The organism is Candidatus Zixiibacteriota bacterium, from assembly GCA_036480375.1.
Classification (GTDB): Bacteria; Zixibacteria; MSB-5A5; order GN15; family JAAZOE01; genus JAZGGI01.
Genome location: JAZGGI010000050.1, coordinates 1 through 57,671, shown reverse-complemented (window position 1 = coordinate 57,671; position 57,671 = coordinate 1). Strand labels below are relative to the sequence as shown.

General features: G+C 43.2%; 51 protein-coding genes and 1 pseudogene (1 of these 52 running past the window's edge). 26 read left to right on the top strand and 26 right to left on the bottom strand.

Going from position 1 to position 57,671, the window contains the following annotated elements:
- Positions 1–271, bottom strand: partial view of a hypothetical protein gene (locus V3V99_15040; GenBank protein ID MEE9443978.1) — the 5' end (the start) only. Its footprint begins 308 nt before the window's first position; the window shows 271 of its 579 coding nt (coding positions 1–271); the start codon lies at positions 269–271; the stop codon falls past the left edge of the window.
- Between the two features lies 1 nt (position 272).
- Positions 273–824 (bottom strand): hypothetical protein, encoded by a 552-nt coding sequence (locus V3V99_15035; protein MEE9443977.1) that lies wholly within the window; start codon positions 822–824, stop codon positions 273–275.
- 386 nt (positions 825–1,210) lie between these two features.
- Between V3V99_15035 and V3V99_15030 the strand changes: the two genes are divergently transcribed.
- From V3V99_15030 to speE, 4 genes are read left to right on the top strand one after another with little or no spacing between them, the layout of a single operon-like run.
- Complete coding sequence (locus tag V3V99_15030; protein ID MEE9443976.1) at positions 1,211–1,756, top strand: XRE family transcriptional regulator; 546 nt, start codon at positions 1,211–1,213, stop codon at positions 1,754–1,756.
- Positions 1,757–1,787: 31 nt separating this feature from the next.
- A complete protein-coding gene (gene speD, locus V3V99_15025) occupies positions 1,788–2,198 on the top strand; it encodes an adenosylmethionine decarboxylase (protein MEE9443975.1) in 411 nt (136 codons plus the stop codon).
- Positions 2,199–2,216: 18 nt separating this feature from the next.
- A complete protein-coding gene (locus V3V99_15020; GenBank protein ID MEE9443974.1) occupies positions 2,217–3,374 on the top strand; it encodes a type III PLP-dependent enzyme in 1,158 nt (385 codons plus the stop codon).
- Positions 3,375–3,391: 17 nt separating this feature from the next.
- Complete coding sequence (gene speE / locus V3V99_15015; GenBank protein ID MEE9443973.1) at positions 3,392–4,285, top strand: polyamine aminopropyltransferase; 894 nt, start codon at positions 3,392–3,394, stop codon at positions 4,283–4,285.
- A gap of 60 nt (positions 4,286–4,345) precedes the next feature.
- Here the strand turns inward: speE and V3V99_15010 are convergent, their stop codons facing one another.
- From V3V99_15010 to V3V99_14975, 8 genes are all read right to left on the bottom strand, one after another.
- On the bottom strand, positions 4,346–6,007 hold the full coding sequence (locus V3V99_15010; GenBank protein MEE9443972.1) for an electron transfer flavoprotein-ubiquinone oxidoreductase: 1,662 nt from the start codon (positions 6,005–6,007) through the stop codon (positions 4,346–4,348).
- A gap of 111 nt (positions 6,008–6,118) precedes the next feature.
- Positions 6,119–6,529, bottom strand: a complete 411-nt coding sequence (locus tag V3V99_15005) for an ArsC/Spx/MgsR family protein (protein ID MEE9443971.1) — start codon at positions 6,527–6,529, stop codon at positions 6,119–6,121.
- Between the two features lie 266 nt (positions 6,530–6,795).
- A complete protein-coding gene (locus tag V3V99_15000) occupies positions 6,796–7,419 on the bottom strand; it encodes an O-methyltransferase (GenBank protein ID MEE9443970.1) in 624 nt (207 codons plus the stop codon).
- A 117-nt stretch (positions 7,420–7,536) separates the two neighbouring features.
- A complete protein-coding gene (locus V3V99_14995; protein MEE9443969.1) occupies positions 7,537–7,842 on the bottom strand; it encodes a Rieske 2Fe-2S domain-containing protein in 306 nt (101 codons plus the stop codon).
- Between the two features lie 29 nt (positions 7,843–7,871).
- The gene (gene ispH, locus V3V99_14990) at positions 7,872–8,816 is read right to left on the bottom strand and encodes a 4-hydroxy-3-methylbut-2-enyl diphosphate reductase (protein MEE9443968.1); all 945 of its coding nucleotides are present in this window, start codon (positions 8,814–8,816) and stop codon (positions 7,872–7,874) included.
- A 30-nt stretch (positions 8,817–8,846) separates the two neighbouring features.
- Positions 8,847–9,437: a pyridoxal 5'-phosphate synthase glutaminase subunit PdxT gene (gene pdxT / locus V3V99_14985; GenBank protein MEE9443967.1), complete on the bottom strand. Its 591-nt coding sequence runs from the start codon at positions 9,435–9,437 to the stop codon at positions 8,847–8,849.
- Positions 9,434–10,294 carry a pyridoxal 5'-phosphate synthase lyase subunit PdxS gene (gene pdxS, locus V3V99_14980; protein ID MEE9443966.1) on the bottom strand — a complete coding sequence of 287 codons (861 nt, stop codon included), beginning with the start codon at positions 10,292–10,294 and terminating at the stop codon, positions 9,434–9,436. Before pdxS ends, pdxT begins: the two co-directional genes overlap by 4 nt.
- A 268-nt stretch (positions 10,295–10,562) precedes the next feature.
- Positions 10,563–10,970 carry an Rrf2 family transcriptional regulator gene (locus tag V3V99_14975; protein ID MEE9443965.1) on the bottom strand — a complete coding sequence of 136 codons (408 nt, stop codon included), beginning with the start codon at positions 10,968–10,970 and terminating at the stop codon, positions 10,563–10,565.
- Positions 10,971–11,306: 336 nt separating this feature from the next.
- Between V3V99_14975 and V3V99_14970 the strand changes: the two genes are divergently transcribed.
- The 9 genes from V3V99_14970 to iscX are packed head-to-tail and all read left to right on the top strand — an operon-like array spanning position 11,307 to position 17,098.
- Complete coding sequence (locus V3V99_14970; GenBank protein MEE9443964.1) at positions 11,307–11,723, top strand: Rrf2 family transcriptional regulator; 417 nt, start codon at positions 11,307–11,309, stop codon at positions 11,721–11,723.
- Positions 11,724–11,747: 24 nt separating this feature from the next.
- Positions 11,748–12,962 carry an IscS subfamily cysteine desulfurase gene (locus V3V99_14965; protein MEE9443963.1) on the top strand — a complete coding sequence of 405 codons (1,215 nt, stop codon included), beginning with the start codon at positions 11,748–11,750 and terminating at the stop codon, positions 12,960–12,962.
- Positions 12,963–13,005: 43 nt separating this feature from the next.
- Positions 13,006–13,437 carry a Fe-S cluster assembly scaffold IscU gene (iscU, locus tag V3V99_14960; GenBank protein MEE9443962.1) on the top strand — a complete coding sequence of 144 codons (432 nt, stop codon included), beginning with the start codon at positions 13,006–13,008 and terminating at the stop codon, positions 13,435–13,437.
- On the top strand, positions 13,437–13,790 hold the full coding sequence (locus V3V99_14955; GenBank protein MEE9443961.1) for an iron-sulfur cluster assembly accessory protein: 354 nt from the start codon (positions 13,437–13,439) through the stop codon (positions 13,788–13,790). The genes iscU and V3V99_14955 overlap by 1 nt, the downstream gene beginning before the upstream one ends.
- Positions 13,791–13,801: 11 nt before the next feature.
- On the top strand, positions 13,802–14,074 hold the full coding sequence (locus V3V99_14950) for a DUF2480 family protein (protein MEE9443960.1): 273 nt from the start codon (positions 13,802–13,804) through the stop codon (positions 14,072–14,074).
- Positions 14,061–14,726 (top strand): Fe-S protein assembly co-chaperone HscB, encoded by a 666-nt coding sequence (gene hscB / locus V3V99_14945; protein ID MEE9443959.1) that lies wholly within the window; start codon positions 14,061–14,063, stop codon positions 14,724–14,726. The genes V3V99_14950 and hscB overlap by 14 nt, the downstream gene beginning before the upstream one ends.
- Positions 14,723–16,567 (top strand): molecular chaperone DnaK, encoded by a 1,845-nt coding sequence (gene dnaK / locus V3V99_14940; GenBank protein MEE9443958.1) that lies wholly within the window; start codon positions 14,723–14,725, stop codon positions 16,565–16,567. Before hscB ends, dnaK begins: the two co-directional genes overlap by 4 nt.
- Positions 16,568–16,580: 13 nt before the next feature.
- Positions 16,581–16,877 carry a 2Fe-2S iron-sulfur cluster-binding protein gene (locus V3V99_14935; protein ID MEE9443957.1) on the top strand — a complete coding sequence of 99 codons (297 nt, stop codon included), beginning with the start codon at positions 16,581–16,583 and terminating at the stop codon, positions 16,875–16,877.
- Between the two features lie 17 nt (positions 16,878–16,894).
- Positions 16,895–17,098, top strand: a complete 204-nt coding sequence (iscX, locus tag V3V99_14930) for a Fe-S cluster assembly protein IscX (GenBank protein ID MEE9443956.1) — start codon at positions 16,895–16,897, stop codon at positions 17,096–17,098.
- 164 nt (positions 17,099–17,262) lie between these two features.
- On the opposite strand, the gene V3V99_14925 is transcribed toward iscX, so the two are convergent.
- The 4 genes from V3V99_14925 to V3V99_14910 form a co-directional block, all read right to left on the bottom strand.
- On the bottom strand, positions 17,263–18,543 hold the full coding sequence (locus tag V3V99_14925) for a DUF1961 family protein (GenBank protein ID MEE9443955.1): 1,281 nt from the start codon (positions 18,541–18,543) through the stop codon (positions 17,263–17,265).
- A 261-nt stretch (positions 18,544–18,804) separates the two neighbouring features.
- A complete protein-coding gene (locus V3V99_14920; GenBank protein MEE9443954.1) occupies positions 18,805–19,704 on the bottom strand; it encodes a radical SAM protein in 900 nt (299 codons plus the stop codon).
- A 136-nt stretch (positions 19,705–19,840) separates the two neighbouring features.
- Positions 19,841–20,350, bottom strand: a complete 510-nt coding sequence (locus tag V3V99_14915) for a DUF6144 family protein (GenBank protein ID MEE9443953.1) — start codon at positions 20,348–20,350, stop codon at positions 19,841–19,843.
- Between the two features lie 5 nt (positions 20,351–20,355).
- Positions 20,356–21,501, bottom strand: a complete 1,146-nt coding sequence (locus V3V99_14910) for a saccharopine dehydrogenase C-terminal domain-containing protein (GenBank protein MEE9443952.1) — start codon at positions 21,499–21,501, stop codon at positions 20,356–20,358.
- 471 nt (positions 21,502–21,972) lie between these two features.
- Between V3V99_14910 and V3V99_14905 the strand changes: the two genes are divergently transcribed.
- Positions 21,973–23,250 (top strand): hypothetical protein, encoded by a 1,278-nt coding sequence (locus tag V3V99_14905; protein ID MEE9443951.1) that lies wholly within the window; start codon positions 21,973–21,975, stop codon positions 23,248–23,250.
- Positions 23,251–24,087: 837 nt separating this feature from the next.
- Here the strand turns inward: V3V99_14905 and V3V99_14900 are convergent.
- Complete coding sequence (locus tag V3V99_14900) at positions 24,088–25,089, bottom strand: GTPase (protein MEE9443950.1); 1,002 nt, start codon at positions 25,087–25,089, stop codon at positions 24,088–24,090.
- 214 nt (positions 25,090–25,303) lie between these two features.
- Here V3V99_14900 and rpmB point away from each other — a divergent pair, with 214 nt between their 5' ends.
- Entirely contained in the window at positions 25,304–25,507 is a 204-nt protein-coding gene (gene rpmB, locus V3V99_14895; protein ID MEE9443949.1) for a 50S ribosomal protein L28, read from the top strand.
- A gap of 100 nt (positions 25,508–25,607) precedes the next feature.
- Here rpmB and V3V99_14890 read toward each other — a convergent pair whose 3' ends face one another.
- The 4 genes from V3V99_14890 to V3V99_14875 form a co-directional block, all read right to left on the bottom strand.
- Positions 25,608–26,372: a flagellin gene (locus tag V3V99_14890; protein ID MEE9443948.1), complete on the bottom strand. Its 765-nt coding sequence runs from the start codon at positions 26,370–26,372 to the stop codon at positions 25,608–25,610.
- Positions 26,373–26,633: 261 nt separating this feature from the next.
- On the bottom strand, positions 26,634–27,629 hold the full coding sequence (locus V3V99_14885) for a PorV/PorQ family protein (protein MEE9443947.1): 996 nt from the start codon (positions 27,627–27,629) through the stop codon (positions 26,634–26,636).
- 18 nt (positions 27,630–27,647) lie between these two features.
- The gene (locus tag V3V99_14880; GenBank protein ID MEE9443946.1) at positions 27,648–30,302 is read right to left on the bottom strand and encodes a hypothetical protein; all 2,655 of its coding nucleotides are present in this window, start codon (positions 30,300–30,302) and stop codon (positions 27,648–27,650) included.
- A gap of 24 nt (positions 30,303–30,326) precedes the next feature.
- A complete protein-coding gene (locus tag V3V99_14875; GenBank protein ID MEE9443945.1) occupies positions 30,327–32,990 on the bottom strand; it encodes a TonB-dependent receptor in 2,664 nt (887 codons plus the stop codon).
- A 363-nt stretch (positions 32,991–33,353) separates the two neighbouring features.
- Here V3V99_14875 and V3V99_14870 point away from each other — a divergent pair, with 363 nt between their 5' ends.
- Genes V3V99_14870 through V3V99_14850 form a run of 5 tightly spaced genes read left to right on the top strand, consistent with a single transcriptional unit; the run spans position 33,354 to position 38,469 of the window.
- Positions 33,354–34,349: an ABC transporter substrate-binding protein gene (locus tag V3V99_14870; GenBank protein MEE9443944.1), complete on the top strand. Its 996-nt coding sequence runs from the start codon at positions 33,354–33,356 to the stop codon at positions 34,347–34,349.
- Positions 34,346–36,007: an ATP-binding protein gene (locus V3V99_14865; protein MEE9443943.1), complete on the top strand. Its 1,662-nt coding sequence runs from the start codon at positions 34,346–34,348 to the stop codon at positions 36,005–36,007. Before V3V99_14870 ends, V3V99_14865 begins: the two co-directional genes overlap by 4 nt.
- Before the next feature lie 5 nt (positions 36,008–36,012).
- Positions 36,013–36,375 carry a response regulator gene (locus V3V99_14860; protein ID MEE9443942.1) on the top strand — a complete coding sequence of 121 codons (363 nt, stop codon included), beginning with the start codon at positions 36,013–36,015 and terminating at the stop codon, positions 36,373–36,375.
- A gap of 2 nt (positions 36,376–36,377) precedes the next feature.
- Positions 36,378–36,788, top strand: coding sequence for a response regulator (locus tag V3V99_14855; protein MEE9443941.1), 411 nt, complete (start codon positions 36,378–36,380; stop codon positions 36,786–36,788).
- Positions 36,781–38,469 carry a response regulator gene (locus V3V99_14850; protein ID MEE9443940.1) on the top strand — a complete coding sequence of 563 codons (1,689 nt, stop codon included), beginning with the start codon at positions 36,781–36,783 and terminating at the stop codon, positions 38,467–38,469. The genes V3V99_14855 and V3V99_14850 overlap by 8 nt, the downstream gene beginning before the upstream one ends.
- Before the next feature lie 7 nt (positions 38,470–38,476).
- Here the strand turns inward: V3V99_14850 and V3V99_14845 are convergent, their stop codons facing one another.
- Entirely contained in the window at positions 38,477–38,869 is a 393-nt protein-coding gene (locus V3V99_14845) for a response regulator (protein ID MEE9443939.1), read from the bottom strand.
- Between the two features lie 152 nt (positions 38,870–39,021).
- Here V3V99_14845 and V3V99_14840 point away from each other — a divergent pair, with 152 nt between their 5' ends.
- The gene (locus V3V99_14840; GenBank protein MEE9443938.1) at positions 39,022–40,404 is read left to right on the top strand and encodes a cation diffusion facilitator family transporter; all 1,383 of its coding nucleotides are present in this window, start codon (positions 39,022–39,024) and stop codon (positions 40,402–40,404) included.
- A 159-nt stretch (positions 40,405–40,563) separates the two neighbouring features.
- Positions 40,564–41,580, top strand: coding sequence for an omptin family outer membrane protease (locus V3V99_14835; GenBank protein ID MEE9443937.1), 1,017 nt, complete (start codon positions 40,564–40,566; stop codon positions 41,578–41,580).
- 82 nt (positions 41,581–41,662) lie between these two features.
- Here the strand turns inward: V3V99_14835 and V3V99_14830 are convergent, their stop codons facing one another.
- Positions 41,663–42,586, bottom strand: a complete 924-nt coding sequence (locus V3V99_14830) for a ketose-bisphosphate aldolase (GenBank protein ID MEE9443936.1) — start codon at positions 42,584–42,586, stop codon at positions 41,663–41,665.
- Between the two features lie 228 nt (positions 42,587–42,814).
- Here V3V99_14830 and V3V99_14825 point away from each other — a divergent pair, with 228 nt between their 5' ends.
- The 3 genes from V3V99_14825 to V3V99_14815 are packed head-to-tail and all read left to right on the top strand — an operon-like array spanning position 42,815 to position 48,831.
- Positions 42,815–43,540, top strand: coding sequence for a DUF4159 domain-containing protein (locus V3V99_14825; protein ID MEE9443935.1), 726 nt, complete (start codon positions 42,815–42,817; stop codon positions 43,538–43,540).
- Between the two features lie 55 nt (positions 43,541–43,595).
- Complete coding sequence (locus V3V99_14820; GenBank protein MEE9443934.1) at positions 43,596–46,988, top strand: hypothetical protein; 3,393 nt, start codon at positions 43,596–43,598, stop codon at positions 46,986–46,988.
- Positions 46,975–48,831, top strand: coding sequence for a tetratricopeptide repeat protein (locus V3V99_14815; protein ID MEE9443933.1), 1,857 nt, complete (start codon positions 46,975–46,977; stop codon positions 48,829–48,831). Before V3V99_14820 ends, V3V99_14815 begins: the two co-directional genes overlap by 14 nt.
- A 36-nt stretch (positions 48,832–48,867) precedes the next feature.
- Here the strand turns inward: V3V99_14815 and V3V99_14810 are convergent, their stop codons facing one another.
- The gene (locus tag V3V99_14810; GenBank protein ID MEE9443932.1) at positions 48,868–49,116 is read right to left on the bottom strand and encodes a hypothetical protein; all 249 of its coding nucleotides are present in this window, start codon (positions 49,114–49,116) and stop codon (positions 48,868–48,870) included.
- A 163-nt stretch (positions 49,117–49,279) separates the two neighbouring features.
- Between V3V99_14810 and V3V99_14805 the strand changes: the two genes are divergently transcribed.
- Positions 49,280–52,213 (top strand): DUF2723 domain-containing protein, encoded by a 2,934-nt coding sequence (locus V3V99_14805; GenBank protein ID MEE9443931.1) that lies wholly within the window; start codon positions 49,280–49,282, stop codon positions 52,211–52,213.
- Positions 52,214–52,301: 88 nt separating this feature from the next.
- Here V3V99_14805 and V3V99_14800 read toward each other — a convergent pair.
- From V3V99_14800 to V3V99_14785, 4 genes and pseudogenes are all read right to left on the bottom strand, one after another.
- A pseudogene (locus tag V3V99_14800) lies at positions 52,302–52,682 on the bottom strand (transposase).
- Positions 52,683–53,512: 830 nt separating this feature from the next.
- A complete protein-coding gene (locus V3V99_14795; GenBank protein MEE9443930.1) occupies positions 53,513–54,550 on the bottom strand; it encodes a hypothetical protein in 1,038 nt (345 codons plus the stop codon).
- A 23-nt stretch (positions 54,551–54,573) separates the two neighbouring features.
- Positions 54,574–55,680: a hypothetical protein gene (locus V3V99_14790; protein ID MEE9443929.1), complete on the bottom strand. Its 1,107-nt coding sequence runs from the start codon at positions 55,678–55,680 to the stop codon at positions 54,574–54,576.
- 204 nt (positions 55,681–55,884) lie between these two features.
- Positions 55,885–57,648, bottom strand: a complete 1,764-nt coding sequence (locus V3V99_14785) for a right-handed parallel beta-helix repeat-containing protein (protein MEE9443928.1) — start codon at positions 57,646–57,648, stop codon at positions 55,885–55,887.
- Between the last annotated feature and the right edge of the window lie 23 nt (positions 57,649–57,671).

The following is a 57,671-nucleotide window of genomic DNA, read 5'->3' as shown; positions in this document are numbered from 1 at the left end:
GATAATCCTTATTTGTTACCGATAAATAAAAACCGAGATTATCGATATTGCTGATATGCTCTCTTAATTCCTCAAAATCCTCATCTTCGGAGAGATTGACAACGATTCTACCATTCTCGGTGTAACCAACGTTTCGAATAGTCAAGGATTGCCCGTATTCATCCGGAACCAGTTTTACCGTCACAACTCCGGTCGCGGTCAGAATACATCCGGAGATGACAAGAGCGGCGATGGCCGACACCGCCAGCATCAAATCAATTTTCTTTCTCATGCTATTCACCTCCATATTGCTGACCGAAGAAGTAAACCGCTCCAATTGTTATCGCGGCCGATTTTCGGGATGATGAGCCTTCTGCGCCGACGATATTAAATCGTCCCCTCAAATCAATATCAAAATATTTCATAAGGCCGACGGCAACACCGACTCCGGTTGACCAACCCGAATTATTGCTGGTATCATCGCCTTCCCGTTTGACGTTATAAACGCCGCCGCCGATAAATAAATACGGTTTTGGCCCGACGCCGCCTTTTCCGCCGCCGAGAGTTATATCCATTCCATAGAAAGTTATTTTCGAGCCTTCGCGTCCGCCAACTCCCGCTATCGATATATCACCGAATTTCCCGAATCTTAAATTAGGTTCAAAAAATACCTGCCCGACCAGCTTACTGCGAATTTTCAAACCGATAGCATATCCGGATTCCTGATCCTGCTGCAATACCGGCAACAGCGGCCCCACCGATATCCCGGCTCCGAATTCATCGGCCAAAATTGGCGTTGCGAATAATACCAAAACAATCGCTGCCATAGCGCCAATATGCTTCATTCATACCTCCACAGAATTCTTTTCTTTTGGATATTATAATCATATCGCTCCGGCCGGTCAACCCCAGGAGGTGTAATTGTTTTGAATCACCGAAATTGTGGCTAAATAATTGAGTATTTTTGAATAGAATACATGACTCAGGAGAATATCCCCAATTTTTTGTTTGATAAACTGTTACCCATTTTAATCATTTATCGAACATGGAATTTTAGGCACACCTTCCCTTATCTGTAATCTAATATAGAGTTACAGGACATACAATCTCCGGGGAATTGGTGAATTCCCAAAAAATATTGATTTATTTTTGCCTCACACCTTGACTTTGAGATATCCCGGTATTATATAGATACGCTTTACTAAACTTTTTGAAGTTATATCTTAAACTGATGAAGATAGAAATTGGACAGAAGATAAAAGACCTGCGCCTGGCCGCCGAGCTGACTCAGGCGGAACTCGCCGACCGGGCTCAGCTAACCAAGGGTTTCATTTCGCAAATCGAAAATAATCAGACTTCGATCTCTCTCGACTCGATGATTGATATTCTTGATGCCCTGGGTATGTCCATTGGCGAGTTTTTCGCCCAAGAAAACGAAGCCGACCGGATAACCTTCAGCCGTGATGATCGCGTTTCCATTTCTGGCCGAGGCGGAGATTCGTTTGAAACACTGGTTCCCGGTTCAACCAATATGCTCATGGATCCCATTCGGGTTACATTGAGCCTGGGTCAATCTCTGGCATTGGAGGAACCGCATTACGGCGAGGAATTCGGTTATGTTCTGACCGGACAGCTTACTATAAAATACGGCAAAAGAACATATCGTGTCAAAAAAGGTGGGTGTTTTTATTTTCCGGCCCACAAAAAACACCAAATTATGAACAAAGGCAAGGTGTCCTCTACATTTATATGGGTTATGACGCCGCCTCAGATGTAATCTTGCCTGACAAGGCTTGGAGGATATAAAAATGAAAAAACTGGGACGGCATCTTCTTGCGGAATTTACCGATTGCGACTCACGAATTCTGACCGATCACGAATTATTGCAAAAAATTCTCACCGACGCGGCTCGTGAATCGGGGGCAACGATAGTTCAAACAGTATTTCATGATTATAACCCGCACGGGTTTTCGGGCGTAATAGTTATCGCCGAGTCGCATATAGCGATCCATACCTGGCCGGAATACGGATATATCGCCGCCGACTTTTTCACTTGCGGCGACCGCGTTGACCCCCGGAAAGGCTGCTATTATCTAAAGGAAAATCTCAACTGCGGAGCCATGTTTACCCGGGAGATTAGCCGCGGAATTCCCAGCAACAAGGATGAAATAATTCCGTTTAAGCCGGAAGAATCCTCCTCTGGCAGGGAAGTGGCTTAAAAAGACCGGGGCGTTACCATGAAAGCAATCAGTCTTCGAAATAAACCGGGAACGAGGCATCTGCGCGGAATCGACCTGCGCCGTGTTCGACCGATTTTTAAGTCGGTAGATACCCCCTTTATGGTTCTTAGAACCGGTCGGATTCGCCATAATATTAACCGCCTGCGCGACTCCCTGCCTGACATCGAAATTTATTATGCCGTTAAGGCTAACGATCATGATTCTATCCTGAGAACCCTGATTGATGAAAAATGTAATTTTGATATCTCATCCGTCCGCGAACTCGATAAAATCGTCGAAAACGGTGGACAGGTAAACTCCGCCATCCACACCAATCCAATAAAGATGATCCCTGAATTCGACGCCGCCGTAAACACCGGCGTCAGAACTTTTGCTGCCGACAACATCCTGGAACTGGAAAAATTTTCAAAGTATGGCGACAGGGCCGGGGTGCTGATCCGATTCAAAACCGATACGGGCGCTTCGGCCGTCAACCTGTCTTATAAATTTGGCGCCGAATTATCAGATATACCAGATATACTCGACCGTATAAAAGATTTGGGATTAACCTTCAGAGGATTTTGTTTCCATGTCGGCTCCCAATGCACCGAAACCGATCTTTATATAAAGTCAATTAAAACCGCCGGAAAATTAATTGGGATGGCGAGAGCCAAAGGATTCGACTCCGAAATCCTCGATATCGGCGGCGGTTTCCCGATTGAATATACCGCCAATATTCCCTCAATTGAGGATATGGGTCGAGCCATAATCGCGGCTCTGAAGGAATACATCGATCCTTATATAAAAGTTATTTGCGAACCTGGCCGATTTATCTGCGGTGACTCCGTGACTCTTTTCACTTCAGTGATTGGTAAGACTGTTCGAGACGGCAAAAAATGGTATTATATAGATGATGGTCTGTACGGTTCATTTTCCGGCAGATTATATGACCATTGTTCTTATCAAATCGTAACCAATCGGAATACCAAATGGGAAAAAGCGGTTCTGGCCGGACCCACCTGCGATTCATTTGATGTTGTATACGAAAATTGCCTCTTACCTCCTCTTGAACTCGGAGATATTTTGATGTTTCCGGCCATGGGAGCGTATTGCAGTGTTTCGGCGACAGATTTCAACGGCCTTAAGCACGCTCGCATCGTCACGGTAGATTGGTAATTTAAAAATGGAGTATTATGTCAGTGGAGCCCGATAAAGAATATATACATGAAGAATCTATGGACGAACTCTGGAACGTTTGGTACACTGAATTGCATCAGAATAAATCCGGAATCACTATCAAAGTTGACCGAGTTTTGGAATCATTGGAATCCGACTTCCAGCGCATTGATGTTCTCGACACCGCCGAATTCGGAAGGGCGCTCGTTCTCTACGGTTCGCTCATGGTTGCCGACGGCGACACCGGCGCTTACAATGAAATGATCGCCCATGTCCCCCTGTTTGCGCATCCATCTCCAAAAGAAGTTCTGATAATCGGCGGAGGCGACGGCGGAAGCACGACCAATGTTCTGTTGCACGATGAAGTAAAACGCAGTACAATTTGTGAAATCGACGAAAAAGTTATTGAAATCTCCAAAAAATATTTTCCAAAACTGGCCAATGGCTTTTCCGACCCTCGTTGCCGCATTCTAATTGAAGACGGCAAAAAATTTATTGAAACTACCGATGAAAAATTCGATTTAATAATTCTCGACCTGTCCGATCCGGTCGGCCCGGCAGCGGACTTGTTCCGAAAGGAATTTCACTCGGCGGTTTATGACAGACTCAACGATGATGGTATTATGGTCGCTCAATCGGAATCGCCGCTTTATAATCCTCGCACGGTATCGGCAATGTATGCCAACCTTAAGGAAATATTTCCCATAGTCCGCATGTACACTTGCTATATGCCGATTTATCCATCAACTTTCTGGTCATTCGCTTTCTGCTCCAAAAAATATCATCCCCTTGGTGATTTCGACGAAAAACGCTATAAAGAGACAGATTTGTCCGAATGCGACTATTATAACAAAGACGTCCATTTCGGATCGTTTGCGTTACCGAAATATGTAAAAAAATTGATTGAATAAAAAGATTCGACCAAGCATAAAAAAAGCCCGGGCGAACCGGGCTTTTTTATTGAGGCAATTTTAGCAATTTTCGTAATTGGGGCCGCCCCCGCCTTCGGGTACAACCCAGGTAATAATCTGATAAGGATCAGCGATGTCGCAGGTTTTGCAGTGAACGCAGTTTGAAGGCGTCAACTGAAGATGTTTACCGGAACCATCGTCGTTATCAACCATCTCATAAACCTGGGCCGGGCAGAAATACTGGCAGGGGTTCCCGAATTCCTCAACACATTGATTATTGCAGATATCAAAATCAGCGATGACCAGATGCGAAGGCTGCTCCTCTTCATGCTTGGTTCCGCTTTTATAAACATCGGTCAATTTATCATATATATATTGATTATCAAATTTCATCGGCTCTTTCGGTTTCCGTCCGCCACGGAAAAATCTCTCAAATTTCATCATGTGAGTATGATCCGGTTTGGTCTCCCGCCGATCGAATAAACCCCGCCCACCGGTTAGAAATTGAAAACCGAAATTTATCATTCCGCTATACAGACCGCCCTCAAAACCCTGGTGATAGTTGCGTACTTTATAAAGCTCATCGCGAGCCGAGCTTTTTTCAAAACGGATCTGCATATTCTTCAGGGTCGCCGAGGAAAAATCATTTTTCTCAATTGCCTCGGCGATTGTATCGGCCGCCATTATGCCTGATTGAATCGCCAGGTGTATCCCTTTCAAACGCTGCGAATTCAAAAATCCGGCGCTGTCGCCGATTATTAAAAGATTATTGTCGTACAGGCGGGGCATGGCGTAATATCCCCCCTCGGGGATCGTTTTGGCCCCGTAATGGAGCATGACACCGCCTTCAACAATTCTTTTAATCGAGGGGTGTAGCTTGAACTCATGAAATATCCGATGGGGGTCATTAGTTGGGTCGGGAGAATTCAGTCCAACCGCGAAACCAATCGTTGCCAGCTTATCGGACATTTTATAAATGAATCCGCCGCCGTACTCATAATTCTCGAGAGGCTCACCGAACGTATGAATAATTTCGCCATCGTCAAGTCGGCCGCCCGGTATCTCCCAAACTTCCTTGATCCCTGTTAGATAAGATTGATTAATACTCTCATTGAATATCGCCAGCTTTTCGCTGGTTTGTTTGGTTAGCGAACCGTGTGTCCCTTCGGCCAATACCGTTATATTAGCCTTAATAATCGTCCCCGGTTCAAAATTGGAGCGCTTATGACCCCCCTTATCCAATCCCATATCCACGGTCTGGATTCCAACCGTCTGGCCGTTTTCCACAATCAGATCATAAGCAGCTGTTTCGGAATATATTTCAACTCCCAGGGCCTCGGTCTGTTCGGCAAGCCAACCGACAAATTTATTTAAGGAAATGATATACTTGCCTTCGTTGCCCATTCCCGGAGGAGTAAGGGGAAATTTGAAATGAGAGGTCTTATTCAGATATAACAGCGAATCTTTCTCAACCTTCCCCTCATACGGCATTTCTTTTTCCAAAAAATCAGGAATCAATGCGGAAATACCGGACGAATCCATTACCGCACCCGAGAGGCTGTGCGCTCCCGGATGGCTGCCTTTTTCTACAACCAGTATGGTAGGAGGTTCGCCGTCTTTCCCTTCGAGATTTTTCATCAAATGATAAGCGCAGGCCAGACCGGCCGGACCGGCGCCGACAATTAACACATCAACTTCAAGAATATCGCGCTCTATATCCATATCCTTCTCCCTTATTTCGGACGGAATATAGCGCAATCCCAGATTAATGTAAAGAATTAACGAATTGTTGATTGGTATTCTGAAAGCGGACAAAAATCGGCCGAAAGATACCTATTTATTTCTTACTCCATGTGTCTTCTTATTTTTCCCGGAACCGTTATCTGACGTGGATATTTGAAACATTTCTGCCAATTGTTTTTTTCCGACGCCTATCGTCATCAATCGTCCCGACTGAATTATTGGCTGACGCAAAAGTTCAGGATGTTCAACAATCATTTCCAATAATTCTTCGCGAGGCGGCAATTTGATATCCAGTTTTTTCTTGCTGTAAATCGGTGATGTCATATCAAGGTAATACTTGGGGTTTTGATATCCCAATATCCTGTGCAATTCTCTCCGAGTCAAAGGATTCTTATCCATGTCCCGGACTGATACAATAACACCATTTTCCTCAAGAAATGAAATTGCCTCCTCACACGAAGAATTGGATTTTTTACAATACATTTGCGCTCGTTTTAACATTATTCCTCCGGTAAGCAGGTGATTTTTTTGAAATTTCCAGTAAAAGACCTAATTAAGCTCAACAATATATTGTTTTTAATGCTATGAGCAAGTTTTTTTTATGATCAAACACCCCTCTATATAAAAAACATCGACCATTTTGTATAAAAACTTTACTCCACCAAAAGCAGTTTGAATTTGAATATCTAAAGACGTAAGTAACGCCGATATTGTTTAATCCTAAAAACGTGATTTTTACCAAATTTGTTTCAACTAAAACCAGAATATTATCGCTTGACTGCTACAGAAATACCGTCTCTTACGGGGAGCAGAGAGGTTAGAAATCGGTCATCCGAATACAGCATTTTCGTAAATTTGCGAATTCCTCTGGTGTCCGGGTCTTTCACCCTCATATCCATAACCTTGCCCGACCATAGCAAATTATCGGTGATAAATAACCCCCCCGGACGTAATAGGCGGTGAGCGACATCAATAGTCTCTGGATATTCTACCTTGTCGATATCATTAAGTACAATATCATAACCTACCCTCAACGGAGCAACTAATTCCAGTGCATCTCCCGGCAGGAATCTTATTGAGGTTCTAAGTCCGCCGCGTATGAAATATTGAAAAGCCCGCTCTTTATTGGAAGAATCGGCGTCGGTCATTACAATATGGCCTCGCCCGCCCATACCCAGCGAAAACCAATAAGCCGAATATCCGAATCCTGAGCCCAACTCAAGTATTTTTTTTGCCTTCGTCACCATCGCCATTTGACATAAAAATCTGCCCACCAGAGGACCAATAATCGGAAATCCCTTTTCCGCGGCGAAATCTTCCATCTCCTTCAGGATTTCCTCGCTCTGGGGAGTGATTTTATGCAAATACGAATCTATAGCCTCAAATTTCATATCTATCTCCTGTTTATTTCCTATAGTACCCAGTAGCGCAAAAAATTAAAGCATTCCGATAAAATAATTAAACGGAATCGCCTTACGATAGTCTAATAATCACTTTTAATCAACAATTTAAAACGTTACGAATAAAATTCCATCTGAAACTTTCAAATTGAATTTTGCCAGTCTGAGTTCCGGATTATCCATACATTTTCCGGTTATAATATCAAACTTATATCCGTGACCGGGACAGATTATTATACTTCCGTCAACGAATCCTTTTGTTATTACCACTCCGGCATGAGGACAATTAACGCCAATAGCATAATATCTCCCGTCAATATTATAAACCGCCACATCTATAGCCTCAAGATTATATATCTTTGAATCATTAACGGAAATCTCCGCGGCGGGGCCCAACTCGATCGACTTACTCATGAATTATTCGCTATCGGATTTATTGACAATTATATTCTGTCCTCAGAGATTCGTTTCCGCTCATCCGGACGCCGACGCTTTCGCTTTTTGGGGGTGCGGATTACCTGCGCTTTTCCGCCCGATAAATCCTGCAGATATGAGATAACTTCATCGACAAGATATTCGGGCGTTGAGGCTCCGGCGGTTAATCCGACATCGGTAACGCCATCCAACCATTCGGGCTCTAATGATCGCGCCGAATTGATAAGATAGGCCCGACCGCAAATCTCCTCCGATATGGAACGAAGTCTTTTCGAATTCGCCGAACTAGAAGAACCCACTACTAAAATAACATCAACCTTGCCGGCCAACGCCACAACGGCCGCCTGCCTTTGAGTCGTCGCGTTACAGATCGTGTTAAAAACTTCTATTTGAGGAATTATTTTTTTTACTTCGGCGCCAATTTGCTCAAAATCCTCCACTCGAGCCGTTGTCTGGGAAGTCAACGCGACTTTGGTTCGGGATAGATCAATATTCCGCAAATCCTCGACTTCGCCCATGACCCTGACTCTTCCTTCAGGAGCATAACCGACAACCCCTTTTGTTTCATCATGCTTCAAATCGCCGAAATGGATAATATCATAGTCTTTTTTTATTAAATCCTGAATGATATCATGAATCCGAATTACGAGAGGACAGGTTGCGTCAACTACTTTCAATCCGAGCTTTTCGGCTTCCTCAAAAGTCGAGCGAGGCTGTCCGTGAGCGGATATTATTATCGTGCCCTTCAAGGCTTTTTGAATCGAACTCACCAACCCGACGCCTTCTTGAGATAATTTTTCCACGACGGCGTCATTATGTACAATCTCATTTAATACATTGACCGGTCCCGATTTTGAATTTCCCGTCTCCTCGGCGATCTTTATTGCCCTTTTTACGCCCATGCAGAAGCCGTAATGCGATGCCAGTATTATCTTTTTGATGTTTTTCTTCATATGCTCGCTTTTCGATTGTTTAATACCTTTTTACGCATCGGGCCAGAATTTTGATATAAAATAATCATGCAAAAATACCGAACCGGTCAACTCGGGATGAAACGATGACACCAGAATATTATTTTGACATAGTAAAACCGGGTCGCCCTTCCACTCCATAAGTACTTGAGTCTTATCTCCCACATGAGTCACCCGGGGAGCACGAATAAAAACCAGATTGAGTTCTTCGGAATGACCGTTAAGTGAAATTTGAGAATCGGCTACGGTTGAAAAATATTGCCGACCGTAGCCGTTGCGGTCAATATCAATATCTATCAGGCCAAAAGCCTTTTGATCGCTGTTGTTGATTTTTTTCGCCAAAAGAATCATCCCGGCACAGGTACCCCAGACAGGCTTTTCTCTGGCAAAAGATATAAAAATATCCTCCAAATCAAAACGTACGAGAAGGTTGAGCATTGTTGTGGATTCGCCCCCGGGAATTATCAATCTGTCAATTTTGGAAAAATCTTCGGCGCGATGGACTTCAATTGTAGATACATCCAAACGCCGCAGAACTTCTTCGTGCTTCTGATAATCGCCCTGGAGAGCCAGCAAACCGACTGCGGGACGTTTAGATGTCATCGCGTATGCAACAGTTCCGATTCATCGATGGAGGCAACACTTCGGCCTTTCATGCCCTTGCCCAAACCGCGCGATATATTGGCCAGTTCCTTGGGATTATCAAAATGCGCCACAGCCATCACGATTGCCTTGGCCATCAACGCCGGATTTTCAGATTTAAAAATGCCCGAACCGACAAAAACTGATTCTGCTCCGAGCTGCATACACAACGAGGCGTCGGCGGGAGTAGCCATTCCTCCGGCCGCGAAATTGGGCACTGGCAAACGGCCGTTCTCAGCCACATACTTTACCAAATCCAATGGAGCCACAAGCTCTTTGGCCATTGTCGGCAGAGCGTCGGCGCGCGCAACCGTTAATCCCTTGATCTGACGATTAATCAGCCTCAAATGTTTTACTGCCTCGGAAACATCTCCGGTCCCGGCTTCGCCTTTAGTGCGAATCATCGCCGCGCCTTCAGCGAAACGCCGCAGGGCCTCGGACAAATTTCGGCAACCGCAAACAAATGGAATACGAAACTGAAACTTATCGATATGATTTTCATAATCAGCTGGTGTCAATACTTCTGACTCATCAATAAAATCAACTTCCAGCGCCTCGAGAATCTGCGCTTCCGCAAAATGCCCAATTCGGCATTTGGCCATCACGGGTATGCTAACCGTCGATTTGATTTTTTCAATAATCTCAGGGTCCGCCATGCGAGCTACGCCGCCTTCAGTCCTTATATCGGAAGGCACCCGTTCGAGAGCCATCACCGCCACGGCACCGCTGTCTTCGGCAATCCTGGCCTGTTCAGCATTGGTAACGTCCATGATAACGCCGTTACGCAACATTTCGGCCAGACCGACTTTAACCGTCATCAAATCTTTATTTTCATCCATAACTCTCTCCAAAAATTAATAGTTGTATGAAATCCTCTCCCCTTATAATCTCGCATTTATGCCGTTTACTTCGCCTTAAGAAGGCCAATTAAGATATATAATGCATTACCGAAACGCAACCCTGTTAAGGGCATCTAATCAATCGCCTGGCAATAATTTTCAAATTAAACTAAGGCACTGAGATGAGCATTTAGACGGCAAACCCTAATAAGAAATTGAAAATTCTGAGAGTATAAAATTCACATATTTATGCCTTTGGCACAAAATGGCCAAAATTTTGCCGCTTTAAAGCCCGAGTAATCAGTTCCTGTTGCTTTAGAAAAAACGGGCGAATTTCACAGCCCTTTTCATTAGTGCATTCGGGGTGACGATCATCCACGCACAGATTTACCCGTACTGGGCCCTCCATCGCCTCAATAACCTCTAAAAACGAAATTTCCTTGGACGAACGGGCAAGTCGGTATCCGCCGGTTACGCCTTGAAATGAAACAAGAATACCGGATCGGGTCAATTCTTTCAGTATTTTGGCCAAAAATTCGCGGGGAACTCTGCGCGCCTGGGCGATGCGTCCAATCGATGCCAGATCACCTTTTTTTAATTGCGATAAATATCCCACCGCCCGCAAAGCATAATCCGCTTTTCTTGATATTTGCATAAAATCCCAAATCCTTTTTTTTGTTTGCTTTTCATTAACCCCGTTTGCGCAAAAGCAATCAAATAACACAGGGAAAGCAAACGTGCCTGGTAAACTCTCCAACCATAATACGCAATAATAGTAAAACTCGACCAAGTTTTCCATATTTTTTTTGGTATTCTGGGTAATTTTTTTCCAGTTTAGTACATCTTATGGGAACTCTTTACCACAAATAGCATTACTCAATATAACGTATAGATTATTGTGGACTATATACACCCATGTAATTATGGGTCTTTTTTTGAAATCATCTCCGACCAAAATAGTCGGAGATCCAATAGGTCGGAATTAAGGATCATGTTTTCGCTATCAAAAAGGACTGAATACGGGTTGAGCGCCCTGACCTACTTATCTACGCTTGATGACGATCAGGTTACTAACGTCACCGAAATGGCCAATAATCTGGTCCTCCCCAAAGAGCTCCTTGCGAAAATCTTGTCGGAATTGGTAAAGGCCGGATTGGCGGTCTCTTACACGGGAGTATCGGGAGGTTTTCGATTGGCTCGAAACGCCGACGATGTTTCTCTGGCAGACATTATAAATGCTCTTGAAAAAAAACCGACCCTGATTGAATGCGTTCCAAATGAAGAAATTTGCGGTAGGTTCCCCATCTGCCGGATTCGTCGCCCAATGGAACGCGTCAATGACCAAATGGAAGGTATTCTAAGAAAAACCACTCTGTCTGATTTTACGATGGAGCACCATGAAGTTTGAAAATATTATCGGAGGATTGAGGATATGAAAACTCCTGTCTATATGGATTATCAGGCGACGACGCCTACCGATAAACGTGTCGTAGATGCCATGTTGCCTTATTTTTCCGAAAAATTCGGAAACGCGGCCAGCCGAAATCATTCGTTTGGCTGGGAAGCGGAGAAGGCTGTCGAAGGCGCTCGAGCGACTATCGCTGATGCGATTGGAGCCGCTGCTCGTGAGATAATCTTCACCAGCGGCGCTACTGAATCTAACAACATTGTTCTCAAGGGAATTACCGAAATGTATGCCTCTCGGGGCAATCATATTATCACGGCAAAAACCGAGCACCCGGCTATTCTTGATACCGCCGCTCGCCTGGAACGCCAGGGAATAAAAGTCACTTATTTGCCGGTTGACAAAGACGGCATCATAAACTTAGACGACTTGAGAAATGCCATAACCGAAAAAACAATACTGATTTCAATTATGGCCGTCAATAATGAGATCGGCGTCATCCAGCCGGTCGAGGAAATTGGCGCTATCGCCCGCGAGCATAATGTCTTTTTCCATACCGACGCCACCCAGGCCCTCGGGAAAATTCCCCTCGACGTCAACGTCATGAAGATTGATTTAATGTCGGTCTCGGCTCACAAAATATATGGTCCCAAAGGCATAGGCGTTCTCTACGTTCGCCGTAAAAATCCCCGTGTCCGCTGTGTCGCGCTGGTTGACGGCGGCGGCCACGAACGCGGTTTGCGTTCGGGTACTCTCAACGTTCCGGGAATTATCGGCTTTGGCAAAGCGGTCGAATTGGCCGTTGATGAAATGGAGCGTGAAGCCAAACGCCTGACCGGCCTTAGAGAAAAATTAAAGCATATCATCATGAACCGGCTTGATGAAGTCTATCTCAATGGTCACCCCGAAAAGCGTCTCCCCGGCAACTTGAATATTTCTTTCGCCTATGTCGAAGGCGAATCGCTTCTCATGGAAATGAATGACGTCGCTTTGTCATCCGGTTCGGCCTGTACATCAGCGACGCTTGACCCGTCCCATGTATTAATGGCCCTCGGAGTCGATGATGAACTGGCCCATAGCTCCATCCGTTTCGGCCTGGGTCGTTCCACGACTGAGGAAGAAGTCGAATATGTCGGTCAAAAAATTGTGCAGGCCGTCACGCGACTGCGGGAGATGTCTCCGCTTTATGAAATGGCCAAAGAAGGTATCGATCTGAAATCGGTCGCATGGACGGAACATTAAGAAAAACAAATATTTTTGGATATATAATCCGGAGGTTATAAAAATGGCTTACTCTGAAAAAGTAATCGACCACTTCAAGAATCCCCGCAATATGGGATCTCTTGATAAAAACGACTCCCGGGTCGGAACCGGCATCGTCGGTGCTCCCGAATGCGGTGACGTCATGAAATTGCAGTTAAAGATTAATGAAGATAACATCATTGAAGACGCCAAATTTAAAACCTTTGGCTGCGGTTCGGCAATCGCTTCATCATCCCTGGCGACTGAATGGGTCAAGGGAAAATCAGTTAATGAAGCTATGAAAATAAAAAACACCGATATCGTCAACGAACTATCTCTTCCCCCGGTCAAAATCCATTGCTCGGTTCTGGCCGAAGACGCTCTTAAAGCGGCCTTAACCGACTATATGGAGAAAACTGAGAAAGGGAATAAAGAAGAAACGGAAAAGAGCTTGCAGGATGAAAGGGCGGCATAATGTCAGAGATTAATACCGAAATGCAGGATACTATTCAGATAACTCCCGCGGCTATTGCCGAAGTTAAAAGACTTATCTCCAAACAAAAAGAAGATAGCTTGATGTTGCGCGTCGGCGTTCAGGGCGGAGGATGCAGCGGCCTGAGCTATGCCATGTCGTTTGATGATAAAATCAATCAGTATGACCGCGTCATTGAAATCAATGGCCTCAAAATTGTTATTGATCAAAAATCGTTAATTTACATGGGCGGCACGACAATTGATTTTTCAAATGAACTTTTGACGGGCGGCTTCCAGTTTGAAAATCCCAAATCCCTTCGGGGTTGTAGTTGCGGAACATCTTTTTCGGTTTAACGGGGGCGAAAATGAAAATACTGGAAATGACGCAATTTTTAGATAGCGGCATCATAACCGAAAGCGGTTTCTTTGATCGGCTCGAAAAATTCGACTGGGAATCGTATCGCGATGAGCGAGTTCTCGTCAAAGGCTGCGGCACGACCGCCATTCCCCCTTGGGCGTTTATGGCGGTAGCGTCCCGCCTTGCGGAAATAGCCAAAATCATCAAGTACGGCAATGAACATTCATCAATCCCGGTTTTTAGGCAGCGGCGTGGGGAGACTCGGCATGTCAACTCCTGAAAACATTTCATCCATACCGATTGATGATGTGCATCATCTTTGCTGGTCATGCAAAGAAGAAGTCGGCCCGGGACCGTTTTGCAAACATTGCGTAAAAATCCAGTGTGTCGATGATCTTAGCGATTATTTCAGGCTTTTCAATCTTGAGAAATCGTATTCTATCAATGAAGAGCTTTTGAAAAAACGATTTTACGATCTTTCCCGGCAATTCCATCCCGATTTTTATTCAATCCGGTCTGAAGCGGAAAAGTCCATTGCCCGCGATAACACCGCTTATCTGAATACGGCTCTCAAAGTCCTAATGGATCCGATTAAAAGAGCCGACTACCTTCTTTCGATTATGGTCGGTAACACACCCGGCAACCCGACTCCTCCACGGGAATTACTTGATGAGATTCTCGAGATTGGCGAGATTCTTCTGGGTGAAAGCCTTAATGAAAACCAAAGAAGTCAATTGATGGAAACATTGAAACGCTTTCGGGAGTTAAAAAATAAGCTCGTTCAATCGCTTCATCCGCTTTTCGACCGGCTCCTGCAAAACGAAACTAAAGTCGCCGATCAAATTGAATCTTCGCTGAACAATATCAAATATCTCAGAACGATTATCGGGCGCATCGAAGCGGCATTGAATCATATGGAGAATCGCAAATGACATCAAAGGAAAAACAAGCAGCCGCCATCGGAATTGACCTGGGCACGACCAATTCACTCGTCTCAATCGTTCGCGACGGTCAACCCGAGATTCTTTCGGGAGAGCATGGAGACATTGTTCCCTCGGTCATCAACATTGAGAACGACATATTAATTATTGGCATACCCGCTTACGATGCTCTGGCCGAAAATCCCGAGCGAACGGTTTATTCCATTAAACGATTAATGGGAAAGGCCGCCTCTGATATTGAAGATGACCTGGATAAACTGCCGTTTGAAGTCTGCGCCGACCTGCGAGGATTGGCTTCGGTTAAAGTCGCAGGTAGAGTTTACTCTCCGGTTGAATTATCCGCTTCAATATTGCGAGAGCTAAAAAAGCAAGCCGAGGACAATCTCGGTCATGAAGTAACCAAAGCGGTCATCACCGTCCCGGCATACTTCGATGATGCCCAGCGTCAGGCGACACGCGACGCCGGAAAGATTGCCGGGCTCGAAGTTATGCGTATAATCAATGAACCGACCGCCGCCGCCCTCGCTTATGGCATGAATAAACTAAAAAAAGGACAAGTGGTCGTTTACGACCTCGGAGGCGGAACTTTTGATATCTCAATCCTCAACGTCGAAAATGGGATTTTCGAAGTCTTGGCGACTGCCGGAGATACCAACCTGGGCGGAGATGATTTTGATAACGTATTGATAGAACTTATCAAAGCCGACGCAGAGGCGGTTAACTATCATATGGATATGGATGATCCTTATATCCGCGCCGTATTAAAAAGAGAAGCTGAAAACGCCAAGAAAGCATTATCTAATGCCGAAAATTTCCGTATAGCGCTGTTATTCGAAAATCAACGATTCAAAACTTCACTATCGCGCCGCAAATTTGAGGAAAAAATAAAACTATATCTGGATAAAACATTAAGCCTCTGTGGGCAGGCCTTAACCGACGCCGGATTGACAACCTCAGATATAGATGAAGTTATTTTAGTTGGCGGTTCAACCCGAATACCGCTTATCAGGAATGAAATCGAAAAATTCTTCAACAAAATTCCCCACAGCGATCTCAGCCCGGATACGGCCGTTGCTCTCGGCGCGGCGATTCAGGCCGATATCTTAACCGGCGGCCGCAACGACTTGCTCCTGCTCGACGTCACGCCTCTCTCGCTTGGAATCGAGACCATGGGGGGCGTCATGAATGTGTTAATCCCCCGCAATGGCAAAGTCCCCGCCGTCGCGACCGAGGTCTTTACAACTTACGTCGATGGTCAAACCGCGGTAGCGATTAACGTCTATCAGGGCGAGCGGGAAATGGTCGCCGACAACAGGCCTCTGGGCAGATTTGACCTCAAAGGCATCGAACCGCAAAAGGCCGGATTCCCTCGCATACTGGTTTCGTTTACCCTCGACGCCGACGGAATTTTACATGTCGCGGCCAGTAATAAAAAAACCGGCGAAAAACATGAAATTACCGTTGAACCGTCATACGGCCTGAGCCGTGAGGAAGTTAATCGCATGGTCAAAGCATCATTCGAAAATGCCCGGGACGATATCGAGAAAAGATTGTTTACAGAGCTGACTCAGGAATCCCAAACCGTAATCAAAGCCGCCGAAAAAGCCCTGGCAATCGTATCTGACGTTACAACTGACGAAAGGGAAGAAATTCTCGATACTATTGACGAATTAAAAGAAGCTATGCAGGGTACAAATTCATCCATCCTGCGAGAAAAACTCGATGATTTAAACGACGCCACCTCGGATTTGGCCGCCCGAATAATGAATCAATCAATCGGAGGCCTACTCAAAGATAAAACCGTAGGTGACGCCAAAAAACTGGCAACATAAAGGTAGATTATACATGATGCCAAAAGTAATTATCGATAACAAGGAGATCGTAGCCGACTCCGGCGAGAGTCTCCTCGATATCGCTCTCGATAACGATATCGAACTGGACCACAACTGCGGCGGGAATTGCGCCTGCAGCACTTGTCACGTCTATATCATCGAAGGCATGGACAACCTGTCGGAAATCTCGGAAGAAGAGGAAGACATGCTCGATACTGCCGAAGGTCTCAAACTGGAATCACGTTTGGCCTGCCAGTCACGCGTGCAGGGCAATGTCAAAATCGCGATTCCGCCCCGACCGCAATTGTAAATAAAGGGAATATAAAAATGACCTGGAGAGATGCTGAAGATATAGGGTACGAATTATACGAGACGTTTCCGGATTTGAATCCACTGGATGTGCGCTTCACCGATTTACATAAGATGGTGACTGAGCTTTCCGGATTTGACGATAATCCGCGGGCGTCCGATGAAAGAAAACTGGAAGCTATTCAGATGGCCTGGCTCGAGGAATACCAGGACGGAAAGTAGCTTCCGTTTGCTGTTGCTATACTCTTACCTCCCACTCCCAAAAAGCCCCGTTACGCAAGACGGGGCTTTTTGTATATGTGGGGGACAGCCTCTCGACATCTGCCCCCGATTGTTAATGTTTCGCGAGGATATTCCGCCTTCCAATAGGATTACCATAGTCATATTTATTTTAATTCCCACACCTTAAATTTGCGATATGCCGCTACCGTTCTAGCCATTTGCCTGAATCCTATTTTACCCCCGTTCAATACAGGGCCCCATCGTTCATTACCGGGATCTGTAAAGTCCAATGTAACCCGACCATTTACCGAAAATTGGATGCGATTATTATCTTTTATGAGACATACTTTTGAAAACTCATTTCTTCTCGGATGGATACCCATTTCCCCCTTGCCCAAACTTGAGATATTATTCGCTTTGAGCAACCATGAAGTCGAATAGTCGGTTGTTCGATTTACCTTTCGATTAGTATAATAAAATAAAAAATAACTCGCTATCGCTCCCGAGTGGTATTGGGGATAATGCCCGTCTCGAACCGGAAGTGCCGGATCAAAAATATCTTCTCCATTTTCTCCTGTTGCTGAAAAGAAAACTCCGGCCAATCCATATTCTGATACCGGTTTAAATTCCCATTCGGCAACGAAGCTCTGCGGCATATCTTCCCGGCACCAGAAATTGAAATGTCCAGTCGAAGGATCGGGAGGATCAGGTATTTTGGAGCGAACATAAATGACATCATCTTCTGTATCTATAATTCCCGGACCTTCTACAATCCAAGCCTCGATTCCTCCGCCTTTATCATTCTCCGAAGTATAAACTAATTTCCCTTTGCGAGACTCAACCTCCATGGGAGCGGAAAACTCCTTCTGCCACAAAACATTTATCTCGGAACCAATTAAATCTTTCTGCAATAAATTGCTGACTTCGGCTGCTGTCGAGTACCTTGGTATTACAGTCACATCGGTCACCCGCAATGGCCCTTCGCCCAATTCCACTCGGGTCGCTTCATTCAGAATTTCCCAAGGGGTGTAATTGAGAGAATCCTCTGTACGGAAATCGATACCCTGAAAATATCCATTTGATATTCCGGCATCAGCATCCCAGGTAAGAACAATCGAATATTTATCCGGACCGGGCAACTCTTCTGGCGTTAATTGAAAACCACGATGAGACTGAGTACTGTCCCACATAAATTGAATCCTCACATCTGAATAACGTCTTATGAAGACACATTTCCCCAAACCCGGCAGAGTAAGTAATACTTGTTTTACGAGAGAATCTGAGTAACCGTTATAATAGGGCTTGTCAGTCTCTACTACGAAACTAATAGTAGCTTGATTTTTGATCGGAGTAATCTCAAAATCCTGATTTTCTCCGGTACAACTAATCAGGCAAATCAAAACCTGTGCACATATAACTAAATCAATTATTATTCGTTTGATCAAATGTCCCTCCTTTAAAATAAATGCAATTTACCTATTAGCTATTTCCATTATGGGTAAAAAAAATGAAGAATCTGTCATGTAATGTCAAGCATAATCGTATCAAAGCAAGGCCCAGACAATAAAATCCCAATTGATGCCCTTATTGAACTTTCGTATATTTTTTTGGGTTTGGTATTCCGTTTAATATGGGGAGTCTCGGGATGGAGCCTGCAACGGGCTTCAGCCAATATCCGTACTCTTCCAATGTGTGAGGCACAAATCTTATTCCTCAGTGAAACCGTAAACCTGACGCGGGGCCAGGAATTCCGGGAACTTATCGATTAGCTTTCTTCGAACAAGGTAACAATAATGACACTCATCCACAAATTCACCTTCGATAGTTATGCCGTGGGCCTGGGCGAGTTCCGCCGGGCCACCCTTGCTCAATGGCCCACAAATCGGATGCGCCGCGGCGTCATACTCTCTAATTATTGCCGAAAGAGGCTTCTCCCACATATTACCAATACTCAATCCCTGACATACATGGACATTTCCAAAAGAATCCACGTGAACGCGTTTAGGCTCGATAAGTTCTTCACGAGTACACTCCCGAAATTCGCCGGGTGGTTTGGTCGGTAAACCATTGGTCAGTTTTTCAACCGCACGACCCTTAAAAAGCGCACCGCCTCCAATTACCGGCTCTCCTTTGCCTTCAGCGGGCGGCTTTATGGACGGTTTTTCAATGCAAATTGGAGTGGGTTGCAATCCTAATTTTGAAGCAGCTTCGGCGGCTTTTTTGGCGGAATTATCTTTTTCTTCTCCATAATGAAAAGCGTCATCACTCAAATTTAAAGTCTCAATTCCGTTTTCCAAAAGTGGCTTTAGCCATAGCTCGGCATCATCGGTATTTGTTGCCCAGTAACAATTAGTAACGACGCCTTTTTTAAAGCCAGCTTCACCAGCCAATCGAAGTCCTTCGACTAAAAGAGGGTAATAAAGAAACGGCTCACCGCCTTCGAAGTAAATCCACTCCACCGTGCCAAGATTCTTTGCTTCGTCAAGCACCTCGTTTATCTGACAGGACGTAAAAGTTCCCTCGGCGTGTGGCCCACAATATAAAAAACAGTGATCGCATTCATAATTACAGGTGTACGTAAGGAGAAAGTGAATTCCTTTAAGCATTGATTGTATTCCTATATTATCTTTGCGTATCTGTTAAATATATTCACAAATCAATTCGCGTCATCCCTTTTATAGAATCAAAACACTTTCCCCCATGCCCGGGTGCTCAACAGCTTGCTGTGAGATTCCAACCCGCTCATAAAACCGTAATCTTGAATTTACATCGTTTACCGCCGCGAAGAACCGACTCCAAAAGCTCAACCTCGACTTCTTTTCCCAATAATAATTCATGCCATTCCTTCACATAACCCACCGAACACAAGCAATAAGAATCCGATAAACCTTCGGGCAATGTCTCAACAAACGGACAAAGACATTGACCTTCATCAGATGGTAATCCCGTCTCGGCCGCCGACATATATTGAAAATAAATCGTATTCCCCTCTATTCGAACCGAATCATTGGTCACGTTCTCTTCGACCCAGGTTTTATATTCTTCCAGGGTTTTTCTTTTGATCTTCTGGCCCGATTTCTTTATCCAGTTCCGATAGCAGGCCTTACCCTTGGCCATAATGACCTTATTCCGAGTTTCTTCATCCAGTGAATTGTCCAAAATATCAAAAAACTGCTTGACCCATTCCTCGGCGAATTTTATTCTCGTTTCCGAACGGGGCATCCCCTTATTGCCTTGATTATCATTACTCATATCACCTACTTCCCCCACCGGCTCGTTAATTTTATTCCCCGTTTGCCCAGTTCTTTTCTGAATATCGCCGGATCAACCGCCAATTCCTGAGGTATCACACCTCGTTTGGCAATATGCCCGGCGCAGGCCATCCACGCGATAATCGTCACCGGAAACGACGTACACCGCATCATCGCCGTCAATCCGGTCTTCTTATCCTCTTTATCTATTATCTCAGAGATATATTTGCGCTTCTTGCCTTTGATTTTCCCTTCGGTCATCACCCGCACCAATGTCAGGTCAGGCTCTCCAAAACTCAGATTTTTATCCAATACCGCTTTGAATACTGAACGGGGCGCGACTTTAACGCCGTCAACCTCTATTTTATCCCAACTATCCAGACCGATAGCCATCATCGCTTTGAATTTTTCACAATGTCCCGGATAACGGATAGTTTTGTAATCGAGATTTTTGAGAAGTTTACCGTACGTCTTCGGAAGCGTCGATGTTCCTCCCGAAGTCGTAAACGCTTCCAGTTTGCCTATCCCCCGAAACGACAGCGGTTCAATTTCGGTCATCGGAGCAAGTTTTACTTTTTTCCCGCTTCGAATCGCTACCACCGGCTCATAATATTCGTTAATCAATCCTTCAGCCGAAAACAGCATTTGATAATCAAGAGGCGGACGAGGCTTTTGAGGCAGTCCCCCTACTCTGATATGCAATGATTCCGGCTTGTCAAATTTGGCCAAATCCCCCGCCGCGATCACCGACACCATCCCCGGTGCCAACCCGCAATCGGGAATCACGACCACTCCCGCTTTTTTAGCCTGAGCATGCAATTTGAATTCCTGATCTACAATCGTATTATTCCCGCCCAGATCGAAGAAATGAGCTTTAGCCCTAATCGCCGCACTGGCCAAACCGGGATTATATTTATATGTCACTGCCGATATCACCGCGTCATATTCTTTGAACTGCCAGAAGGCAGTTTTCAAATCACCAGCATCGAGTTTCTTAACAATTGTTTTTTTGCCGCCATATTTCTTCGCGACGGCTTTGGCTACTTTCAAATCAATATCAAACAGTCCGATTTTTACGACATCATTATTTCGCGCCAAGTCATAAACTGCCGCTCGTCCCATCAATCCCGCCCCGACAACAGCAATCTTCATAGTTCAATCCTTTCAAAATTCTATGATGCTTCAGACAATCAGAGAATCTACAATAAATATGCTGTTTTGACAAGAGGCATTGAATTTTAGAATCGAGCATGCAGACCCGCAATCCTATTTAGATTCTAAAACAACTGCTTATTCTTACGAATAAACCTCTTCGTGGCTTGTGTTCGTCCCGTGCTCCAGCAATTCGCTCTCATTCCAGAACCGTAGGGAAAGAGCCTGCAGGGTTCCTGCCGCATTAATCCATAAATCAATAAACTGATTGCCATTATCATATAAATTTGGTATTATGAACCCGATTGTGCGAATTCACAACGAGGGCAATTAGGCAGAACATTTAGATAATTCTGATTTGAGAAGTGATAATTCTTATTCCACATCTGAAGATGTGGGGGACCCTGCTGTGAGGCACCCGGTTTTAGGGGTAGGTGAATGTAAAGTACATTATTAGGAGATTTAATTATTATGTCTGATCATTCAAAGGCTATTGTACCGATAGAATCGTGGTGTTATTCTTCTCCAGAAGTAAGATATAAGGGGATTTCAATTGATATTGGCTTAATGGCCGAAGCACTAATATACTATGATCGAATATACTTAAATGTTTCCAATCAGCCTCAATTTGCGGAGATTCTCAAGTGGTTTATTAAACAAGGGATGTATCAGGAATTACTCCAACTCATGAAAGAAAATATCATAAGCGTCTATGAATATTCTTTTGCTACTGCCCCGGTTAATCACTCTGGAAGCTATATTCTTGTAAATGTCCAGGATGAACTCCAGCAAGAACCGAACACATTCGGTCAAAGATTCTTGGAACATGAGGATGTTCGAGCTTGCTTCGATTCACCGGCAGATATTCAGGGGCTCCATGATGCTCTGGAAAATGGAGTCATTGAGGCAAAGGCGTCAGATTATGGTCATGCGGTCGAAAATGCAAAAGCCGATTTTGACGATGAACTTAGACTTGCTAATCTTCTTCAGACTTTTTTGGACGAAGTATACCCAATCCTGGGTTGGGGAAAGCCCCTTGATGTCTCAGTCACAGTAAAGCAAAAGTCTGGGAAAAAGATTATAACTTGGAATGTGAATTTTGCGAAGATAGCGGATGCGCTTGGAGATAATCTGAATTTCCATAATGGAATACCATTGGCTGGACTCGGTGTCTGCAATCGATTAATACAGTCTGCATCGGAATTAAACTGTGATCTATATCTTGGAAAGCCGATGTCTTCTTTAGTCGGTAACAAGTTGTACGAGGTAAATTATAAGTACTTAAAACCTAAGGATGTAATAAATCAATTAATTGCCGAGGTAGAATTCCCAGATATTAGGTCTATGGTCAATAATGAACAGATAGGAATTAAGGAAATACTCAAAATACGTAAAAAGGCCGTCAGATTTCGTGATTGGCTACAAATGGAAGGTGAAAAAGACAGAAATGCCATCATCGCCTATCATCATGAGTTGTCGAAGGAATCGGGATTGCTGAAATTCGGTAGAAAAAGCCTCAACATTTTCGGCATTTTGGGTGGCTCAATAGCAGGCGCAATAATTAGTAATAGCGTAGGCGGGCCAGGGGGCGCAGCTTTGGGATCTGTTGCGGGCGCTGGAATTGTATACTTAACAGACATAGGATCGAAGATTGGACAGGAGTGGAGACCCGTTGTGTTTGGAAATTGGTCGAAAGAATATATAAAGAAGATTTTGCAGACTAAGACTGGTGGCCCATTGTCCCCGTGAAACGGGAACGGGTGGATTCCCGCATGGAGCATTTACAATTACTCCACAATCCCACCGCTATTTCCGAAAACATCCGTGTTTATAGGATGAAATATTTCTACAGCAGAGCGATAATTAAAAGGGGAAATAGTCTTTTACGAAGTACTAAAAAGGACAAAACGAACCCAATTCGTTGCAAGCTTAACTGTTGTTTATCATTACAAGGAATTTTGTAAAATGCAAATGTGGATAACTCTTCCAGATTCCCGTATTTGGAATGACAGACAGACATTGAAAGTAGTGGCGCGGTTTCCGCGCCCGCGATTACATTGGCGCAATATCTTTCGGGTCGGGAAATCCGGCCCATACAAAATAATTCTATATTTGTCATTCTCGAGAGCGGAGCCCCTAATGGGCGAAGCGAATCGGGAATCTATACAGACAAATCATCTATTGACAAATTTCGCATTTTCTTCAAACGCTGCATGGATACCAGCTTTCGCTGGTATGACAATGAGAATTTGGAAGAGAAATACAAATGGCCTGCTACATAGGAAAAATTAGAATATGGCGCGCGACAGCCAAAAAGTGGCGTTGCCACCGCGACAGCCAAAAAGGGATTACATCCCCTTATGCCTGTCGTAATCACCACCGATTTGATATGACCCAAAACGTTAATCTGAGGAAACAAACCCATTTTGGAATTTGCTCACTGTTCCGTCGGTTCCTTAGCGAAGCGGTGAACCGACAGTAGGTCATCTACGCGACAGCCAAAAAGTGGCGTTGCCACCGCGACAGCCGAAAAGGGATGATATCCCCGACAGCCAAAAAACAGGCTTCCGCCTGTGGACAACTTTGCTAAATATGAAACTCGATGATATCTTTGTCCTGAAGGACGTAAGATTTCTGGACACGCTGGCCGTCGTATTTGCCGGAACCCCAGATTTTGGCAAATTGTAATTTGTGGGCAAAATCTTTATGAAGCATCAAAGCCGCATTTTCGACTGTCGAACCGAGAGGGACGATAATGGGGTCGGAGAAATCAGGCTCATGTCCTATCGTTTTGGTATAAATGCGCATAATATTCAGATTCTCAAACACCGTCCTTTTGAATCTCTCCAGCGTTTCATCATCGAGAATCGAGGTCCCGACGACGGTAAACCCGGGATAGAGCTCAGAGAACCTGCTGAAACGCTTCTCTCCCCCTTCGTCATATATCTTATGGGCCGCGATAATCGTTCGTTTATACGCCAGGCTGGGATCGTCAATATCTTCCGGGTTGGGAATGGTATGAATCAGGATAACCCGTCGCTCTTTGAGCTTATCGAACACGTATTGCATCCGCGTTTCAAAGCCATCATCGCCAACCCCGGCCACGAGGCAAATCAAGTCAGCGTTACGGATAATTCCAAGCATCCAGGCTTCAAACATATCTGGGGAAATCGGAGGCGTATCGACCAGTTGAATCTGAATAGTCTCAAACAGCATCATCCCGGCCATCGGTTCCCGGGTTGTATAGGGGTAATCGGCGATCATCGGATTGGCATTGGTCAGGGCGTCCACCAGCGAGGATTTACCGGAGTTCGGAGGACCAATCAGGACAACCTGACCCGCGCCCTCTTTGTCAATATGATCAAGAGACGCCGATTTGGCGGCGCCGCTTTTGACTCCGCCGGAAATTATTTGTTTTTTGAGCTTGGAAATTTTGGTTTTCAATTCGGCCTGAAGCTTATCGGTGCCCTTATGTTTGGGCATCATAGCCAGAAGCTCCTGGGCCAGGCGCAATTTTTCCCGGGGATCGCGTTCGGCTTTATAGACCCGTTCCAGTTCGTAATATTGCGGCGGCAGATTGGCCGGCATGGCAACGTTTCCTCCTCCTGCCTTAAAATAGCGATATTCTGCCCCCCCGTCAATACGAACGAACATTTTGAAGATGAATTGTTGTAACAAAAACTGTGCGGGATACGGCCGCGAGACCGATAAAGATATAGGTAATAAATTTATAAAATTCGCTTGACAATTTTGGATTTAAGTATAAAATAAGGCACTCGACGCTTAGAAAGGTAGTTAACTGATGTCGAAAGTTTGTGAAATATGTGGAAAGAAGCCGGGAGTCGGCAATTCGGTCTCTCATGCTCAGAATCGTACCAAACGGCGCTGGAACCCTAATCTCCAGACCGTGCGCGCCAAAGTTGACGGCGTTCCGAAAAAAATGAAAGTATGTACATCCTGTCTCAAGGCGGGAAAAGTAACCAAGAACGTTAAGAAGAAATCATAAAAGCACCAACCCCCCTGTCAATAAGAACCGCCGCCTCGCGTTAGTGAGACGGCGGTTTTCTTAATGAATGAATACGTAAATCCTATTTACGGCTGTGCGATTATTCCATCAATTTCAGGACCGATGAGCTCATCACATTGGAATGCGCCAAAAGCGCCATTCCGGCTTTTAGCGTTATCTTGTCCCGGAGCAGATTTGATATTTCGGCAAGATAATCGGTGTCACGAATCATAGATTCCGACGCCTGCAAGTTCTGTACAGTTACTTCCAGATTCGAGCGGTGAGCCTCCAATCCATATTTTTGATGCGCGCCGTTTTGACCTTGCGCCGCGTCAAGCTCGGATAATGCCTTATCAATCTGGCCAATCGATTGCTGAACTTTTTCCGGAGTTGAAAAATCGATATTTTCCAATTTGGAAACATCGGCCATTGAATTTTCTCCGGCTCCGAAGATTTTTGAGCCATTGAAACTGGCGGTATCAACAATATGATTATATGTCGATGTCATATTGTCGGCTGTCGCTTGATAGGCGTCATCCATCGCTTGCGAGTTAAACCCTGAATTAGCCGCTCCCACCGCCTGAGCTCTTAATTCGTTGAGATTACTGCGCAATTCACCGATATTGGCATCGGCCGTTTCATACTTCCTGATTGCCAGAGTTGTGTTTTCGATTTCCTGATTTAAAGACCCAATTTTGGAACGCAAATTTTCGGAAATCACAAGTCCCGCCGGATCATCAGAAGCTCGATTGATGCGCAAACCCGAAGTCAACTTCTCCATTGTTTTGTTCAAACCAGCATACGATTTTCCGATATTAATAGCCAGTCCGCTACCGATCCTGTCATCGTTAATTCTAATAGTCATAGTGACTCCTTTGGTTGCCAATAAAAGTGCAAATACCCTGCCCGCGGCCATCGCAAACTGATAAGGCACTGCCAATTCATAAGATATAAGATGTCGTCTGATAGTGATGAGGTAAAATATAGGTCGAAAATTGGGAAAAATGTGGGATTTTCACCATAGAAGATGATTTATGACCTATTGCCTTAAGAGCGGAAAAAGCATAAAAAAATCCTGCCGAGAAGACAGGATTTTTTAGATATATCTAAGCGTATTTAAACTTTATTAGAATTTGAAACCAATTGAGAAGCGGTGTACAGAATCAAATCTGCCGAAATCAGACCAGGCATAGTCGGCAACGAGCGTACTGTTTTTGCCTATTGGTGCATTGAGGCCGCCACCCAGGGTGAGACCCTGCTCGCTGTAATTGAATTTGTAACCTGCCCGCAGGAAATACTGATCCTGATAATTGTATTCACCTCCCAGCGAAGCCTGTTGTTCTAAATCGTTGGGGTGTTTTGCTTCGACGGTCATGGTGAGAATATTATCGGGATCGTTAATTAAATCGTAAGCCAAACCCAATCTGAATGTCAACGGGATGTCGTATGAATCTACCGCGACTTCACCGTTTCTGGAAGTAGGCGATTGAGTTTCAATCGGAGCTTTCAGATTTGGTCCGGAAAATTCCATATCGGGTCCCAGATTGGAGATGTTCATTCCAATCCGCAACGTTTTATATCCAGTATGAAGCTGAGTACCAAAGTCAAAGGCAATTCCACCGGCTGTCTCGGTATAAATTTTTTCATATATGTACTTGAATGAAGCTCCAAATGTCAGGCGAGTCGTTAAAAATCGAGCATAACCGATAGTGAGAGCAAAGCTGGAAGCGGAGAACATATCTCCTGTGCCATCGGGTTCATCAATAGTCGTAACATCCATATCTCCCATTGACAGTAATGCCGCTGATATACCCAGAGTTCCGAAGTCTTCAATCCGAGTTCCAAAAGCAATGTAATTGAGATTAATATCGGTCACCCAGTTGACATTGGTGAAGGTCAGGCTGCTACCCTCAATGTAAGCCAGACCCGCCGGATTCCAGTAAAGGCTATAAGCATCATTAACGATTGCTACGGATGCCTCACCTAATCCCTGATAACGGGAGCCGACTCCAATTTTTAGAAATTGCGCGCCGACCGATCCGACTTTGCTAAAATCATCGGCCTGACACGTGCCGCCCAGCAGAATTAAAAGGACAGCGATTTGTATGACTACCTTTTTCATATCTCTCTCCCAGGCGTTTTATTTGACAACGGCGAATTTTCCATTGAAATCGCCATATTGACTTTCCACATTATATAGATAAATTCCGGCGGCGATACTCCGTCCCGATTCGCTGAGCATATTCCAGTCTTCGGCTCCGGAACCGTCGGTGTGCTCCAAAGTGTTAATCAATTCCCCGGATAGAGTATATATTCGAATAGTACAGATATCAGGGAGACTAACAAATTGCATTTTTCGAGTGCCGCGCCCGGTTTCCCATTCGGCGTAGCCGATATAAGGGTTGGGCACGGTATGAATTTTATCGAGATTGGCGGTGACTTGACCAGTTTCGATCTTCAGTGATGAGAATGAGAACTCATCCTCAGCAGAAACAACAGGCACACTACGAATATAATAAACATCGCCGTTTGCAGGGACACTGTTCTCATTTAATTCAATCAACCATGTGAAATAATCAGGCAGAGCTTCAAGTTGAAGAGTTCCATTATCGTAAGGATAATCGGTTAAAATCATCCAGTCATAATCAACAGTCCACTCTCCGTCTTCCATGAAATCAAAGATCCATACATCAAGCTGAACGTCATTTGTAATATCCCAGACTTCAAAGGGCAAAGCAACCTGTACTTCAATTCCATACCAGGCATGCGATCCATAATCATAACCAAATGAGCCATTTGCGGTGAATCGAATTTCAATATCATATCGGAAATGCTCGAAGCAATTATCTTCGGGAAAAACTTTTTCTACAAAGTTCGGTAAAAAGGTTTCAACTCCGGCAGATGAGAATTCCGTTTGTGCCGCTATTTCCGGGATATAGTGTTCATCTATAGTGGGTGCAGATACGACTATTTGCATACCATCAACTATAGAGTAAGTATTTGGTAGTCCTGATGTTTGCGTTTGGTCAGCAAGGACGGTATCTCCGGTAGATGTATTGATTAAGTTCCAGGTTATATCCAGGCAATCCTCATTGATAGTAATTTGATAATCATCGCCTGTTATAGCTGATTCATCAATAACAAAGAGTGAGACTGCATCTTCATCATTTCGCCAATCGCCACTAAAGCTGTGTTCTAATGATGTTTGGGGAGATAAATATCCCAGGGCATCATCACGAGGAATTCCTCGAATGACATGTATCGCAGTTTCTGGTCTTTGAGATGTGTAGCCAACTTCCAGATTCGTACTGTCGTATGGAACAACAGCGTACCAATATTCCATGCCATTTGTTAAATTTGAATCTATATATGTATGTGAGATACGGCCAAGAACATCTCTCTCATACCTTGCCAGTGGAGTATAATCGGGATTTGTTATATCATCATCATACCCAGCTATAAATCCCCAGGTTTCGCCAAAATCGTTTGAGCGAAAAACTTTATAACCGCGAAAATCAGTTGAGCCCGTAGAAGGTTCAATTGAATTTTCGGCAATATCATCCCAAGAGATATTAATTTTATTGTCCAGGCTAATTCCACTCACATTTGAAGGATCCGGAGGCCGAGTAGCTATATAACTATTTGCATATAATGTTTTGGCATCATCGACGATAGTTTTTAATCTATCTTCACTGGAACCAACCACAAGAGCAAAATCAATTGTAATAGTTTCGCCAGCTGCCAAGTCCATACCTCGAATTGCCTGTACATAATATTGGTCGGTGGGCGGAAGAGATGTCGCAAAATCAGTGCCGTCAATCAATTCGAACCGTGCTCTATCCGACGTCGGTAAAAGTTCCCACTGTCCGGTGCTAAAGGAAGTCATTCCGACATCGCCCGGAGTAGAGAGAAACGTCGTTCCCATAAATCCGGTGCGGACTCCGGGACCCCATCCGGGATCATAGCCGTCTTCATCGTATGTCCACGCCAAATCCAGATTGGCATCGTGATTGACCAGATCGCCCAGTCGTCCGTTTTCGCCCGTATTGGGATCCGGTCCGCCAATATCGAAATCGCAATAAAGTCCGAAAGCGACATCATGATAATCTTCGGTGCTGGCGTTGGTGATTTCCAAAGTGATTATTATCATATCGCCGATATGCTTATAATTCCATTGCCTCACCGTTTGTGTTATTTCGAGACCCATAACGGGGGTGCCGGAGGAAGCATCATCGCCGTAACGGCAAATTGATTCCTGGACCGAGACGGGACCGCCGGGCTGGAAACTTGAAGAGAGGCTGCTGTAAACCTGATTGTAATCCCATTGCTGCGAAGTAATATCCCAGATTCTCCAACCATAGGCGGGAAAACCTATTCCCGCTCCGGTGGTATCGTTCCCATCATAGTTATATGTTGTGGTATCGTTAGATACCATTATTCGATAATCATTATTTCCCGAAGCGATGTTCAAAATCGGATTAAAATCATCGCTGGTATTGGCCAGGAGCGTGTCACCTGAGGCATTAATTCCGCCAACCCAAAACACCATCTCAGCCAGATAATCGTGAGTGCTGTTAGCGGGCCATCTTCCCGAGGGCACTCCGGAATAATAGTAATCACCCATAAAACCGAAATTTACAATAGCCAGTCCGATATTCCCCTGATTATGGATGATTTGATCCGTGACGCTGGGCAATGGCCATTGGGGGGATTGCTGAGCCGGATGAGCGGAAACAGCGAAAACGCTCATAAGTAGCAAAGCAAAAAAGCCGATTATTTTAACGTCAATTCTCATTTTTATCCTCGTTAGTTTCATCCATTAAAAATTAATCTCCAAGCCAAACCGTAATTGTCTCGGCGGCTCGTAGTTCTGGGGATCTCTTTCCAAAAGGCTATGATAAAGCACTTCCTCCTCATAAGTCGCACTCAATACATTCAGAACTTCATAACCATCGTCATCCGGTTTTCCAGTTGAAGTATAAACTCGTCGAACGTTTTTTCTGTTGAACATATTGACGACTTCGACATACAGGGTCAAATAGCTGTCATTGTTGTCGGTCAGAAAGAAATCTTTATTAAAACGGGAATCAAATCTGATGGTTGAGGAAAGTCTTTCATCGTTGAGTGATCCAACCGGTCGCCCGTTTTTATCGGTTCTTGTATAAGCCAATCCTGACCCATAACGCGCCAGCAGATTAATTCCCCAGGCGGACGGCAATTCTTTACCCAATACTCGCAGTTTTTCAAATCTGGGAACTCGGAAATCGATAACAGCCGACAGACTGTGTCGTTGATCATACGCCAGCGGATATTCGCGAGTTGGAATTTCGAGTCTATCATCCACATTGGGGATTGTGTAATAATTGTAATACCAATCATTAGGATCGGAAGCGTTACCACGGGCGATCATGTAGGAGTAATTTAGAGACCAATTAAATAATTTCTGATTGGTTGTCTCCAAAATTAGATCAACCCCTTTAGTTGAGCCGTAATCGGAATTGGTATAGACGGTATAATTATTTATGCCGTCAACGACTTCCCGCGCGCCGACCATATTGCTAATATCTTTATAGTAAGTTGTCACCTGCATTCTGATGTTTTCATTTAATAATTGAGCCAAGCCCAGTTCGTAATAAATACTTTTTTCAGCCTTTAAATCGGGATTACCGAAAAGCGGAAATCCGCTATCCAGTTCGCCTTTCAGGTTGGTGTACATTATCACGCCCTGAGGAGGCTGGAACAGGTAGCCGTAATTGAAATGGAGAACCGAATTTTCGCTGACCGGATGTGAAATACCCAGTCGTGGTGAGACTTGATATTTGGCTTTTGCGTTCTTCTTGAAATCGTGTTCAATCGGGTCGTTCCAGTATTTTGCATCGGAATTAAGATAATCAAACCTCATGCCAATGTTAACAATCAAGTCATTAAGTTCGATTTTATCCTGAAGGTAGGCGGCTCCGATCCAGGGAAATGCGGTATATGTTTCGCCGTAAGGCATGGCATTGAAAAACTGGCGACTATCCCAATGGAGTTCATAATGACGCAAATCCCAGCCGAATTTCAATTGATGGAATTTATCAAGTTGCGACAGCAACGAGAAACTGGCACCCGAATAGGCTGACCAGCGTTCCTTGTAAACCGGGAAAAAATCGTCGCCGGTGGTGTAACCCCAGTAATAGTATTCCGGAGAACGAACGTAGTTTGAATCCTGAATAGTGCCGTTATAATCTCCGTTTTCATCTTCGCGGTATCCCGGCCAATCTTTCCAGTATAGATCAAAGAGATGTTCAGGAGCCAGTTTGCGTTCAGTCCGGAATTTATTGGCTTTGAATGAGTACACCGTATTGCTTGATTTGTTATAGTCAAATTTAATCCCGAACAGATATGATTTATCCTCGTATTTACCGGAACCGTCGAGATTGAAATCATAGGACATGAGATTGTTATCTCGGTGATCGTACCTTTGTTCATTTGAAGTATAATAGGCGCCATTAAAAGTCAATTTTGTTTTGTCGGTTGGATAAGCGACGATTTTGCCAACGCCGGAATATGATTTGTATCGATTATGAGGCAGATATCCGTCGTCGCGTTCATATTCCAGGGCTGTAAAAAATGTCGCGGTGCGCCCGCCAAAGTTGCCAATAGGTCCTGATAAATCAAGGGAGATGCTGTGATTGTTTATTCGTTCCAAACCACTGAAATCACCCGTATAAACATCGTATCGGTGTGAAGCTCCGTCAAAGATTTTTAGGCGCCCTCGAAATTCATCAGTCCCTTCACGAGTAATGGCATTAACCACACCCGCCAGGGCTTCCCCGTATTCGGGGGCCAGGCCGCCTGAAGTCAAGGAAAGTTCTTCCAGGGCATCGGGGACTATTCTCATTCCCATTGTAGAGTAAAAAGGATCCTGAATCGAGAATCCGTCAAAGAAATACGATAGGGTTCCCCAGCGTCCTCCTCGAACATGAATTGCGTTGTCGCCGCCGACAACCGCCCCACTCATATTTGAGATGATACTGCTGACGTTTCTGGCGTCGGCCAGAACCATGATATCATCGCGAGTGACAATCGCCCCGGATGAAGTTTTATCGCGCTGTATTAGTGGACGTTTGGCATAAACAGTCACTGACTTATTTAAATCAACCGGACTGATATTCAGATTAATTTCAACCGGCGTAGTCAGATCCATTAGAACTCTGACTTGCTGGACAATCGCGGATTCATAGCCGAGTATCGAAATATCCAACGTATAAACACCAACCGGCAGATTGATGATATAAAACTCCCCATCCGGGTCAGTCATTGTCGCTATCCGAGTTCCCTGAACTCGGATAGTAGCCCCTTTTAATTCTTCCCCCGTTTCTGCATTAGCAACTATTCCGGCAATCTTCCCTGTAGTGCTCCCCAATGCGTTAGAGACGCATAGCAGGATAAGAAAACTTAACAGGATGATTAGCCTGGCCGCTTTGTTTAACGCCAACAAGCCCGACTCCTTCGTTTTGCATGAATACTTCGAAAGGAAGTATTCATAATTGGACATTTTTCAGTACGCTTTTAGATATATATGTCTTAATAAGGTATCGGAAATCCTGTTCTTTCCTTTAGAGAAAGCTCTTAGACATTTTTTTATTTTCGATCTAATCGGTCCTCTTTATAAATATATTTTTAATTATATTTATTCGTATAATCGGATTATTTAATCCGGGCTTGCTCCGGTTAAGATTTTTAGAAGGCGTCCGATACTGGAAATAGTATGGTGCAGCCGGTATCACATCTGTATGCCATTAGATTCATCCGGCAGGAACACAATAGATTAGCATCTTGACGAAAAAAATAATAGGCGGATATGCATTTAATTGTCCGGGGAATAAAGCAATTTACCGTTGGACCGGCAGCTCTTTTTGTAATATTGATTCTTTTTTTGCCGGGGATTTACACAGATTCGATCTCTGCATCCAAGGCAAAAAAAATCGCCATTATCTGCATTGACGATGATCCTTCCACTCAAAGAACTATTAGAGGGTTAAAAAAACCTCTGGACCGTTCAGACTTTGAAATCTTATATAAAAACGCTATTCTTACTGGAGAACAATCCGCAGATGCGACATTAATGAATGAAATCAGTTCGTTTGATCCGGATCTATTAATTACCATCGGATCATTCGCGACTTTGATGACATCGAGATTTTTTCCCAATAAGCCCATTATATTCGCAACAGTTATGAATCCCGCGGCCTCGGGATTCATCTCATCTATGAATCGCCCTGGAGGGAATATAAGCGGCGCCGCTCTGGATGTTCCGCCCGATATACAATTCAAGTATTTCCAAAAAGTTGTCGGACGGATTAAAACGATGGGAGTTATTTACTCGGATGAAACCGAGAACTTGATACGTCCGGCACAGATTGCGGCCAAGCAACTGGGGATTGAGTTAGTGGCTTTAAGAATAGAATCAGAGCGGGAGATACCCAGAACTTTAGATTCATTGTGCGCTGTTGTTGATGCCTTTTGGACAGTTGCCGATCAAAAAATATTTACGCAACAATCTACACAGCATATTATTCTCCAGACGTTGCGTCATAGAATTCCGCTAATGGGATTTTCTCGGGCACTGGTTGAGGCGGGTGGTCTGTTTACATTAGATTTCGATTTTAAGGATATTGGGCGTCAAACGGGTGAAACAGCGGTTAAGGTATTGGAGGGAAAACATCCTTCAAAAATTCCGGTTTCAACACCGGGCGCAGGCGTAATATATTTCAAGTATAACGAAAAAACCGCCAAGTTAATCAGTCTTCAGATTCCTGAAGAATTGCTGGCGATTGCCAAGGAGGTCATAAAATGAGTCTCCTGGGCAAATTCAAAAACCTCACGCTGCGGTTGAAATTTATCCTGACTATTTCGCTTCTGATTATCGCCAGCGGATTTTCGGTATCTTATTATTTAATTTCGACTCAGATTCAATCGGCCGAAGAGGGATTGATCGATAAGGGTTCAGCCCTTATTGCTGTTCTGGCCGCTAACTGTGAATATGGTACATTTATTGAAAATGAAATGGTTCTAATGGAGCTTATAGACGCTACCGTCCAGGAACAGGATATTACCTATATTGTCGTGCAAAATCTAAACGGCGACATATTAGCCCAGAAATCAAAAATGGATATCGAGATACCTGCCGATCTTCCCATTATAATTCAAGAAGATTCAATGGCGGTCAGGAAATTATTTCATGAGAGCGGTGAAGATTATTATTACGAATTATGTCATCCGGTAGTAACAACTCGCAGCATTGTTTCGCGCGAAACCCTGGGTACTATTGGCAAATCCCGGGGTCATGTAATTACCGAGGTAATCGGTAATGTTCGTCTGGGAGTATCCGTTTCTAATACAATGGCCGAGGCGGACAATCATGTGCGCGGCGCAATCATAATTATTCTTCTGGTAATTTCGGCGACGATACTTCTTACGTTTGGGTTTGTTAATTTAATTACTAAACCGATCGAACAGTTAGCTGCGGCTGCGGAAAAAATCGCCCAGGGTGATTTATCGCTCAGGACGGAAATCAAGCGGTTTGATGAGATCGGTCAATTGGCGATCTCATTTGATGTTATGGTCGAGTCGCTAAAAGAATCCCGACAGGAAATTGAAGAATATAACCGCACTTTGGAAGAAAAAATAATAGAAAGAACGCGTGAACTGGAAGAGGCTCAATCTCATCTCATCCAAACCGAAAAAATGGCCGCCGTTGGTCAGCTTTCGGCCGGCGTGGCGCACGAATTAAATAATCCTCTGGGGGGAATTCTGGGTTACAGTCAATATACTTTGGAAAAAATGAATCGTAAGCCTTTTTCTGAGGTTACCGAAAAGGATTTTAATTCGTATAAGAAACACTTACGAGATATTGAAACCCAGACCAGGCGCTGTAAAACAATCGTTCAGAATCTACTGAAGTTTTCACGGTCAGCCTCAAAATTCGAAAAATCCGAGGCTGATATTAATAATACTTTGTTAGAGACTATCACCCTTATTGAGCATCAACTTTCGATGCATAAAATAAATCTGGTAACCGACCTGCCTGACAATATTCCTACTGTCATGGGTAATACCGGAATGCTTCAGCAGGTATTTACAAATATTATCATTAACGCCCTCCATGCTATGGAAAATGGAGGTAACCTTTTGATTACTACTCGTCACTCACCCAGCCTGGGAGAGTTTTCAGGAGCGGTAGAAATAAGTTTTGCCGATGATGGAGTCGGTATCCCGGCCGAAATACAGAAAAACATATTTGAGCCGTTCTTCACGACAAAGTCCATCGGACAGGGAACCGGCTTAGGTTTATCGGTAAGTTATGGAATAATTCGCGAGCACGGCGGAGAGATAAAAGTTGATTCGATTGAAGATTGCGGGACAACATTCACCATAATTCTACCGCTTGAGAAAAAACCGCCGATACCCGATAAAAATAATAGCGACTTGAAAAAAGACGTTAAAGAAAGCTAACTCCAATGAATAATGCGGCTCGAATTCTTGTCGTAGACGATGAAGCCATAATTCGTGATTTTGTCGCTGAAGTGCTTGAGGATTATAATATTGATCAGGCTTTCGATGGACAGGACGCAATTGATAAAATACCTTCTATCAATCCTGATCTAATTATAACCGACATCAAAATGCCCAACAAGGGTGGTGAGGAAGTCATAAGGTTCGCGAAGGAGTATAATACAGATTTGCCGGTAATAGTAATAACGGGATATACATCATTGAATATCGCCAATGAATGTGTTCGATTGGGGGCCATTGGCTTTTTGTCAAAACCCTTTACTATCGTCCAATTACGTGACGAAGTGAGAAGGTGTCTCGAAGGTTGATTATGGGTCGGCAAAAAGAAAATTCATCGGGTACTAACGACTTGAGAATTCTTGTTATCGATGATTCGCCGATAATGAGAAATCTTCTTTTAGATATTTTATCCGATGACGGATACCGGGTTGATACAGCGGAAAACGGAGAGATCGGTTTGAATCAAGCCGTCGATCAGGATTACGACCTAATTATTTCTGACGTGCATATGCCTCGCAAAAATGGATTGGAAGTGGTTCGGGAACTCATGGTTATCAAGCCTCATTCAAAGGTTGTCCTGACCGACAGTTTTCCCGATAAATTAGCCGCCAGCGCAACCGTGGAAGGAGCTTTGTGTTGTCTGCAAAAGCCGTTCGATCTGGATGAGTTAAGGCAGGTAATTTCCCAAATTTGCCCAGGAGGAAAGGTTCCAATTGAGTGATTATGCCAATATAATCGCCAGCGTACTCGTTGTCGACGACGAACACATTGTCCTCAGTCTCGTCGAGGATACTTTGACCGATGAAGGCTACGAAATAACGACAACTCTCAGGCCGTCTGAAGCAATTAAGCTGACGAAAAATCAGCAATTTGACTTTTTGCTTACCGATATCCGTATGCCGGAAATGAACGGAATTGAATTGGCTCGTGAGATTCGACTTATTAATCCTACCGTGGGCGTCATTTTCATGACTGGTTACGCGAATCTTGATACCGCGAAGCAGGCTATTAAGGAAGGCGCCTATGATTATATAATGAAGCCTTTTGAATTATCTGAGATTCGTCAGGCGATGTCTCGGGCAGTCGGGAAAAAGAAATCTGACGCTTCGGCGGCATTATCCAAAGAGCTAAATAAGATCGCTGATTTATCCAGGCAAATGTACACCTCCGGTGATTTGGCATCATTGCTTGGTCTATCACTGTCATTCGCGATGGTGCAAAGCAAAGCTATAGCCGGAATGGCAATCTATATTAATAGCAAACGCAACCAAATCACGGTTATGCCCCAGGAAGGCAATCAGGTTGGCGTCACCGAAGCGGTCGATTTCGAGTGTTCCGATGAAGATATCAAGACTATTCAACAATTTACTGAGCCTCTTCACCTCAATTCGTCGGAGAATTATCCCTTACGAGACACGAAAATATTCCAAAACAATCAAGATATTTTCTTACCTCAAAAATATTTTGCAACCGGCGGAGCGACTTTGGTCCCCTTATACCGCGGTGGGAAAATCCTGGGATATCTTACTTTATTTAATCACGGAACGGGAGAGAAAACCGAAGGCGCCGACACACAGCTGCTCAATTTTATCGCCAGCCAGCTAGCCATATCGCTTGAGAATTTTCAGCTGTTGGATGAGTCCCGGGAAGCTTATAAGCATCTTGAATATTTGCAGGATCAGACGATTCAAATGGAAAAAATGGCTACCCGCGGTCAAATGTCTGCCGAGATCGGTCATGAACTGAATAACTATCTCGGGGTCGTAATGGCCAATTTTCAACTAATGGATGTTCGTCTCCAAAAGGGCATTACTGAGGGAGTGGAAAGATTTACCGAGTCAATAAACGATCATCTTGACAAAATCAGTCAGTTCACCAAAAATCTCATGGATCATTCTTCCGGCAAATCGGCGGTCTTTAAGGTAACTGATATCATCCCTTTATTGAATAGAATTGTAGATTTCCTGCGCCCTCAGAAAAAATTCAGGGAATGTGATATAGAAATCAGCGCCGATTCTGATGTCCTCGAAGCCGAAATAGATGCGAGTCTTTTGGAACAGGTTCTTTATAATTTTCTTAATAACGCGGCCGATGCTTCGTCAGAATCAGAGATAAAAAGGATTGATATTACAGCGACTCAACCGAATGATGATTTAATCCAAATATCGATTAAGGACCATGGTTGCGGAATTCCCAAAGATCGGATTGATAAATTATTTAAGGAAAAATTCACGACAAAGGATTCGGGTCATGGAATCGGGTTGGTTGTGTGCAAGGGGATAATTGATAAGCATAAAGGTTCAATCAGGGTGGAGTCAATCCAGGGACAGGGTACTAATTTTATAATATCTTTACCTGTCAATCGGGAAATTACATACAAAGAAACTGCGACCGCAAAATAAATTATTATTACACATCATTCATACTGAATTTTGAAAATGCGCTCAATTCTTCCAGGGCTTGAGACAATTGTTCCATTTTATAAGGTTTGGCCAGGCAAACGCTGCCGGACTCGCAAACCAATCGATCCAATTGATCGTCCATCCGACCGCTGGAAAAAATGACTTTAATATCCGGGTCAATGGACTTTAGCCGTTCAAAAGTTTCAAAGCCGTTCATTTCCGGCATCTGCAAATCGATTATAGCAATATCTATATCCAGAGTATATTGCTTATAAATTTCAATTGCTTGTTTACCATTCTCGGAGAAAATGGCGTTGTACCCTAATCTGCGTAAAAGCGATGATAACATTAATCTGATTACTTGTTCGTCATCAACAACTAAGATTTTTTTTGTATTCATAAAGCCCCCCACTTAAAATTATTGTCGGAAATTATTCAATAATATTAATTGCCAGTTAAGGTATTTTTCGATTTTAATAAAAATGTGATTAAACTTCATTCAATTTATAATTGCATCTCAGGCGAAAAGATATTAAACTTTTGTCGGTTATTATGAATAATCCTGACCCAAAAAATGAGAAGAGAGCGGTCGCGTTATATTCAATTCTGGCCGCTGTTGTAATGATTGTCGGCAAATCGACGGTTGGCCTAATGACGGGTTCGTTGGCAATTCTAACCGATGCGTTGCATTCCCTTCTTGATATGGGGGCATCGATAATTACCTATTTTGCGGTGCGGATTTCTGACCGGCCGGCCGATCAACATCATCATTTTGGGCACGGCAAAGTGGAATCATTAGCTGCGCTGGCTCAGGTAATTATATTGCTTCTGACCTGCATCTGGATAATATATGAGGCGATCGGGCGATTGACTTCGGGTGAATCAGTCATCGATATGACTCCCTGGGCTTATATTGTAATTGTTGCGGCGATTATAATTGATATAACTCGAGTCCGGGCTTTAAGGCGGACGGCAAAAAAGTACAAAAGCCAGGCCCTGGAAGCCGACGCTTTGAATTTTTCGACCGATATTTATTCTTCGCTGGTGGTTTTGTTTGGATTGGCCGCTGTATCAATGGGTTGGCCAATGGCTGACGCTGTCGCAGCCATTGGCGTAGCAATATTTATTTTAACGGCTATTTATCGTTTGGGAAAACAATCCATAGACGTATTGCTGGATCGGGCCCCCCTGGATACGGAAGGGATAATAATCGATATCGTTACATCTGAGCCGGAAGTCATTGGGGTTGATTCTATTCGATTGAGAAGCGACGGCCGGACGACGTTCGCTGAATTGATTCTGGATGTTGACCGCTCTTTGAGTTTTGCTCGAGCCAGCGAATTGAAAAGCTGGTTAAATGAAAAAGTACGGCTGGCCATGAAAGATGTCGACGTCACCTGTTCATTTCGGCCGGTCTCCCCTGAATCGGAAGAGATAACATCGGCTATCCGGTTTGTGGTATCATCATTTGGACTTTCGACGCATCATGTCATTATAGGCGAAGAAGACGGCGGTCATTTTGTATCGATGCATATCGAAATGCCCGGCGATAAGACTCTTGATGACGCTCACAATTTGACTGGCGAAATAACTAAAAAGCTCCATGAAACCGTCAAGGGCTTGAAAAAAATCGTTATACACACTCAGCCTTATAAATCGGAAACATCTTTGGCCGGAGGTGCCCCTCCCGATATTGACTGGGTTGCGGAAAGAGTCAAATCCATTGTGGAATCGTTTCACGATGTCGAAGATTGTCACAATATTGTTTTAACACCCCATAAAGACGGTCTGGCGCTCTCGGCCGATATGCGTCTTGATGGGAAGATGACTCTGGCGAGAACCGATTCGGTTTCCATTCGGGTTCAGGAAAAATTGCATGAGGAGATGCCTGAACTGAAATCGATTACCCTTCATTTAGAACCGTTCAAAAATTAAAATATAATCCGCTTTTTTTGGAATTCTCGATCCTGTACTTGACAATCCGGTATATATTATTTTTTTTCTTTGAAAACAGAAACGGGACTGTTTTCGGGGACTGAGAGGCAGTAAATAATTTATTGACCTCTATCTATAGAGGTAAAGCGGGAGGTAATATTGAAACGATTAATTGTTCTTGCGATTCTGGGGCTAATTCTTTCTTCAACGGCTACTTCAGGAATTTTGGGTGATTACTTGAAGGTCAAAGCATCTCTGGAGAGCCGCAAAACATCGGGATCAACATTATTGCATCTTACGTTTACTGAGAGATTTTCATATTTTTATTATAATGATTTAACACAATTCGATAGTGAGATAGAATGTCCGCTTGATACATATATGGGGGGAGGTAATCTTTCATTAATAGGTAAACTTAAAGGTGATTTGAATTGGTCTTTGAATCTAAGTTATTTTACTAATCTTCAGGATCCAGACACGCCAACCACGGATTCTGATTGGCAAAAATCTTTAACATATGATTTCGATGAAATGACCGTTTATTCTGAATCAGATGTTACATTAAGAGCTACAGATATTGATATTAATGTTGAATTTGATTTTGCCAATAAGCCAAAATTCTCTATTAGTGGTGCTTTAGGATATATGTATCAGAAATTCGAATTTGAGGCAATTGGTTTGGATGGCTGGTTTCTTATATACGAAAATGATCAATTTGATAGTCTGAATTTTCAATCCCATGAAGATACTCTGGTCGGGATAAACCAATATACCTATCATATTCCATATATCGCTTTAAAAAGTCAGATCCGGGCATTGAATCCTGTGAGCTTAAATGCCAATATTGGTTTTTCACCATTAACATTTGGCAGAGATTTTGATGATCATGTTTTACGAAATAAAGAAGGCAGAGGAACATGCAGCGGGGCGACATTAATATTATCGGGAGATATCGAATGGCCATTCAAAAAATCCGCAAACGGGTCAAGTATATCACTCAGTCTTGGGTATCGATACTTGAGCATTAGTACTGCAGGCGAACAAAGGCAGGAATGGTATGGTGATGATCCAGCGAGTCCCAATTATGATGACACAGGGGATTTCTATCGCGGTCTTGATTATGATCTAAAAAGTACTCAGAAGTCGATAACGTTTTCAATTACCGGGACGTTTTAGAAATTAAAAATGGCGGAGATTCAATCCGCCATTTTATTTTCGAAATTTATTATTTATTGGAATTTCAGATTGCAGATCCCTATTATCCTTTCCCCTCACAGCCGAATAATTTGATTTTATTGCGCATTTGAACTTTGATCGCTTCTTTGGCCGGTTTTAATATTTTGCGCGGGTCAAACTGGCTGGGGTTGTTGGCCAGGAATTCACGAATATGACTCATAAAAGCCAGCCTCAAGTCGGTATCGATATTGATTTTGTTTATACCTCGTTTGACCGCCTCGGCATATGCCTCATCGGGAACACCCATTGCTCCGGGGAGTTCGGCGCCGTACCTTGACGCCAGGTCAAGTAAATCTTTGGGCACACCGCTGGCGCCGTGGAGTACGAGAGCGGCTCCGGTTTTTTCTTTTATTTGGGTGATACGATCCATCGCCAACTCGGGTGTATGTTTGAATTTGTAAGCCCCGTGACTTGTCCCAACAGCGATTGCTAACGCATGGCAGCCAGATTCTTTGATAAATCTTTCAGCTTCTTCCGGGTCAGTCAAGAAGGCATCTTTTTCATCAACCACGACGTCGTCTTCGATACCGCCTAAGAGGCCAAGTTCGGCCTCGACACAAATTCCTTTGGATTTGGCCATGGCCATTACTTCCTGAGTGATTGAGATATTTTTTTCCAGCGACTCTTTAGAGGCGTCGATCATAACCGAAGTGAATCCGGCGTCAATGCACATTTTGGCATCGGCCGGAGTGGCGCCGTGGTCAAGATGCATGGCGACCGGGATGGAAACATTGGCGGCGCCAGCTCTGACCATCCCCATCATATAATCAATGCCTGCATATTTGATAGCTGAGGTCGAGGCGGCCAGAATGACCGGCGCTTTCATTTCTTCGGAAACTTCCATAGCGGCCTGGATGAATTCCAGGTTATTTACGTTAAATTGCGGTATGGCGTAATATTCCCTATTCGCCTTGGCATACATATCAATAAGTGAAGCTAACGGCATAATTTCTCTCCCTGTATTTGTTTTTTACTATTTACAGGTTTGGCCCAGGATAGTCAAATTCATAAAGATTATTTATTGGCGCCCCTGGACGACGGTCTAAATTAATTATTTGATAAACTCAAACGCAAGAGAAACTACGCCTCTGATACGGGGAAAATCAAAATAAAAACCCAAATCGTCTCATTTTTTTCTATCAATTTTGGGATTTGGCAGTATAATATTATTGGTATGAAGTATCAGATTTTGACAGCCTTAATTTGTCTATTAGCCGTATCGAACATTCCGGCGCAGGATCAATTGAATCAAATTCCCGGAACTAATCCGTTCGCGCGGGCGACGACTATAAAGTCACAGAATCCGTCGTCAATAACCTTGACGAGGCTTCATTACGGCGGCGGCGGCGACTGGTACGAGGGCAATTCGGCGGCGCCCAATTTGCTGATTTTTATTGCAGAACAAACCGGATGGCCGGTTGATTTGGAGGAAAAGCAGGTCAGGATTGAAGATGATGATTTGTTTTCATATCCTTTTTTGTTCGCGACCGGGCATGGCGTGATAATATTTACTGAAAATGAAATGACTCGTTTACGCCAATATCTCCTTACCGGCGGATTTTTATTGATTAACGATTCTTATGGTATGGATAAATCGGTCAGGACGGCGGCCGCCGATTTATTTCCGGGCAATCCTTTGCAGGAAATTCCTTTTGACCACCCCATTTACCATTCGTTTTTTGATTTTCCTAACGGGCCGCCCAAAATTCACGAACATGATAATAAGCCAGCTTCCGGCCGGGGTATTGTAATTGACGGGCGGATTGTATTTTTTTACCTGTTTGAATCTGATATTGTCGATGGCTGGGAAGATGAGCATGTTCATAACGATCCGCCGGAAAAAAGACTTGAAGCCCTGAAAATGGGTTTAAATATAGTAGCTTACGCGATGGCATACTAAACTTATACCCGCCGTTTGCCGTCAATAAATTTAGAGCCTTTATCGGGATAATGACATGGTACAATTGCTTCAACTGGAAAAACGATTAAAAGGGGTTATCCTGAAAAACAGGATAATTATATTCGGGGCCGGAGTCGTCGCGACGATTTCTACCATTATCGGTTTGGGATTGTTATTATCGGCGATCGCGGTGGTGATTATTTTGCCGGTCTATCTAAAATTATTCTTAATGGCTACGGCAGGCGGGTTATTGTTTTTTGCGATTTATCGGTATGTGTATAAACCGGTCAAAAAAGGCGGCGATTTGATTTCGGCGGCTTTGATGATTGAGAAAAAGTACCCGGATTTGAAGAATCGGTTGGTAGCCGCCCTGCAGTTCCGCGATTTAAATCTCGAAAAAACCAACTTCTCCCCGACTCTTATTGATATGACTGGCAAACAGGCTCTTGAACTTACTCGGGAAATTAATTTCAATGAAATCGTTTCCGGTTACCCGTTATTCAGAAAATTAAGATCCGGAACAGTTGTTGCCGTCGTTGCAACGTTAGTCGCAATTATTATGCCTGGGATATTTTCCAATGCGCTGGATGTTTATTCACATCCCACGATCAGAGTCGCTCCTCCCTCCGGATTCTCGGTTACCGTTCAGCCCGGAAACGCAGAAAAAGTAAAATATTCGGATATCGAAATCGGGGGGCAACTCATTGGCGGCAGATTCCCGAAGGAACTTGAGATTTTTTATAAATTCGCCGAAGGCCGCTGGCAATCTGAGAAAATTCCGGTCGCCAATTCCTATAATTTTTCAGTCAATGGTAACGGTAATTTTCATGTTGATACTCTCCCCTTCGGCATAACGTTAAAGCAGGTCAGAAGGTCTTTTGATTATTATATTGTTGCTGGCGAAGTCACTTCGGAAAAGTACGCCATAAATATCGTGGAAAAACCCCGGGTATCAAACCTTAAGCTAACAATACGCTCACCCCGTTATACCGGGCTGGCGGATTTAATCGCCGATGAGAATAACGGTTCGTTCGCGGCTTTAGTAGGCAGTCGCTCATATCTTGAAATCGAGGCAAACCGCAATATTGAATCAGGGTATCTTATCAGGGATGATTCGGTCAAATTGCCGATTGATTTTGAAAAATCTATCGGCAAAATAAACTTCATCATTCAAAATGATTTTTCTTACCATCTTCGCCTTTATGACAAAAATGGCGAGACTAATCCGGATCCGATTGAATATATGGTGACGGCGATTCCGGATGAGTATCCTTATATAAAAGTCAACTATCCCGCATATGATATAAATTTCGACGATCGGATGATGATTCCCTTCGACCTTTATATATCCGATGATTTCGGCTTCGGCTCGCTGGTTATGAAATATCAAATAATTACAGGCGGCCGGCAAGGGGAAGAAAATGTCGCGGTGATTAATTTTTCGGATGATATTTCGACCGAGGGCGAGGTTACCTTTAACTGGGATGTTGACCGCTTCAATTTGCTGCCGTCAGATTTAATTCTATATCACTTCGAGATATCCGATAACGATGTCATTTCAGGACCCAAGACAACCAGCACTCGGGTTTACGCGGCTCGGTTGCCCTCCATTGACGAAATAATCGCGGAAACTGACGCCCAGCAGGAAACCCGTATTTTTAAGGCGGAAAAAATACTGCAGGAACAGCGTAAGATGGCTGACCAGTTAAAAGAGTTGGCGCGTGAGATGAAATCGGCCAAAAAGATTGACTGGAAGAAATCCAGGGAATTGGAAAACATGGTCAAGCAGCAGAATCTCACCGCGGAGAATATCGAGAAGATGGCCGAGCATATGGAAGAATCGATAAAACAAATGGAGCAAAACAATCTTCTGTCTGAACAAATTATGCAAAAAATGATGGAGCTGCAGAAATTGTTTAATGAAATCGCCACGCCCGAAATGAAAGAAGCGATGCGCAAACTCGCCGAAGCCCTGAAGAATATGAGTCCGGAAGAGATAGAACAGGCGATGAAGGAATTTCAGGTTTCTCAGGAAGAGATGCTCAAAAGACTGGAACGCTCGGTGGAGCTTTTGAAGAGGATGCAGATTGAACAGAAGATGGCGGCTATGCTTAAGATGGCCGAAGAAATGCTTTTGGAGCAGAATCGCGTTAATGTCGAAACGCAGCAGTTGAAATCGGACGATGAATATCCGCGACTGTCCCGAAGAGAAGATAAGCTCCAGAAGCAAATGGAGGCGCTCAAGAATGAGGCTGATAAATTAAAAGATTTAATTGAGAAATCGGAACTGCAGAATGCGGAATTGCAAAATAGTTTTGCCGACGCGGTTAAGGATAATCAGGCCGGTTCGGATATGAATCAGATGGAGCAGGAACTAAATAATAAAAACGCGAACCAGGCGAAACCGCATGGTGAAGAGGCGTCTCGAAAATTGAGCGGTTTGGTGGGCAAACTACAGGAGACTATGGCCGCTTTCGCGGATGAAGAGGGCCGTAAATTGGCCCAGGAAATGCTCAACGCAATTAATGACGCCAATTATTTGTCACAGAAGCAGGAAGATATTTATGAGGCTATAAAAAACGGCTCAGCCCAAACTGATTATCTGAGAAAAATGGCTGCGGAACAGATGACGCTGCGGGAATCGGTGAATTCTTTAATACAAAGAGTTAATGAACTAAGCAAAAAATCACCGTTTTTAGCGGCCGAGACGCGGTCATTTCTTGAGCAAAGCCGGCAGAATATGCAATCTTCCTGCGATAATCTTGGTGAGCGGCGCACCTCCGCCGCATACGATAGCCAGCAGGAGGCGATGTATAATCTCAATCGAGCGTCGGTTAAGTTGCTTGACGGCCTTGAGGAACAGAATGATTGCAATAAAGGCGGATCATGCAATAAGAATAATCAGAAAATGCAATCTATGTGTCAAAAACAAAACGAGATTAATCAACAGACACAGCAGGAATGCAATAATCCCGGAAAAAATCCCAACGCAACTCGCCAGGCTTTGAAACGGCTGGCGGGGGAACAGGGAACCGTTCGCAAATCGTTGGAAGAACTCCAGAAAGAATTTGGAAATAGACGGGATATATTGGGCCGTCTTGACGCTCTTTCTGATGAGATTAAAGAGATCGAAGGATTACTCGAGGAAGGCCAGGCCGGGCAGGAATTAGTTGATCGGCAATTGCGGGTTTATTCGCGAATGCTCGATGTACAAAAATCATTAAACCGGCGTGATTTTACCAAAGAAAGACAATCGGTGATCGGGAAGGATATACTAAGAGCCTCTCCGGGAGCGCTCGATGATGACAATATGGTAGGACCGGAAACTCTACAGGATAGACTCAATCAATATTTGAAAGAGGGATATCCGCGGCAATATGAACAGCAAATTAAGGCATATTTCAAAGCTCTCTCCGGTATGAGACATCAGGCTGATGAAAACAAATAAGCTATTGGGAATATTTTTTATCGTTTGGCTATCATTCAATGCGGTTTCGGTAATGGCTCAAAGGGATGAGGCCGTTTCGCCTCGTCAGGATAATGATCAATCCCCGTTAAAAAAGGATAACTTGAATAGCGCCACGGTTGACCGCGTCAGGCGTTTGATGGCGATGGGTCAATATGAAATGGCGAGCGCTTTGGCCGAAAATGAATTGAATAGAAGTTCCGATGATCTCATACTAAAATCGTTGCTGGCTCAATGCTATAAAAAAGGCAAAAATTACGGTAAATTAGTCGCGTTGATGAGGCTGAGGATTCAATCGGAGCCTGTTAATTTTATGCTGATGCACAACGCCGGTGACGCGCATTTGCTAATCGGAGACCTTGATTCGGCACGGTATTATTTCTTTGAAAGTGCTACGATGGCATTGGATCGCCTGCCGGTTCTCGTATCGATTGCCCAGAATTATCAGCGTTTGGGCTATTATGATTATGTCGTTGAATTCATCGATTCGGTAAGAATCCTTAAGAATAATTCCGTTCTACTGGCCAGTTTTATGGGTGATGCTCTGACTGCCAATGGCGATTTTGATCTGGCCACTTACGAGTATTTGACGCACATGGAAAAAGATTCGGTGGCGGCGGCCGAGGCTGAGGCCAAACTTGTTTCGATGATCCGCTATCCGGAATCGGCCGATACCGTCATGGCGATTTTATCCCGGCAGATTCAGAGTCATTATGAGAATTTCAGACTTGTTAACGCGTACGGACAGCTTCTCATGGATCAGGGACGATTCGATGAAGCTCGGGAGTTTTATGTCGAAATAGACAGTCTGCGCAATAAAGGTGGGAATGATATTTTATATTTTATGAAACGGTGCAACAAAAGCGGCGAATATAAACAGACTATTTTGGCCGGTGAAGTATTAACCGTTTTTTATGATATTTCGCCCATAATCGGCAACGCGCAATTCTTAATGGCCGAATCCTATACGGCGACAGGGGAATACGACAAGGCTCTTGAGATTTATCATTCGATTGAGGAAAAATTCGTTTGGGTGTCTCATAAGGCTGAGGCGAGGTTGAGAATTGGTGTTATGTACAAAGATTATCTGGACGATTTGGATCAGGCCAGGAATTTTCTTGATGAGGTAATTTCAACGGCGCCGAGATCGCGATATGATATACAGGCTCGCTTCGAGTTAATAAATCTTCTTATAAGAGAAAACCAGCTCGATTCGGCGATGGCATGCTGTACTCTATTATTAACCTTTGAATTGAATGATAGTTTCAAAGAAAAAACAGATTACATAAAAGCCTTAATACAATTGTTTTCCAATGAGTATATGTCAACCCGGGATTCTTTCAGGCAAATTCTGAGCCGCTACCCCAGAGGGTTTTATGTCAATGACGCGATTAACTACTCTCTTGTTTTGAGTGAAGCTATCGGTTCCGCGTCGGGACAGATTGATCTTTATTGCGCCGCGGAGTATTTTGATTATATCAATCAGGAAGATTCCCTGGAATTTTATTTGAATAAGATTTGCCGCATTGGGATACCGGCTTTATCACCAGTGTCATATTTGAAACTTGCCAACTTATATGTCGGGCAAAAGCTATCGGCCGACGCCGTGACCGCGGTTGATAGTCTTGAAGCTCAATATCCGGAATCTTATTTTTTGCCTTATGGATTAAAGCTAAAGGCAGACATATATTTTGAAAATCCTGAGCGTCGAGATGAATCCCTGGAAATTTATAAAAACCTACTGCGGGATTATTCCAATTACCCGTTTAGCGCCCCGATCAGGGAAATCCTTCGGCGTGATGCCGAAGACGTTGGCCGAATTTAATAATTTATCTCTGAAGAATAAACTTGCCGCAAATAATTATTTTAAAACGGATGTGTCTTTGGGGCGTGTCAAATTAATGATTCTTTGCTCAAGATCCTCTACTTTTTGGGCGTAATGTTCCATCCTGGCCATTTTCTTTTTGGTCGTGGTCCGAACCAAAATGGCCAATGAAACCAGGAGAAACAGCACCGAATTTATTTGACGGAATATTTCACCGTAATTAAAAAGAGCGTCCAGAAAGGCGGTTATGCCTAAAACAAACAGAATCGCGCTCCATAGTAACATGAGCATCCTCCAAATCACGAAATTATTTAAATAGCTTCTACCCTAAAATATCTTGTATCCAACCGGCGAAAATGTATATTATGGTCTTGCGGGTGGAGAAATCACCGGCTTTATCTGTATAATTGTTATCGACGGATAGGAAAATTATCTTTAGGAGGCCAGAGTGGAGCCATCGTTGTTTGGTCAGGAAAAGAAATTCGATAGAATCAACGCCGTAATTGCGGCAATTGTCACAATCATTACCTTTATAATCTATCGTCTAACGGTGGCTCAGACATTGAGTTATTGGGATTGCGGGGAATTTATCGCCAGTTCGCATATTTTGGGCAATCCCCATCCCCCGGGCACTCCCATGTTTATGCTGGTCGGGCGTTTTTTTGACCTGTTGCCCATCGCCTCCGATGTAGCCTTCCGCATAAATATGATGTCGGCCATATCCTCTACTTTTTCGGCGCTATTTGCTTACCTGATTACGGTTCGTCTGGTCTCGAGCTGGTATGTAAACACTGAAAATTATAAAATTGGCCGTATAATCGCTTACGCTTCTGGTTTTATTGGTTCTTTATTTGTCGCTTTTAGCCGGGCTAACTGGAATAATTCCGTTGAAACCGAACCACGAAGCATGGCAATACTTATTATGCTGGCTATGTTATGGCTGAGTCTCAAATGGTTTAACCATCGTTTTAGCAATACGGGTCAAAGGATTATTCTTCTGACTGCTTTCCTGGCAACCATTTCTCTGGGGATTCACCTGACGGTATTCCTGATTGTTCCGATTGTGACGATAATTTTTGGCCTTAAGAGGACAGCGACAAAAATCGACTGGGCTCTTATTTCCGGGTTTTTTATCATCCAACTGATATTGATTCTAATTTTGGCCGACACCTCAATACCTACTCCTGACGTTAACATCGGGGAGGCGAGATACAAAATCTTTCTGATCCTGGCGGGACTTCAATTTGTCGGTTTGGCAATATATATGAGAAATAAAGTCAATTGGCCGATTTTTCTGGCTTTTGGAGCCATTTCGCCGATTATGGTTGGTTTTTATCCATTTATGTTTTCGGTTCTGGGTTGGCTTGTCATCAGCTTTTTTGTATGGTTTGTGAAAAGAGATAAATTGTGGCGGTTGTCATTTTTAATTATTCTCTTTGCGATTATCGGATATTCGGTTCATGTCTATATACCGATTCGTTCAAGCATGCACCCGATTATAGACGAAAACACCCCTTCCCGTGATTTCCGGACGTTCGTTAATTTCCTTGACCGTAAGCAATACGGATCCACTTCCATGACTGAAAGGATGTTCGTACGTCGGGGGGAATTGTCGAATCAATTTGGAGACCATGCACGGATGGGTTTTCTGCGGTTTTTTAAAGAGCAGTATTCCAGTGAGAAATTATTTCCAGTGTTTCTTGTGATTGGAATATTTGGCCTGGGAATGATGGCCTATAAATATCCTGATTGGGGGTATATATTTATCACCCTTGTGCTCGTTGGATCGGTGGGATTAGTCTTGTATATGAATTTTGCCGACGGGACACACTTTAATAAATATACGGGAGACGCTTATCAGGAAGTCCGAGATAGATATTATTTCTTTACTCCGGCATTTGTTCTGTTCGGTATGGCCATCGGACTGGGTATGGCCGGAATTATGGAGTTGATACGAAAAGCAACCGTCAAAATGGGCAAGAATATAAACAGGATGGCTGTTTATACTTCATTAATTTTGGTTTTGACTCCGATTATTCCGGCTCAGGCGAGTTATTTCAACAATGACAGGTCTAAAAATCGCATGGCTTATAATTATGCCTGGAACATATTAAATTCATGCGAAAAAAACTCCATATTGTTTACGGCGGGTGATAATGATACTTTCCCGGTCTGGTGCATTCAGGAGATTTATGGCATTCGTAAGGATGTCAGGGTCATAAATTTCTCGCTTTTGAATACCGACTGGTATATCTGGCAGATGAAACACCTTGATTCACTTTCGGCGATAAACGCCGGATTCGATCCCGCTGCTATTCCCTGGAAAGACGGGAAAATTATGCTTGAAGGACGGGAAGTGGAACCGGTATCTGTTGGTATCCTTCCTGATGTTCCGATATCAATGAAGGATGATCAGATCCTCTGGGAGGTGGATATTGCTCCCAACGGTCAGGAAATAACTCGGCCTCAGAAACCATTTTATGATCGTGTCCGTAAACGGACCGCTCTTTTAGTGCCTACCTATTATGAAGAGAAAACTTTGAAAGTTGCCCAGATTATGCTGGAAGATATTATCCTGACGAATCGATGGAAGTATCCGATTCACTTTACTTCCGCGGCAGGCGAAGTTAGGAATACACCACTGAAATTAATGGATAGATTATATCGTGACGGCATTATTTTGACTTTATCCACCGATGAAACCAGGTTGGCATATCGTGAAGATAGAACGGATAGCCTGTTTTTTGAAGTGTATAAGTACGATAATCTCAGCGATACGCTGATTGCTCAGAGTGAAAATATCGCGGGCATTTCTTTAGCTTTCCCCGAAAAAATGCTCGATTATCACTCATATCTTATGGAAAATGGCAAAACTGAAAAAGCCGATACAGTTCTGGAAAAAATTTGTGAAGCGATTCCTTCCTATTGGCGTTCACGCCTGACTCAGGCTCAACGGGCCCGCGAAAATGGAGATACTCTCCGAGCCATGGAAATAGAGATTGAAATGAAACAATATTTGCATGGGTTTCTTAATAATAATCCGACCAATGTTTTTTTCCATCAGTACTTGGGCACAATGTATTTAACGCTTGGTGATAATAGAAGAGCCGAAGAGTATCTTAATAACGCCTGGGAATTGAATCGTGATAAGAGCCATACTTTCCGAGCGCTTTTATCGCTTTATGGGATTGAGGGGCGAGGTGGAGATTTAGTAAGATTGGCACAGGAGTACAGTCAATATCATGATGATGATCCCTATGCGAATGATATTTTACGAAGGGCCCAGTCTTTTATGGATCAGCAAAGACTGGCGCCCCCGCCACCAGCGACTCAAAATACACCGCCCGTTCAAATCGTACCGCCTGACCCCGGTGATTCATGATTTGTAAAACCCGCCTTCAAAGGCGGGTCAGACTAATGACAAAGGGCAGTTTTTTTGAACTGCCTTTTGTATTTATGACAATTTTGATCTATCTTCGTGAGTTTTTTCTTAAATTGCCGAGAATCGAATTTTTTCGATGATTATTTGCCAACAGGAAGCGCTTTTTCAACCAATAAATGATACAATAAGAAAGATGGCGAGCCATCTTCTCGATGTTCATCGCAATCGCCGTCATCAAACTTTGCTCGGTGACATTCTTCAACCCGCGATAACGAGCATTCCGCAGACCATGCAACTCCTTAGCATCGGCAAATGATCGCTTCACCGTCTCCTGACGCTTCTGACGAAGATATTTACCCAATGGTGTTTTCCGTACCTGTTCCCGATATCTCTGCCAGACATGACCGGTGATGACTCGAACATGATTCCGTGACTCGGTGCATTCGGATAGCATCCGGCATCTACCGCATAGCCTGGGATCGGAAACATACTCATTCGAGCCGGCTCCGAGACGATTCCTGCCGTTGAAACATTATACTCCTTAAATTATCTGAATTATAATATTGACTGTTTATAATAATGAAGGAAAAACAACATCGAACAACTAAAAAAGGTGTCGACTGACTTTGTCAAAAGTTTGACAGGCATAAAGTCTGCAATCTTTTCATATTATGAAGATAAAGAAAAAGAAGAAGTTTTGAAAATGGCTGAGCTTAAGGGAGAATTACGGGCGATATTTAGACAAATCCGTAAGGGCACTAAAACGAATCACTCCTTCTCACTCCTTTCCAATCATATCTACAATAATTTCAGAAAGTTCATTTCGAGTCAGCTTCCTGGTTCCTTTGCAGGGGAAATCGAAGACTATTTCAATGAATTCAAAATAAGAAATGGGTGATTGGATTGTACGTCGACAGACAAAGTGGACTGGTGGGTTCTAAATATTGGGAGACACTTTGACTAATGGCAATAACTTTCCGATACTTTGGGATAGCCGGAATAATCATGATAAACGGGAATTAGCCGATTTGCTATATTCGAACTGCATTCTAGATGGCCGAAGTGTAAGTGCTACATACAAAAAACCCTTCAACTTGTTAGTCGGAGGGATAGGTTCTGATTTTTGGCTGGCAATAGTGGACTATTTTAGAACTGCTGCTTAATGCAGAATACAGGTGCTAAGGGACTTATCCATAAATAGGCAATTAACATCCCCGCAAATTGATCAAACAATGGATCGGTAATGGTTTGCTTGGAGATTTAGCTGATTATCAAGATTCCCATGCTACGAAAACAGTATCAATTATCAGCCTTTTGATTGAATATATTCGCCGAATCACAGGCCTTGATAAATTTTATATGTGCGCCTGATTCCTTTGCGGCGTTTACAAGATCATTCAAGTTGTTTTTAAATCCTCTCAAAGAATATATCGCCGAATTATTTTCTACCATGTCATCAGCGTGGAAGTAGTTGTTAAAAATCAACAGTGTGGTTTTTTTCCTTCTGAGATGTTTATGGAACTCATTCAAAAGAGGCTTAAAATAATGTCTTTCTGCTGAAATATTAATCCAATATCTTGGCCTTCGCAAAGCAACAAATAAGGGTTTAATGTTTTTCATTTTCTTGGCCAATACTATTCCGGCAATATATCCCCAAGCGATAGATTTGGCTACAAGATTTGGAACTTCCAAAATTCCCATTTTATTATTATCAATCCCCGCAGTTTGAAAATCCTTATTTGAAGGATAATAAGGATTTGGAGGCGCATCGAACCAATTATAAATATTATCAACTTTTAAGGGTGAGGGATCAACACGCATACCGGGTACTCCAGAAAAATCAACCTTTATTCCAAGATTCGAAAGTGTTTTCATCGAATTTGTATTATGGAAATTCCATCCCATTCTTACCGATAATGGTCGATCAGGAAAAACATCCTGATAGGCTGAATGAGACATCTGAAGCATTTCTGTTTGCCATTCAATATCTTGAGTTTCCTGATACCAAAAGGATTTTTGATTATTATATCTCCAAAAATGAGGATGCCAGCTTAATTCATCTCCCGATTTCTCCAAATCCTCAAACAGTTTTCTATGCGATTTTAAAACCCAAGCATAATCATCATCATAATGTCTTATTTGGTCATCGACGCGAAGGCACCAGGAAAAAATTGGACTTTTCCCTTCCGAGTCAAGTATGTCTTTGGTTGCCTCCTTAACCGCATGAATCCCCTCATCCATTCCTATCCAGCTTAGCTGTTTGTCAGTGACCCCCGAAATAAAAGATGTTCGATCCGGGTCAGTATCACATCCAATAATAAAATACACAGTTTTCATCTAATTGTTCTCCTTAAGCTTTTTCACCAGTAGTTGTCCAAATCTGAGTCGCCAAGTGATATATACCAAATATGGGAGTAACGTTGGCGTAAATCCTTTATTTTAAAATCTGTTTCCCTAATTATTGCCGGTTGTATACGACTAAATATAAAACCATTTTGCCAAAACGCTGTTTTAGTTGCAGGTGATGAAGCTATGCCTACAATACAATCTACTTGCAATTTACGTAATTCATCAGACGCAATCTTAATCATATATGATAACAGCTTTTTACTGATAGTTGGGTCATAGACAAAATCAACGATGCGACCAAGTACGATTTTTTTATCAACGTTCACTGATTTTCGGAATACAATATAACCAATAGGGCGATTTTGATTCTCAAAAAGATATACCGTATGCTTAATATCTTCCCGTTTGAAATATTTGTAATTAAGAAATGATGAGTTCCTATCAAAGTGGATTGCATAATCTTTTAGATATTCTCTCCAATAGTTATCCCAATCAGGAAGAAATTCGTTTATTTGGCTGAATGAAATGTCTGAAATACTTCTTGGAATAAAGATTTTTTTATATACTCTAAATGCGGCATTAATTAGGATAATAAATGGAGAGGCAATATATGCCAACATTTTTGATTTATTTAGAAAGCCGAATACAGCCATAGGATTAAGAACCAAAGATTGCTGTGAAGAATCATTGATAAGAACCCAGCCTCTTTTTTGGAAGGCTCGAGAGGCCATTTCTGTTATGCCAACAGCAAAGGCGACACCGTCCATTTTTTCATTATTTTCAATTAGAACATGCCCAAGCCCTTTACCTTCGGTTCCCGGATTTACTAATAGATTTGTGCTGCAATATCCTGAATATTTACGATTATCAATTCGAAGCTCGAATTTTAATAGAGAATTATGACCACACAATTTGCCAGAACATGAACGCAAAAGCCAAATAAGAGGTCTTTCTTCGTTTTCTTCAAGGGGATTTAGAAATGTTTGCCATTCAAAACGGTTCTCATTGGCCATTTTAGGAATTTTAGAGTAAACTTGGGTATAATAATCCAATAAAATAATTCGGTTTTCCGGGGAATCGATATATTTTTCTAATGTCACTTCAGGCGGGTTAGGCATTTTAATATTCTGGACCTTTAATTGATCAAGATAAATTCAGGACTTTCCAACGTCATTCGCCAAAAATCTTGGATAATATATATATACTTGAAAATAAAGCAAGTCCGAATATTCGAATCAAACGGTTGAAAGTGGTAAAATGAATATATAAAAAAAACGGGAATAGAAGATAAAATCCCTATCCCCGGAGTGAATTACAAGGATTTATTTTAACAAAATCATCTTTTTGGTATCCGCAAAATCATTAACCTGTATTTTGTATAAATAGATTCCGCTTGATACATTATTGTTGGATTGATCTTTACCGTTCCAATAAACGGTATGTGTTCCATTTTCCTGGTATTCATTAATAAGCGTTTTTATTTTTTGACCGGCTATATTGAAAATGGATAATTGAACATGTCCTGCCTCCGGTAAGGAGAATCTTATATCGGTTCCCGGGTTAAATGGGTTAGGGTAATTTTGATCCAATGAATATGATGTGGGCAGTAGATTAGATAGGGATTTAGATATTTCTACTACCAAATTATTCCCATATTCGTCTGATGCTTCGGCAGTAACAACCTCCACCCTTCCATTAAATTCAAGAATAGACTGTATTTTACCAGAAGGTATTTTACCAATTCCATTAATATCTAATACACCTATATGTGAAATATCATGGGTGCGCCCATAATAAATTTGAGTTTTCCGTGTCAAATTTACTAATTGGATATTTGGATCACATTCCACCGATAATTGAAGACCGTAAACATCAATTGATGATTCAATTTGAATCACTGATTTATCACCATAATATTGCTGGGTTAATGCAACCGACTTTTCACCAAAATAAACATCACTTCCCAAAGATATTGAAGCTAAATGACATTGACTTGAAGGTGGATCACCGCCCCTGAACACAAAACCGATCAAGTAGACTATATCCGCAACATTTACTTTACCATCACAATTGGCATCTCCGGCATCTTCCGGCACCGGCATTGGCCCCTGCTTAAATACAGTATTGATTAAAAATACAGCATCAGCCACATTTACCGAACAATTGCCATTGGCATCCCCGGCCATGTATCCATCAATTGTTATTACTTCTATTAACGCCGATGGTATAAATTCATTTGCAACCGGTTCTGTACAATCAACAAATAATAATGATGCGGGCCCAATTGTAGTCGTATTTAAGGTGATATTGACATTATTATCATGCGTGCACAAATCTCCAACATCGAATGAAATTGATCCAATGTAAATATTTTCCCCGGACGGAATTGGAGCCCCCAATCCCGCAGCTCCGCCTATAAGGATTGTCCTATTTTCATTATTAACTGTTACTACAGGATAATCCCAATATTCAAGTGGCGTACCATCATAACTGAATCCCGTGACAGTGTATTCCCCATCCCAAACAAGCGGAATTTGCATCGCGCACAAAGGTCCCGTAACTGTGACATAAATAGGAATTTCAAGTATTCCGTTGGCTGGGATACATGATTCAAAATCGTTAATAATTAATGATTGAGGATCCTGTGGTTCTCCTTCACACCCTGCTTCGAAAGCTCCGATCAATACTCCCCAACTATTATTGGCAGGTAAACACTGTGATTGATCGCTCACAGTGTAATCAAAATTACCACGATCACAATATATCGGATCAACTGAAATATCATGTGTTCCCGGAGTAGCAGAACGAATATAATCCTGCCCGCCGTTGTTCCAAACATCATTATAATCTATCGTTACTCCAGAACTACTACTATATAAATCAATTCCACCCTCAAGAGTATTGTTGCTCACAATGTTGTTCTCAAAAACTAAATTACTGTGGGGATACAATAATACTCCCCGGGAATTATTGTCAATCGTGTTATTGATCACGGTCGCATTATCAACATGGACATAAACCACGCCACGAATGTACGAACCGGCATCAGGAACACTATTACCATAGACTAAATTACGCTCGGCCAAACATCCCTCGCCTTCAATGAACG

Excerpts from the sequence above, each read along its gene's own strand:
- V3V99_14790 (MEE9443929.1), bottom strand. The coding sequence starts at position 55,680 with ATGCCTAACCCGCCTGAAGTGACATTAGAAAAATATATCGATTCCCCG.
- V3V99_15005 (MEE9443971.1), bottom strand. The coding sequence starts at position 6,529 with ATGTTAAAACGAGCGCAAATGTATTGTAAAAAATCCAATTCTTCGTGT.
- V3V99_14950 (MEE9443960.1), top strand. The coding sequence starts at position 13,802 with ATGAAAATACTGGAAATGACGCAATTTTTAGATAGCGGCATCATAACC.
- V3V99_14900 (MEE9443950.1), bottom strand. The coding sequence starts at position 25,089 with ATGCCGGCCAATCTGCCGCCGCAATATTACGAACTGGAACGGGTCTAT.
- V3V99_14935 (MEE9443957.1), top strand. The coding sequence starts at position 16,581 with ATGATGCCAAAAGTAATTATCGATAACAAGGAGATCGTAGCCGACTCC.
- V3V99_14995 (MEE9443969.1), bottom strand. The coding sequence starts at position 7,842 with ATGAGTAAGTCGATCGAGTTGGGCCCCGCCGCGGAGATTTCCGTTAAT.
- V3V99_14955 (MEE9443961.1), top strand. The coding sequence starts at position 13,437 with ATGTCAGAGATTAATACCGAAATGCAGGATACTATTCAGATAACTCCC.
- speD (MEE9443975.1), top strand. The coding sequence starts at position 1,788 with ATGAAAAAACTGGGACGGCATCTTCTTGCGGAATTTACCGATTGCGAC.
- V3V99_14910 (MEE9443952.1), bottom strand. The coding sequence starts at position 21,501 with ATGAAGATTGCTGTTGTCGGGGCGGGATTGATGGGACGAGCGGCAGTT.
- V3V99_14905 (MEE9443951.1), top strand. The coding sequence starts at position 21,973 with ATGTCTGATCATTCAAAGGCTATTGTACCGATAGAATCGTGGTGTTAT.
- dnaK (MEE9443958.1), top strand. The coding sequence starts at position 14,723 with ATGACATCAAAGGAAAAACAAGCAGCCGCCATCGGAATTGACCTGGGC.
- ispH (MEE9443968.1), bottom strand. The coding sequence starts at position 8,816 with ATGAAGAAAAACATCAAAAAGATAATACTGGCATCGCATTACGGCTTC.
- V3V99_14810 (MEE9443932.1), bottom strand. The coding sequence starts at position 49,116 with ATGTTACTATGGAGCGCGATTCTGTTTGTTTTAGGCATAACCGCCTTT.
- V3V99_14820 (MEE9443934.1), top strand. The coding sequence starts at position 43,596 with ATGGTACAATTGCTTCAACTGGAAAAACGATTAAAAGGGGTTATCCTG.
- V3V99_15035 (MEE9443977.1), bottom strand. The coding sequence starts at position 824 with ATGAAGCATATTGGCGCTATGGCAGCGATTGTTTTGGTATTATTCGCA.
- hscB (MEE9443959.1), top strand. The coding sequence starts at position 14,061 with ATGTCAACTCCTGAAAACATTTCATCCATACCGATTGATGATGTGCAT.
- iscU (MEE9443962.1), top strand. The coding sequence starts at position 13,006 with ATGGCTTACTCTGAAAAAGTAATCGACCACTTCAAGAATCCCCGCAAT.
- speE (MEE9443973.1), top strand. The coding sequence starts at position 3,392 with ATGTCAGTGGAGCCCGATAAAGAATATATACATGAAGAATCTATGGAC.
- V3V99_15020 (MEE9443974.1), top strand. The coding sequence starts at position 2,217 with ATGAAAGCAATCAGTCTTCGAAATAAACCGGGAACGAGGCATCTGCGC.
- V3V99_14965 (MEE9443963.1), top strand. The coding sequence starts at position 11,748 with ATGAAAACTCCTGTCTATATGGATTATCAGGCGACGACGCCTACCGAT.
- V3V99_14885 (MEE9443947.1), bottom strand. The coding sequence starts at position 27,629 with ATGAAAAAGGTAGTCATACAAATCGCTGTCCTTTTAATTCTGCTGGGC.
- pdxT (MEE9443967.1), bottom strand. The coding sequence starts at position 9,437 with ATGACATCTAAACGTCCCGCAGTCGGTTTGCTGGCTCTCCAGGGCGAT.
- V3V99_14815 (MEE9443933.1), top strand. The coding sequence starts at position 46,975 with ATGAAAACAAATAAGCTATTGGGAATATTTTTTATCGTTTGGCTATCA.
- V3V99_14845 (MEE9443939.1), bottom strand. The coding sequence starts at position 38,869 with ATGAATACAAAAAAAATCTTAGTTGTTGATGACGAACAAGTAATCAGA.
- V3V99_14830 (MEE9443936.1), bottom strand. The coding sequence starts at position 42,586 with ATGCCGTTAGCTTCACTTATTGATATGTATGCCAAGGCGAATAGGGAA.
- V3V99_14840 (MEE9443938.1), top strand. The coding sequence starts at position 39,022 with ATGAATAATCCTGACCCAAAAAATGAGAAGAGAGCGGTCGCGTTATAT.
- V3V99_14855 (MEE9443941.1), top strand. The coding sequence starts at position 36,378 with ATGGGTCGGCAAAAAGAAAATTCATCGGGTACTAACGACTTGAGAATT.
- V3V99_14795 (MEE9443930.1), bottom strand. The coding sequence starts at position 54,550 with ATGAAAACTGTGTATTTTATTATTGGATGTGATACTGACCCGGATCGA.
- V3V99_14890 (MEE9443948.1), bottom strand. The coding sequence starts at position 26,372 with ATGACTATTAGAATTAACGATGACAGGATCGGTAGCGGACTGGCTATT.
- V3V99_14880 (MEE9443946.1), bottom strand. The coding sequence starts at position 30,302 with ATGAGAATTGACGTTAAAATAATCGGCTTTTTTGCTTTGCTACTTATG.
- V3V99_14825 (MEE9443935.1), top strand. The coding sequence starts at position 42,815 with ATGAAGTATCAGATTTTGACAGCCTTAATTTGTCTATTAGCCGTATCG.
- V3V99_14915 (MEE9443953.1), bottom strand. The coding sequence starts at position 20,350 with ATGAGTAATGATAATCAAGGCAATAAGGGGATGCCCCGTTCGGAAACG.
- V3V99_14970 (MEE9443964.1), top strand. The coding sequence starts at position 11,307 with ATGTTTTCGCTATCAAAAAGGACTGAATACGGGTTGAGCGCCCTGACC.
- V3V99_15030 (MEE9443976.1), top strand. The coding sequence starts at position 1,211 with ATGAAGATAGAAATTGGACAGAAGATAAAAGACCTGCGCCTGGCCGCC.
- V3V99_14865 (MEE9443943.1), top strand. The coding sequence starts at position 34,346 with ATGAGTCTCCTGGGCAAATTCAAAAACCTCACGCTGCGGTTGAAATTT.
- V3V99_14975 (MEE9443965.1), bottom strand. The coding sequence starts at position 10,970 with ATGCAAATATCAAGAAAAGCGGATTATGCTTTGCGGGCGGTGGGATAT.
- pdxS (MEE9443966.1), bottom strand. The coding sequence starts at position 10,294 with ATGACGGTTAAAGTCGGTCTGGCCGAAATGTTGCGTAACGGCGTTATC.
- V3V99_15000 (MEE9443970.1), bottom strand. The coding sequence starts at position 7,419 with ATGAAATTTGAGGCTATAGATTCGTATTTGCATAAAATCACTCCCCAG.
- V3V99_15010 (MEE9443972.1), bottom strand. The coding sequence starts at position 6,007 with ATGGATATAGAGCGCGATATTCTTGAAGTTGATGTGTTAATTGTCGGC.
- iscX (MEE9443956.1), top strand. The coding sequence starts at position 16,895 with ATGACCTGGAGAGATGCTGAAGATATAGGGTACGAATTATACGAGACG.
- rpmB (MEE9443949.1), top strand. The coding sequence starts at position 25,304 with ATGTCGAAAGTTTGTGAAATATGTGGAAAGAAGCCGGGAGTCGGCAAT.
- V3V99_14920 (MEE9443954.1), bottom strand. The coding sequence starts at position 19,704 with ATGCTTAAAGGAATTCACTTTCTCCTTACGTACACCTGTAATTATGAA.
- V3V99_14860 (MEE9443942.1), top strand. The coding sequence starts at position 36,013 with ATGAATAATGCGGCTCGAATTCTTGTCGTAGACGATGAAGCCATAATT.
- V3V99_14870 (MEE9443944.1), top strand. The coding sequence starts at position 33,354 with ATGCATTTAATTGTCCGGGGAATAAAGCAATTTACCGTTGGACCGGCA.